Genomic DNA, 55325 nt, shown 5'->3' on the forward strand with positions numbered 1-55325 from the left:
TGCACAATGGCGGCAAGGAGTTCGCCTATCTGCCCTGCCTCAATGATTCCGAGGAGGGCATGCAGGTGATCGAGGCCGTGGTCCGCCGGGAGCTGATGGGCTGGCTCTAGGTTCTTCCTCATGCCCGGGCTTGACCCGGGCATCTCATGCCGAGAAGGCACCCTGACGTTTCCGAGATTCTCGGGTCTGCGCTTCGCTCCGCCCGAGAATGACGGCTGCGGCTACCCCACCACGAACCGCGTCACACCCTCGACCACCTGCTTTGCCTGCAAAACGCGCCGGTGGCCGAGTCCGTTCGTCTCCTGCAGGATCACGAATGGCCCCGCCGCCGCCAGCGCCTGCGCATGGTGGAAATCGAGCTCGCGATCCTGACGGTCATGGATCACCAGGGTCGGCAGGCCGATCGTCTCCAGTTGCCCGCGACCCTCGAAGGCTTCGACCGGGTTGCCGGCGACGCTGTGGATGTGCCGCTCCAGTGCCGCCTGGCCACGCCGGCCGAGCCCGATCGTCGCGCCGAAATTGCGGGTGATCGTCGTGACCGAGGACGGCGCCGCGACCAAAGCGAGCCGGTTCGTCCTGACCCGCGGCTGGCCCGGCACGCTACGGGCGAGCGCGGCGAGCGCGATCGCCCCGCCGAAGGAATGGGCGACGATCGCATGCACCGGCGCGAAGACGCGGGCCACGGCGGCGAGCGCGGCAACGCCGAGCGGAATGTTGAGCTCGGCCCCGGTCGAGGCACCATGTGCCGGCATGTCATAGGCGACGACGCGGAAGCCCTGCGCCAGCAGCGGCTGGACGAAAGCGCTCATGAAAGCCGCCTCGCTGTTCCAGCCATGGAGCAGGATGACGGTCGGCGCGGGCGCATCGCCATCTTGCAAGCGAGGCTCCGGTTCGAACAGATAGGTGCTGACCGTCCCGCACGGGTAGGATACCGCCTGTTTGATGGCCGGTGCGAGCCGGGAGCGGGCGGCGACGATCGCCTTGCCGGTCCGGGTCTGTGGACCCGGTTGGCGCGGCGGCGTGCAGAAGAGCTTGAAGGCGGCTCGCCCTGCGGTGCGTGGAGCGATGAAGCTGCCGATACGGACGAGAGGGCGAATGACGCGAAGGGCTGCGCTTGGCATGATCGGAAACCCTGTTCGTTCAGTCTTGAACTATTATGTTCAGCCATGAACAAAATGCAAGAGCCGATTTCTGAAACTGCGGACGGGCCGGAAGGCACCGGCGGATCGCGCTTGCCGTGGGAGCTGCCACGCTTCAAGAACTGGCTCGCCGTCGCGCGCATGCACCAGCTCTGGAAGAAGGTTTTCTCCGAGGCGCTGGCCCCGCTCGGCATCCAGCTCGCCCATTACGATGTGCTCGCCAACGTCTTCCGTACCCCCGGCCTGACCCAGCAAGCGCTGGCCGAGAAGCTGCTCGTCGGCCGCAGCGCCATGAGCATGCTCCTGCCCGAGCTCGAGCGACGCGGCCTGATCGAGCGCCGCAATGACGACACCGACCGGCGGGTGCGGCGCCTCTGGCTGACACCGGAAGGCGAGACGCTGACCCGCAAGGCGCTGGCGATCCATACCAACAAGATCGAGGCGATGATGGGCGTGCTCAATGACGAGGAGTGCAACACCGTCGGCGAGATGATGTGGCGCGTGGTCAAATATCTGGAGAAGTGAGGCGGGGGCGAGCCTGCATCAGAACTTCGCAAAGATCGGTATGATGAACGGCTGCTGCGCCGAAACTGGAGAAGGCACGAGATGGGCTCGCAAGGTTTGGATATCGCCACGGTCGCCCTGATTATGCTGGTCGTCGCGGTCGTCATCGCGATCGCGCTCGGCGTGCGCACCGTGCCACAGGGCTACAACTTCACCGTCGAGCGCTTCGGCCGCTATTCGCGCACGCTCGGTGCCGGCCTCGGGCTGATCATCCCGCTCTTCGATCGGATCGGCCACAAGGTGAATGTGATGGAGCAGGTGCTCGACATTCCCTCGCAGGAAGCGATCACCAAGGACAATGCGGGCGTGCGCATCGATGCGGCCGCCTTTTATCAGGTCCTCGATGCAGCCAAGGCGCGCTACGAGGTCTCGGCGCTCGATCAGGCGCTGGTGGTCCTGACCATGACCAATATCCGTACCGTGGTCGGCTCGATGGACCTCGACCAGCTGCTCTCCCATCGCGACGAGATCAATGAGCGGCTGCTGCGCGTCATGGACGCCGCGGCTTCGCCCTGGGGCGTCAAGGTCACCCGCATCGAGATCCGCGACATCCTGCCGCCGGCCGATATCGTCGGTGCGATGAACCGCCAGATGAAGGCTGAGCGCGAGAAGCGCGCCGCCGTGCTGGAAGCCGACGGCATGCGCCAGGCCGAAATCCTGAAGGCCGAAGGTCTGAAGCAATCGCAGATTCTCGCCGCCGAGGGCCGGCGGGAAGCCGCCTTCCGCGACGCCGAGGCACGCGAACGCTCGGCTCAGGCCGAAGCGGCGGCGACCGCCATGGTCAGCGAGGCGATCAGCCGCGGCGACATCCAGGCCGCCAACTTCCTGATCGCCGAACGCTATACCGATGCGCTGAAGGCGATAGCGAGCGCTCCCAACAGCAAGGTGGTGATCGTGCCGATCGAGGCCGCAGCGCTCGCCGGCACCGTCGGCGGCATCGCCCAGCTGACCAAGGCCGTGTTCGGTGACGAGGCGGTGGCGAATCGTCGGGTCGGCTCCGTTCCCGCGGCCGGCCGCTCCGTGGAGGGCTGATCATGCTCGACTGGTTCGCCTCCCTCGGCGGCTGGGCCTGGATCGTGCTCGGGCTCGTCCTGGTCGGCGGCGAGATGCTGGCGCCCGGCATCTTCCTGCTCTGGTTCGGCCTCGCCGCCCTGCTGACCGGCGCCGTCATCGGGCTGACCGGCATCGCCTGGCAGGGTGCATTGCTCATCTTTGCAGCGCTCGCTGTCGCCTGCGTTCTTGCCGGCCGCGCCGTTACGCGTCGCCGGAGCGATGAACCCGACGCCGCCTCGGGCCTGAACGATCGCGGCCGCCAGCTGATCGGCAAGGTCTTCAAGCTGGAAGCGACCATGACCGGCGGCGAGGGCCGCATCCGCGTCGGCGATTCCTCCTGGCGCGTCACCGGTCCCGAGCTGCTCGCCGGTGCGGAGATCCGCGTCGTGCGCGTCGACGGCGCTACGCTCGTGGTCGAGAAGGCCTGAACGCAGCCTCACGACGCGCATTTTCAGCGAACGCAGCGGGAGCACTTAACGAGCCGTTCACGCCAGCCTCCGTCGCTTGTGGACCGTACCAGCCGGTTCCGTCATGACGAGGCAGGTGCCGCTGGACATCGGATCGCGGCGCCGGAGGTATCCGTCATGAGCATTCCGCACGGTCCGATCGACCTCGCCCTCGCCGCCCTGCTGTCGCTGCTGCTGGCGATGCTGGCGCTCGGCAGCGCCATCGCCTGAGACGCCCGCGATTAAGTCCGGATTCATCCTGAATCGAGGGTTCACCATGCTGCTGAACCCCCGATTCACCGGCGACCCGCCCAAATCCGCCTCCGAAGCGTTCTGATGCGCAAGGAGAAGCCCATGGCAGGCCGGCACGGACCGATCGATTTCATCATCGCAGCGGCAATTTCGCTGCTGATGCTGCTGGCGGTACGCCCCGCCCAGGCGCGCGAGATCGTCGACTTCCCCGATTACCGCTACCAGCCCGGCACCATCCTGATCCGTACCGCCGAGCGCAAGCTCTACTACATCGCGGCACCCGGCCAGGCGCTGCGCTACACCATCGCCGTCGGCAAGGCCGGCAAGCAGTGGCGCGGCGTCAAATATGTCGAGGAATTGGTGGTCGAGCCGGCCTGGAGCCCGCCGGCCCAGGTCAAGCGCGACAATCCGCGACTGCCGGACGTGATCCCCAGTGGAGCGCCGAACAACCCGATGGGCGCGCGCGTCATCGGCCTCGGCCCCGGCGGCCAATACGCCATCCACGGCACCAACAACCCGCGCTCGGTCGGCACCGCCGCCTCCTATGGCTGCTTTCGCATGCACAACAGCGACGTGATCGATCTCTATGCCCGCGTCCGGATGGGGACACCTGTCGTCGTGATGCCCTGAGCACCGACGCATCCCGGCACCGCCGCCGATTCGGCAATTTCTTCCGAGGAATCGCGGGGCTTTTCGTATCGGAACCTCTCGCTTGTCGAGAAAAAGCCGGATATCGTTTTCGAAGGCGTAACGCTGAGTCCAGCGCGCCTTTCGAACCGATATGTCTTCAGAGGGGTACCCGATGGATCATCTCGCCGACGTCAAGAAGTTCGCCAAGAAGCCTCTGAATGAGGCCGCGTTCGCCGGCATGAGCAAGGCCTATGCACTGGTCATGAGCAAGCCCGATACACGCTATGTCGCCTGCTCCGACCCCGCCGAACTCGAGCGCGTCCGCGAGAACTTCCTGAAGAAGAAGCTCGGCCTGAAGAGCGCCGACCTCGACGCCAGCGTCAAGGCCACTTGCGATCACATGAAGGCCGACAAGACCAAGTCGCGCCTGACCTTCTACTATCTGCTCGCCGAGCATTACGGCAAGCTCGACGCCTTCGTAAAGAAATAAGCCTGGCCACGGAGCCCGACCTGATGGCGCCCCCTCGGGCGCCATTCGCATGTCAGAGCCGCGAAAACTGCGCAGAACGACGCAAGACCGGAACATCCAGGATCCACCTTTTGGGGGGTTTCGATGTTCACGCTGTCCCGCTCCGTCCTGTCCGGCCACGCCCAGACGCTCTTCACCGTCGCCGAGGCCGCCTTCGCTTCGATGATCGTCTTCGGTGCCGGCCTCGCCTTCGGCACCACGATCGGCTTCTTTTGAGGCGGTCATGCCGACCATCGCCACCTCAAGCACCCGTCCGCATTTCAAGATCGGACGCGACCGCGAGGGCCACTGGATCGCGGTCGAGACGCATGGCCGCGGCGGCGGCTATTTCCGCAGCCGGGACGATGCCCTGCATTATGCCCGCGCCGAGGCAGGCCTTGGCGCCGTGACGTTCAGCGACCGACCGCTCGCGCTGCGCCTGTCGTAGCCGCGCTCAACGATAGAGATCGACCCGCGTCAGCGGCAGGCCCGACGGGCCCTTGCGCCGCTTCGAGACCAGCGTCTGGTTGATCAGCGCCCCGCCCCTCTCGAAGGCGAGCGAGCAGCCGGCGAGATAGAGCAGCCACATCCGGGTCCGCTCCGGCCCGACTTCCGCTTCGGCTACCGCCTTGTTCGCGTTCAGCCGCTCGAACCACAGCCGCGTCGTGCGCTGATAGTGCTCGCGCCAGCCCTCGACATCGTGGACCTCGAAGCCGTAGCGCTCGAGATTGGCGATCGACATGCCCAAATGGTCGAGCTCTCCGCCCGGGAAGATGTAGCGCACCAGCGCGCGATACTCGGCCGGCATCTTGTTGAAGGCCTTGTCGGTCTTCTTGGCGCGCCGCGAGATCGAATGATGCAGGTAAAGGCCGCGCGGCTTGAGCAGCCGGTTCACCGCCTGGAAATAGGTCGGATGGTTGCGGATTCCGACGTGCTCGAACATGCCGATCGAGGAGACCTTGTCGAACTGCCCCTCCATCTGGGTGAAGTCCTTGAGATGGAGCGTGACCTTGCCGGTCAGGCCGAGCGCCTCGACCTTTTCGCGCGCCAGCTTGAGCTGCTCCTCCGCCAGCGTCACGCCATGCGCCTCGACACCGTAATGCTGGGCGGCGTAACAGACGAGCGCGCCCCAGCCGCAGCCGATGTCGAGCAGCTTGTCGCCCGGTTTCAAGCGCAGCTTGCGGCAGATCATCTCGAGCTTGTCGGTCTGCGCGCGTTCGAGATCGTCATGGTCCTCGGTGAAATAGGCGCAGGTGTAGACCATGCGCTCGTCAAGGAAGAGCCGATAGAATGCGTTCGAGACGTCGTAGTGATGGGCGATATTGGCCTTGTTCGTCGCCGGCTTGCCGTCGCGGGCGATCTCGTCGCCCTTGATGTGCTCGACCGCCTGCGGCGCCCTGCCCGGCGCGAAGATGAAGCGCCTGACGACATCGAACACCCCCGCCTTGGAGATGCCGCGCGCCAGCCGGCCGACCTTGCCGTCCGGCCGGGCCGCGGCAAGGTCGAAGATCGTGCCGTTCTCGATCGCAATCCGGTCGGAGACATGCAGATGCAGCAGCGTATCGAGCTTCGGCTTGCGCAGCAGCGCCGCGACGACGCCGGCATCGCGGATGGCGATCATCAGCCCGTCCGCCGGCCAATCAGCCGGGACGCGTGAGCCGTCCCAAAGCGAGAAACCGAGCTTCAGCCCAAGCTTCTGGTATGCTTCGGTCAGGAGCCGCCGCAGCGCCTCGATGCGCTTGTTGTCACTCATGCTGGATCAAAGCCGTTGCAATCGCATCGTTTTTGGCCGGCCGCGGCTCGCTTGGCAACCGTCACGGCCGCACGGCTCAGAAATCGCTGGCGATGCCCTTCACTTCCCAATCGTCATAGCGCACCGGCTCAAGGCCGCCGCGCCCATCGATCTCTCTTTGCTGCTTGAGTTCGGCGGCCTTGGCGTCGATCGCCGCACGCCGCGCCTGCGCTTCCGCGAGCGCACGCTGCGCTGCCGGCGACAATTCCTTTGCGGGCGCTTCATCCGCCTTCGTCTGCGCGCTCATGATCGGCCATTCTCTTGCAGGATCGGCACCATCCCCACCACATAGGGACGAAACCGCATTCCGGCGAGCCTTTCCGCGCCGGAGCACGGAGGCAAGAAGGGATTCTCGATGAACTATGTCCGTACCGGCATGCTGATGGCGGCGCTCACCGCGCTGTTCGGCGTGGTCGGCTATCTGCTCGCCGGCGCTGGCGGCATGCTGATCGCGCTCGGCATCGCGGTCGCGACCAACCTGTTCAGCTACTGGAACTCCGACCGGCTGGCATTGTCCGCCTACAATGCCCAGCAGGTCGATGAGCGCAGCGCGCCCGAGCTCTACGGCATGGTGCGCGATCTTGCCCAACGCGCCAATATGCCGATGCCGCGCGTCTACCTCATCCAGGAAGACCAGCCGAACGCCTTCGCCACCGGCCGCAACCCGCAAAACGCCGCGGTCGCCGCGACGACCGGCATCATCCGCGCGCTGTCCTATGACGAGCTCGCCGGCGTGATGGCGCACGAGCTCGCCCACATCAAGAACCACGACACGCTGACCATGACGATCAGCGCCACCATGGCCGGCGCGATCTCGACCCTGGCCTCCTTCGGCATGTTCTTCGGCTCGCGCGACAATCGCCCCAACGCCATCGTCCAGATCGCCCTGATGATCCTCGCCCCGCTGGCGGCGAGCATCGTCCAGATGGCGATCTCGCGCTCGCGCGAATACGAGGCGGACCGCATCGGCGGCGAGATCTGCGGCAACCCGGTGGCGCTCGCCGACGCGCTCGCCAAGATCGCCGGCGGCGTTTCCCACATCCCAAACGAGACGGCCGAGGCGAAGCCTGCTACGGCGCACATGTTCATCATCAACCCGCTTTCAGGCCGTGGCATGGATTCACTGTTCTCGACACACCCCGACACCGGCAACCGCATCGCCGCGCTGATGGAGCAGGCGCGCGCCATGGGCGTCGGCGCAGGCCGGGGCGGCTTCGTCGGCGGCGCGAGCCAGAATCCTTTCGCCGGCGGGCGCGAGCCCGGGCCCTGGGGCTGAGATGGCAGCTCCTCACGAAAACCGCGGGTCGGCTGATGATGCTCCTGGTCTCGCCGCGCGCCGCCTGGCGGCTACGCTGATCGACGAGGTGCTGCGCGCCGGCACCGCGCTGGACGAGACCTTCGAGCGGATGGCTGCGACGGCCGGGCTGGAGCCGGCCGATGCCGGGCTGGCGCGCGCGATCGCGACCGTCGCCTTCCGGCGCCTGGGCACGATCCGCCAGGTGGTCGGCGCCAGGCTAGAACGCGGCAGCCCGCGCAATTCCGGCCCCTTCGAGCCGATCATGGTCGCTGCCGCCGCCCAATTGCTTTTCCTCGACGTGCCCGACCACGCCGCGGTCGATCTCGCAATCCGCCATTTGCACGAGGACTCTCGTTCGTCGCGCTACGTTTCGCTCGGCAATGCCGTGCTGCGACGGCTGGCGCGCGAACGCGAGGCGATCCTCGCCAATCTCGATCCGCTGGCCAACACGCCTGACTGGCTGCGCCAGAGCTGGACAACGCAATATGGCCCCGATGTCGCCATGGCGATCGCCGCCGCCCATGCCGAAGAGCCACCGCTCGACCTGACCGTGAAATCCGACCCGGCTGGATGGGCCGGCAAGCTCGACGGCATCGTCCTGCCGACCGGCTCGGTGCGCCTGCGCGGGCGCGAGGCCGTCACGGGATTGCCGGGCTTCAGCGAGGGGGAATGGTGGGTTCAGGACGCCGCCGCCGCGCTGCCCGCCCATCTCCTGAATGCCCGGCCCGGCGAGCGCGTCGCCGATCTCTGCGCCGCGCCGGGCGGCAAGACCGTGCAGCTCGCGCAAGCGGGTGCGCAGGTCGTTGCGGTCGACCGCTCCGGCCCACGCCTGCGCCGGCTCAAGGCCAATCTCGACAGGCTCGGGCTGCAGGCCGAGGTCGTCACCGCTGACGCCTCGACCTACGAGGCGGAGCCGTTCGACGCCGTCCTGCTCGATGCTCCCTGCAGCGCCACCGGTACGATCCGGCGCCACCCGGATGTCGCCTGGTCCAAACGACCCGAGGATATCGCCAAGCTCACCGCCCTGCAGGCGCGCCTGCTCGACCAGGCGGGGCGGCTCACCCGGCCGGGCGGGCGCCTGGTCTATTGCACCTGCTCGCTGGAGCACGAGGAAGGCGAAGCGCAGATCGAGGACTTCCTGGCGCGCACGCCGGGCTTCGCACGCGATCCGATCAAGCCCGAGGAGATCGGCGGCCAGGCCGAGGCGCTGACGCCGCAAGGCGAATTGCGTACGCTGCCGCATCAGCTCGCCGGCGAGACGCCGCGTCTCTCAGGATGGGCGGGATTTTATGCATGTCGCCTGATAAGATCATGACTTGATCGGGATTCGCCTCCTCATGGGGGCGGTGGGACGGCGAGGCAGCAGAATTCATTGAACGGCTGGTCGGAGCGAGGAGGCCTGGCACGGGCGGCCATCGGCAGGGCGGCGCGACGCACGCGCGGCCAGGTCGCCGGTGCCAAGCGCGCGCTCTGGCCCTTCGGCCGCTTGCGCTCCAGCCGCCTGCTCTTTGCCCCGCACGATCTGCGCACCGCCGACCCGACCACGGCAAGCGACATCTATGCCGGCTACTTCGCCCTCGCCGGCCGTACCGTGAACTGCCATGGCGAATCGCCTTTCCTGGTCGCAGCGCCGAGCGAGGCCTGGTCCGAGGGGTTGCACGGCTTCGTCTGGCTGCGCCACTTACGCGCTGCCGATACGGCGATCGCCCGCGCCAATGCCCGCGCCCTCGTCGACGAGTTCATCGCCCGTCGGCATGACCGCGACGAGATCGCCCGGCGCCCGGCCGTGATCGCCCGCCGGCTGATGTCCTTCCTGTCGCATTCTCCCCTGCTGCTCGAAGGCGCCGACCATGCCTTCTATGAACGCTTCATCCGCCATGTCGCCCAGACGGCCGAGCGGTTGCAGCTCGCTCTCTCCGGTGCCGTCGAGGGCGCGGCGCGGCTGCAATGCCTGATCGCGATCTGCTTCGCCGCCATCTGCCTCGACGGCCAGGAGCGACGGCTGCGCCGCTATGAAGTGGCGCTTTCCGACGAACTGGAGCAGCAGATCCTGCCCGATGGCGGCCATCTCAGCCGCAATCCCCGCATCATCATCGACCTGCTGCTCGATCTCCTGCCCTTGCGCGAGACCTTCACCGCGCGCGGGCTGGAACCGCCGCGCGCCATCATCATGGCGATCGACCGGATGATGCCGCATCTCAAGCTGTTCCGGCATGGCGACGGCGCGCTGGCTCTGTTCAACGGCATGAACGCGACACCGCCCGACCTGATGGCGACGCTCGCGGCCTATGACGATGTCCGTGCCCGGCCGATCGAGCACGCCGCCTATTCCGGCTATGACCGGCTCAGCGCCGGTACCAGCATCGTCGTCGTCGAGGCCGGGCCGCCGCCGCGGGGCGCCAACTCGATCGAGGCCCATGCCGGCTGCCTCTCCTTCGAACTGTCGACCGGCTCGCAACGCATCGTGGTGAATTGCGGCGCCAGCCGCTTCGGCACGCCGGAGCTCAGGCTCGCCGCCCGCGCCACTGCCGCTCATTCGACGGTGACGCTGGACGATCGCTCAAGCGCCGTGTTCGGGCTCGTTCTCGGCGAACGGCGGATCACCGCCGGGCCGGCCGATGTCCGTGTAGCCCGCCAGGACAGCGAGGATGGCCATGAATGGGTCGGCAGCCATGACGGCTACCGGCGCGCCTTCGGCATCGTCCACACCCGCCGCCTGCTGCTCTCCCGCAATGGCAATGAACTCGTCGGCGAGGATCAGCTCAGCTCGCCCGCCGCGCTGGCGAGCCTGCCGGCGGCGGCGCGCTTCCACCTGCATCCCAATGTCAAGCCGAGTCTGATCCGCGATGGCGAGGGTGTGCTGCTGGCGCTGCCCTCCGGCGAGATCTGGGCTTTCGAGGCCTCGGGCCTGCGAGTCGGGCTGGAGGAGAGCATCTTCTTCGCCGCCGCAGACGGGCGCCACAAGACGGTGCAGCTCGTCATCGAATTCGACGCCGTGGCGACGCCGCAGATCAGCTGGCGCTTCGCCCGCCTCGGCACGCCGGCGCAGCGCACCGCCCGGAGCGAAGCGGCCCAACGCGAAGCGGCTGAAGCAGAGCCCGACCTGCCGCTCTGAGCTCTCCGCAGAGCAAAGTTGCAGCGTGTTGTGCTTTGCAGCAAAGCCCGGTCGTGATAGGGCGCGCGCAAGTATTCCGCGCCTCGCGCTCATCAACCCGGACCTGATCTTCCCATGCCGAACGAACTCCGCCGCGTCGAACGCGCGCTGCTTTCCGTTTCCGACAAGACCGGGCTGATCGAGTTCGCCCGCGCCCTCACCCGCATGGGCATCGCCCTGGTCTCGACCGGCGGCACCGCCAAGGCGATCGCCGAGGCCGGCCTTGCCGTCACCGACGTCTCGGATCTCACCGGCTTTCCCGAGATGATGGACGGCCGCGTCAAGACGCTGCATCCCAAGGTGCATGGCGGCCTGCTCGCCATCCGTTCGCATCCCGAGCACCAGGCCTCGATGCTCGGCCACGGCATCGCGCCGATCGACCTCCTCGTCGTCAACCTCTACCCGTTCGAGGCGACGGTCGCCGCCGGCAAGCCCTATGACGACTGCATCGAGAACATCGACATCGGTGGCCCCGCGATGATCCGCGCCGCCGCCAAGAACCACAACGACGTCGCCGTCGTGGTCGAGGCCTCCGACTACGCCGCCGTGCTGGCCGATCTCGAGACGCATAAGGGCGCGACCACGCTGACACTGCGCCGCAAGCTGGCGCAGAAGGCCTATTCGCGCACCGCCGCCTATGACGCGGCGATCTCGAACTGGTTTGCTGGCGAGCTCGGCGATACCTCGCCGGCCTTCCGCGCGCTCGGCGGCAGCCTCGCCGAGACCATGCGCTATGGCGAGAACCCGCATCAATGGGCCGCCTTCTACCGCACGCCGGAGCAGCGCCCGGGCGTTTCCACCGCCCGCCAGGTCCAGGGCAAGCAGCTCTCCTACAACAACATCAACGACACCGATGCCGCCTTCGAATGCGTCGCCGAGTTCGACCCGGCCCGCACTGCTGCCTGCGTCATCGTCAAGCATGCCAATCCCTGCGGCGCCGCCGAGGGCGGCTCGCTGCTCGAAGCCTATGAGCGGGCGCTGGCCTGCGACCCGGTCTCGGCCTTCGGCGGCATCGTCGCGCTCAACCGCAAGCTTGACGCGGAAGCAGCGAAGAAGATCGTCGAGATCTTCACCGAGGTGATCATCGCTCCCGACGCCGACGAGGAGGCGATCGCGCTCGTCGCCGCCAAGAAGAACCTGCGCCTGCTCCTGACCGGCGGCCTGCCGGATGTCCGCAAAGCCGGCCTTTCCCTGCGCACCGTCGCTGGCGGCTTCCTGGCGCAGGCGCGCGACAACGCCGTCGTCGACGACATGGAGCTCAAGGTCGTGACCAAGCGCCAGCCGAGCGAGGCGGAACTCGCCGATCTGCGCTTCGCCTTTCGCGTCGCCAAGCACGTCAAGTCTAACGCCATCGTCTACGCCAGGAACCTCGCCACGGTCGGCGTGGGCGCCGGCCAGATGAGCCGCGTCGATTCCTCGCGCATCGCCGCCTGGAAGGCGGGCGAAGCGGCCAGGGCGGCCGGCGCGCCCGAGAGCCTGGCGAAGGGAGCGGTCGTCGCCTCCGACGCCTTCTTCCCCTTCGCCGACGGCCTGCTCGCCGCGGCCGAGGCCGGCGCCACCGCGGTGATCCAGCCCGGCGGCTCGATGCGCGACGACGAGGTGATCAAGGCCGCCGACGAGGCCGGCCTCGCCATGGTCTTCACCGGCCATCGCCATTTCCGGCACTAAGGCGAGACGGGAGACGCCGGATGCACACCGTCAAGGTCATTGCGGCCGGCTTCGCCCTGCTCGGCGTGCTGCTCCTGATCGCGCCCCGGCTGAACACGGGCGGGCGTCATCCGATCGTCTTCGCGATGAAGCTGTTCATTCCGCTCTGGTTCGTCGTCTCGGTGATCAACCTGATCGTCGGCATCACCCGGGCGGGCTACAGCTTCCTGCAGGAGGCCCCGATCCTGCTCGCCGTCTTCGGCGTACCGGCGCTGGTGGCATCGCTGATCTGGTGGCGCTTCGGCAGGAGAGTTGCGTGAGCCTTGAATCCGTCCGCGCCTTCTTCGCGCAGCACGCCCCCGACATCGCCATCCTCGAGACCGACGGCAGCAGCGCCACGGTGACGCTGGCGGCGGAGGCCTTTGGGGTCGAGCCCGCCCGCATCGCCAAGACCCTGTCCTTCCGCCTCGGCGAGCGCGTCGTCCTGCTCGTCACCCGTGGCGACGCCCGCCTCGACAACAAGAAGACCAAGGCCGCCTTTGGCGCCAAGCCTCGCATGCTCGACCTCGACGAGGTCGTCGCCATCACCGGCCATCCGGTCGGCGGCGTCTGCCCGTTTGGCTTGCCGACCCCGCTGCCGGTCTATTGCGACGTCTCGCTGAAGGTCTTCGACGAGGTCGTGCCGGCGGCCGGCTCGACCCAGACCGCGGTGCGCATCAGCCCGGACCGCATGGCTGCGCTCACGGGCGCAGCATGGGTCGATGTCTGCCAGGAGCCCGCTGCCCAGGCCGCGCAGTAAGCCTCAGCCGCCGACGCGCTCGATCAGAGCCATCGCCGCAGCCGGGTTGCGGACCTTGTCGCCACTGATGACATAGAGGAAGACGTCGCGCGGCGCCTTCTCCGCCGCCGGCGCGACCAGCTCCAGATCATCCGGCGCGCCGCCCTTGGCCCAGTGCTTGGCACGGCCAGCCCAGGCATCGAGCTGTTTCGCGGGATAGCCCTGCGCCTCCGCCTCCTTAGTGCCCATGATCCGCGCATAGACGAAGGGCGCCGTCACGTCGGCAATCTGGGGGAAGTCGGAATCGCCCGAGGTGATGGCCGCGACACCGTACTCGCGCAGAAGTGCGACGAAATCCGGCGAGCGGAAGCTTGGATGGCGCACCTCCACGGCATGGCGCAGCGTGACGCCGTCGACCTCCTTCGGCAGCAACTTCAGGAACGCCTCGAAATCGGCGGGATCGAAGGCCTTGGTCGCCATGAACTGCCAGTTGATCGGGCCGAGCTTCTCCTTGAGCTCGCTGAGGCCGGAGGTCACGAACTTCTCGACCGAGGGACCAGCTTCGGCCAGCACGCGGCGATTGGTGCAGAAGCGCGAGCCCTTCAGCGCGAAGACGAAGCCATCCGGCGTTTCCGCCCGCCATTTGGCGAAGCTTTCCGGCTTCTGCGAGCCGTAATAGGTGCCGTTGACCTCGATCGAGGTCAACTTGCTCGCGGCATATTCGAGCTCGCGCTTCTGCGAGAGCTTGTCCGGATAGAACACGCCGCGCCAGGGCTCGAACACCCAGCCGCCAATGCCGATATGGATCTGTCCGGCTGCTTTGGTGGCCATGGCTTGCTTCCTCAACCGTGTCGTCCCAACGGACCGGCAGAGTAGTACGCTGCTGCAGCTGTCGATAGGCGGCAGCATGGTGCTAACTCTCACCGTCAGATCGTTGTTGAGGACGGAGCGTCGGCGTTTGCGTTGCGCCGACCGACTAAAGTCGATCGCCCGCAGCCCCTCCACGTTGGCCGACCGCCGTCACCTCTCCCTGAAGACGTGGTGAGCATGATCCATGACGGGCTTGACGAGATAGGAGAGTGCCATGCGGTCATCGCGAGAACCGTTGCCACCGAGAGAAGCCGCCGGCTCTGGTTGGCGTGCCGCGACCCGGCGGCGAGCCGTCGCAGGTCCGAGGCCGAGTAATGCGTCCGAAGCTTCACCGCGGCAGGAATGGCGCGAAGCCTCCTCGCGCCCATGGAATCAGTGAAACGGACCGCCGAAAAGACCTGTGTGTCAGCCTCGGCCGCCGTTGGTATTACTCATGATTCATTTTGAGATTTCACGTATTATTTGAAGATATACCAGATCAGGCGTGGTGCAGGATCTGTCCGAGGAACTGGCGCGTCCGCTCGCTCTGCGGCGCCGAGAAGAACTGCCCGGGCGGCGCCACTTCGACGATCTCGCCCGCGTCCATGAAGATCACCCGGTCGGCGACCTTGCGGGCAAAGCCCATCTCATGGGTGACGCAGATCATCGTCATTCCGCTCTCGGCGAGTTCGACCATGGTGTCGAGCACCTCGCTGACCATCTCGGGATCGAGCGCCGAGGTCGGCTCGTCGAACAGCATGATTTTCGGGTTCATGCAGAGCGAGCGGGCGATGGCGACGCGCTGCTGCTGCCCGCCCGAGAGCTGGACCGGGTATTTGTGGGCCTGCTCGGGAATGTGGACGCGCTCGAGGATCTTGCGGGCATTCGCCTCGGCTTCGGCTTTCCCGATGCCACGCACCTTCATCGGCGCGAGCGTGCAGTTCTCCAGCGCCGTCAGATGCGGAAACAGGTTAAAGCTCTGGAACACCATGCCGATCTCGCGGCGGATATCCTCGATGCCCTTGAGCTTGGCGTGGACGGTGGTGCCGTCGATGACGATATCGCCCTTCTGATGCTCTTCGAGTTGGTTCAGGCAGCGGATCAGCGTCGACTTGCCCGAGCCCGACGGCCCGCAGATGACGATGCGCTCGCCACGCGAAACCGTGAGATCGATGTCACGCAGGACCTGGAAGTCGCCATAGAACTTGTCGACCTTGCGCATCTCGATGATCACGTCGCCGATCTCGTGGTCGGCGGAAGAGGCTGTCGCGGACATCGGGCAAAAACCGTTCAGGGTGACAGTGAAAGGGTGCGCCCGGCCATGACCGGGCGCACGTCTTACGGGATCAGAACTGCGGCATCGCCGGCAGCTTCGACAATGGGATGCCGAACCACTTCTGGTTGATCTTCGACAATTCGCCATTGCCTTCGATCTCAGCGATGAACTTGTTGGCGAACTCGGCCAGCGCCGTATCGGCCTTGCGGAAGGCCATGCCGTTGGCCTGCTCGCGCAGCGTGATCTTCGGCTCCATGTTGAGCTGCGGATAGTCCTTGTTGAGCTGGGCGAGGATGGTGTTGCTCGCGCCCATCGCCTGGACCTGGCCGGAGATCAGAGCCTGCAACGCGGTCGCGTCGTCGTCATAGCGCTTGAGCGGCGTGCCCTGCGGAGCGACGGCGCTGATCGCGGTGTCCTGCGTCGAGGCGCGCGCGACGCTGATCGTCACCGGCTTCAGGTCTTCCGCCGTCTTGATGTTCAGGCTCTTGGGGGCGAGCACGTAGATCGTCAGCGTGCTGTAGGGGTTGGAGAACAGCACCTGCTTCTGGCGCTCGGCGGTGATGCCGAAGGTGGCGATCAGCACGTCGATCTTGTTGGTCAGCAGATAGGGGATGCGGTTCGGGCCCGTAACCGGCACGAGCTCGAGCTTGACCCCGAGCGACTTGGCCATCAGCGCCGCGACGTCGGCATCATAGCCGGCCGGCTGCTGCTGCGCGTCGGTGCCACCGAAGGGCGGATAGTCGGTCAGCACGCCGACCATCAGCTTGCCGCGGGCCTTGATCTCGTCCGGCGTGGCGGCCTGGGCAGGGGTTGCTCCGAGCGACGCGGCGGCGAGGCCGGCGAAGACCAGCGCGCCGAGGCTGCGGCGGCAGATCGATTTGAACAGTGACATCGGGCGTTCTCCTCTGAGGGTAGGCTGGTGTTGCATCGACGTGCCCTGAGCAGATTCTTGTCGCAAAAGTGGTTCCCACTTTTGCGGAACTTGCTCAGCGCGCGGCGACGAGGAGCTTTTGCTCCATTCGCTTGCTGTAGGCCGAGAGCGGCCGACAGATGACGTAGTAGACCAGTGCGACCAGCGCGAAGATCGTGAAGGGCCGGAAGGTGGCGTTGTTGATGATCTGCGCCGCGCGCGTCAGCTCGACGAAGCCGATGATCGAGGCGAGCGAAGTGCCCTTTATAAGCTGGACGAGGAAGCCGATCGTCGGCGGGATCGCGATCCGGACCGCCTGCGGTGCGATGACCAGCACCATCTTCGGCCAGTAGCGCAGGCCGAGCGAGGTCGCCGCCTCCCATTGCCCGCGCGGCACCACCTCGATCGCGCCGCGCCAGATCTCGCCGAGAAAGGCGCTGGCATGGAGCGACAGGCCGAGCGCCGCTGCCATCCAGGGGTCGACCGACCAGCCGAACAGCCCCGGCACGAAGAAGGCGAGGAAGAGCTGCATCAGCAGCGGCGTGCCCTGGAAGACCTTGATGTAGCCGGCCGAGGCGATCCTCAGCCATTTGTACTCGCCGCTCCGGGCCAATGCCACCAGTGCGCCGCCGAGCGCCCCGCCAAGAAAGGCGACGAGCGAGAGCAGCAGCGTCCAGCGCACTGCCATGATGATGTAGATGAGGTCGCCGGATCCGATTGTGCGCATCGTCGTCACCTCACCGGGTTGGCTTGCGCAGGAAGGCGCGCTCGATCGCGGCGAACACCGACCAGAAGAACACGGAGAGGCCGAGATACATGCAGGTGACGACGAAATAGACCTCGAAGCTGCGGAAGGTGCGGGACTGGATGTCGCCTGCCACCGCCGTGAGTTCGCTCGCCGCGATCGCCGAGCAGACGCTGGTGTTCAGCATCAGCAGGATGAACTGGCTGGTCAGCGAGGGATAGATCGCCTGGATCGCCGGTTTCAGGATGATGTAGCGGAAAATCTGCAGCGGGCGCATGCCCAGCGATTTGCCCGCCTCGATCTGCCCCTTCTGGATGCTCTCGATGCCGGCGCGGATGATCTCGATGCCATAGGCGCCGACATTCACCACCAGCGCCAGCAGCGCGGCCGTGTTCGAGGACATCTTCAGGCCCATCGAGGGCAAGCCGAAATAGATCATGAAGATCTGGATCAGGAACGGCGTGTTGCGGATCAGCTCGATGTACTCGTCGATGATCCAGCGTAGCCATTTCGGTCCCGAGGTCTTGCCGAGCGCGCCGGCGACCGAGACCACCATGCCGATCACCATCGCCAGTGCCGAGAGCACGAGCGAGTTCATCAGCCCCTGCAGCAGCTCCGGCCAGGCCGCGAAGACATCCGCAAAATCGAACTCATAACTCATGCGGCACACCCGCTCCGAGATTCCGCAGCCCCAACCGTCCTCATCGGCCTTGCCTCCATGCAGACCTGGCCCGCTTCAAGCGAGCTTCTCGGTCCTGTCGTTCCCACTACTAAAGCCGAGGGATCAGCAGACCGCCATCAGCATTGATCACCGTGCCCGTCGCATAGGCGAACTGCCCGCTGCTCAAGGCAGCGACACAGGCTGCGACATCCTCGCCCTCGCCCCAGCGTCCTGCCGGAATCAACCCCTCTGCGATGCGCGCATCGTATTTGGCGGCGACCTTGGCGGTCATATCGGTGCGGATCACGCCCGGCCGAACCTCGAAGACAGGAATGCCCTCCGGCGCGAGCCTGACCGCCAGCGCTTTCGCCCACATCGAGAGGCCGAGCTTCGAGACGCAGTACTGCGCCCGGTCGATCGAAACGAGCTCCGTACTCGCCGAAGTGATGAAGACCATTCCCGGCCGTTCCGGCCTGTCCGCGAGCATCGCCTTGGCGACCTCCTGGCTCAGGAAAGCGGCGCCGCGCAGGTTGATGTCCATCACGAGGTCGAAGCTGTCCTCCGTGATCTCCAGCATGTCGCCGCGCACGGGCGCGCCGATGCCGGCATTGGAGACGAAGAGGTCGAGCCGGCCGAAGGCCTGTTTCACATCGGCGACGAGACCGGCATGGCTCGCGACCGCCGCGACGTCGTGCTTGAAGAAGCGGGCCGTCGCGCCGACCTCTGCGAAGAGCCTCAAAGCTTCGGCGACGGCTTCATCCTCGGTTATGTCGGTGAAGGCGATGTCGTAACCGGTCTTGGCGAGGGCGACACCGATCGCGCGGCCGATGCCGCGCCTTGCGCCGGTGATCAGAGCGACAGGACGCGTCATCTCACTCTCCCCGGTAATGCGGTGTGCGCTTGTCCTGGAAGGCGGCGACGCCTTCCTTGACATCCGCGGTATAGGAGACGAGCGAGCTCGCCAGCGTCTCCATGATCGCTGCGCTGTCCTCGCCCTCGGCCGCGTTGATCAGCTGCTTGACGATGAGGTTCGCCACCGGCCCACGCTGGGTGACGCGCTCGGCCATGGTCTGCGCGGCGGCGAGCGCGCCGCCCTTCTCGACGACCTGATCGACGATCCCGAGGGCAAGCGCCGTCTCGGCGGTGACGATCTCGCCGGTCAGGGCCAGCCGCCGCGCCACCTGCCCACCCAGCCGCTTCACCAGCCTCTGCGTGCCCGACCAGCCGGGGATCATGCCGAGTCCAGTCTCCGGCAGGCCGATCTTGGCCTGCGCCTCGCAGATGCGGATGTCGGCGGTGACGGCGAGTTCCAGGCCGCCGCCGAGGGCATGACCGTTCATCGCGGCGATGACCGGCGGCTTCATCCGGGCGAGCTTGTCGAAGACGCGATGGCCGGAACGAACCCAGCCCTGCCCCATCTCCAGGGCAGAGAGCCCGCCCCAGGCGACGATGTCGCCGCCGGCGCAGAAGGCCTTGCCCTCGGCGGTGAGGATGACGGCACGCACCGAGCGATCGGCGTCGATCGCGTCGGCAAAGCGGCCGAGCAGCCCGACCATGACGTCGTCGAGTGCGTTGAGCTTTTCTGGCCGGGCGAGCGTGATCGTCGCGATGCCGGCGGTGATATCGAGGCGGACGGGATCTCTCATGCCGCCCTCGCCGGAACTTCGAGGCCGATCAGCGCCTCATCGAACAGAGCCGCATCCATCAGCTTGGGCGGCTTGGGTACCAGCAGCGGGAACTCGCTCTGGCTAAGGATGTCGCGCTCGAGGTCGACGCCCGGCGCGATCTCGGTGACGACGATGCCTTCCGAGGTCAGCCTCATCACGCAGCGTTCGGTAATGTAGGTCACGTCCTGCCCCTGGGCGACGGCGCGCGGGCCGGAGAAGGAGATGTGTTCGACAGCCTCGACCAGCTTCTTCACCTTGCCCTCCTTCTCGATGACGAGCTTGCCGTCAGCGATCGCGAGCTTGGCGGCGGCGCTGAAATAGCCGGAGAAGACGATGCGCCTGGCGCGGGCGGTGATGTCGATGAAGCCGCCGGCTCCGGCCGTGACATGCGGCCTCACTCCGAGCTTGGAGACGTTGACGCAACCCTTCTGGTCGATCTGCAGGAAGGAGAGCAGCGACATGTCGAAGCCCGCCCCCTGGAAGTAGGTGAACTGGTAGGGCGAAGGCACGATCGCCTCGGCATTGGAGGCGCAGCCGAACTGGAACTCGAGCAGCGGCACGCCACCGACGGCGCCCTGCTCGATCACCCAGGTCACGGCGCCGTGCTGGCCCTCCTCGATCAGGATGCGCGGCACGTTGGCCGAGATGCCGAAGCCGATATTGACGGCATCGCCGTAGCGAAGCTCCTGGGCGACGCGCCGCGCGATCACCTTGGCGACATCGAAAGCCGGCGTCTCGAAGCTCGACATGGGCCGTGAGACCTCGCCGGAGATCGCCGGATCGTAGCTGGTCTGCGTCGTCTGCATCTGGTTGGGGGCGACCACGATCGCATCGACGAGGATGCCGGGAACAAAGACCTCCTGCGTCTTGATGCTGCCGGCGGCAACGACGCGCTTCACCTGCGCGATGACGACGCCGCCATTGTTGCGCACCGCGAGCGCCTGATCGAGCGGGCCGAGATAGCCACCTTCATGCTCGTAGGAGAGGTTGCCGCGCTCATCGGCAGTGGTGGCGCGGATGATGGCGACCTTCGGCACGATGCTGCGGAAATAGAGCCAATCCTCGCCATCGAACGCGACGCGACTGACGATCGGCTCGGCCGCGGCGCGGGCGTTCATGGCGCAGCCCTGGTGCTGCGGGTCGACGAAGGTGTCCATGCCGATCTTGGTCAGCACGCCTGGCCGCTTCGCCGCGGCCTCGCGATGCAGGTCGAAGAGGATGCCGCTCGGGATGTTGTAGGCCGGGATCTGATCGCCCGTGACCATCTTCCAGATCTCCGGCGGCTCGGCTGAGGACGGACCGGAGGGGTAGGAACCGCCCATGATCCGCGCCAGCAGGCCGGGCTTGGCGAGATGATCGATGCCCCTGATGCCCCACATGTCGCCGGCGGCGATCGGGTGCAGCGTCGTCAGGTTGCGCGGATGACCGGAGGCATCGAAGCGCCGGCCGATCGCCGCCAGCACCGCATCGGGGCAGCCCAAGCCCGAGGAGGAGGAGACGGTGACGATCGCGTCGTCCGGAATCAGGGCGGCGGCTTCGTCGGCAGAAAGGATGCGGGGAAAGGCCATGATTTTGTCTCTGGGAGAGGTTTCAGCCGGCGGCGGCGAGCGCGCGGTGATAGGCGCCGCAGGATTCGCGGATGACGAGGTTGGCGGGGCCGATGAAGCTTTCCGGTTCCACCGTGGGATCCTTGATCTGCTTCAGCAGCAGCGCAGCCGCGCGCTCGCCGAGCCCGACGGGGTCTACCGCGACGGTGGTGAGCGCCGGCGAGACATGGCGCGCCTCGCTGGTGTCGTCGAAGCCGACGATGGCGATGTCGCGCCCGACGACGAGGCCATGTCGCGCTGCCGCCAGCATGGCGCCGATGGCGACGACATCGTTGTAGCAGACCACGGCCGTCGGCCGATCGCCCAGCGAGAGCACGGCGCTCATCGCGCCAAAGCCACCATCGCGCGTCGGCATGCTTTCGAGGTTGAGGGCAGGATCGACGCTGCGGCCGGCAGCCTCCATGGCCGCGAGGAAGCCGCCATGCCGCTCCTGCCGAACCACCATCGAATGCATGCCGCCGAGATAGGCGATGCGCTCATGACCGAGATTGATGAGATGGCGGGTGATTCGGCTGGCGCCCGCGACGTTCTCCGGCACGACATGGCTGACCTCGGCGCCCGGCAGGCGACGGATCGCCACCAGCAGCGCCGTGTCGGCCGCCCGGACCCAGTCGAGATGCTCAGGGCGGGTATCCAATGCCGGGCAGAGGATGAGGCCGCCCGCGCCATGCTCGCGCATCATCCGCATCACCTGGTCCTGCCGCACTACGCTCTCGGCGGTGTTGGCCATGAAGGCGACATAGCCCGCCATCTGCAGGACCTTCTCCACGCCGATGGCGAATTCGGCGAAGAACGGATTGGAGAGATCGTTGAGGATGAGGCCGACGATGCGGGACTGCGCATTGCGTAGGTTGGCGGCGCCGCGATTATAGACATAGCCGAGCCGGTCCATCGTCTGCAGGACCTGCCGGCGCGTATCGGACTTGACGCTGCCGCGGCCGGTCAGGACGAGCGAGACCGTCGATTTCGAGACGCCCGCGGCGTCCGCGATCTCGATGATCGTCACCTTCTCCTTGCTGCCTTTCGGCTGCGGCATCGTTTCATCCCTGAAGCGCAAGGCGCCGTTCGTTTTCTGGAACGTTCCAATATCAGGAGATTGAAGGTCATGCAATATCCCTCTTTCAAACGATTTTACTGCCTTGTATAAGGCTGCAAGCGCGTTCTTGAATTGGAACGTTCCAATAAACCAGACCGGAGGAAGCGATGGCCGAGATCAACCTGCCCCGCACGGATGGCAGCAGCGAGCGCTACAGGTTGGCGCCGCCATCGCCCTATCCCCGCATCGCTCCGGCCAATAGCGTCCGCACGGTCTATGCCGCCGCTCACGTCGTCGCCGACCCGCTGAAGCTGATCGAGCCCTGGCGGGTACCCGCTGTGGACTGGGAGGCGACGCTCGCCTTCCGTCGCCATCTCTGGGGGCTCGGCTTCAAGATCGCCGAAGCCATGGACACCTCCCAGCGCGGCATGGGGCTGGACTGGTCCAATGCGGCCGAGCTGATCGCGCGCTCGCTCGCCGAGGCCAAGGCAACGCCCGGCGCCGACCTCGCCTGCGGCGCCGGCACCGACCAGCTCGATCCGCAGGCGGTGCGCAGCCTCGACGAGGTCATCCACGCCTATGAGGAGCAGATCGGTCATGTCGAGAGGCATGGCGGCAAGGTCATCCTGATGGCGAGCCGCGCCCTTTGCCGCGTCGCCAAGGGGCCGGACGACTATCTTGCCGTCTATGGCCGCCTGATCAGCCAGTGCCGCGGCAAGGTGATCCTGCACTGGCTCGGCGAGATGTTCGACCCGGCGCTCGACGGCTATTGGGGCAGCCGCGACTTCAAGCCGGCGATGGAGACGGTGCTCACCTTGATCCGCGAGCACGCCGCAAGGATCGACGGCATCAAGATCTCGCTGCTCGATGCCGGCAAGGAGATCGAGATGCGCCGCCTCCTGCCCGACGGCGTCGTGATGTATACCGGCGATGACTTCAACTATGCCGAGCTGATCGCCGGCGACGAGCAGGGCTTCTCGCACGGCCTGCTCGGCATCTTCGACCCGATCGCGCCGGCTGCCGCCGCGGCTTTCGCGAGATTGGAGGCGGGCGACCGCGCCGGCTTCCACGCCATCCTCGATCCGACCGTCGCGCTGTCGCGGCGGCTCTTCGAGGCGCCGACGCAGCACTACAAATGCGGTGTCGTCTTCCTCGCCTGGCTGGGTGGCTTCCAGAGCCATTTCCGCATGGTCGGCGGCGCCGAATCCGCGCGGGGCATTCTGCATTACGCCGATCTCTTCCGTCTCGCCGACAAGGCCGGGCTGTTCGCCGATCCGGAGCTCGCGGCCCGCCGGATGACGCAGCTCTGTGCCCTCAACGGCATCGCCTGAGAGAGGAGAAAAGCATGCACGCCCCCCTGCTCGATGCTGAGATCTACGGCCAGATTCGCGAGACCGCCCGGCGCTTTGCCGACGATGTCATCAAGCCCGCCGCCGCCGATCTCGACCGCGACGAGACCTTCCCGGCCGAGATCTACGCCCAAATGGGCAAGATCGGCCTGTTCGGGATCACCGTGCCGGAGGAGCATGGCGGAGCCGGCCTCGACAGCTTCGCCTATGCCGCCGTGATGGAGGAGCTGTCGCGCGGCTATGCCTCGGTCGCCGACCAGTGCGGCCTCGTCGAGCTGATCGGCACGTTGCTGACCCGATACGGTACGCCGGAACAGCTGCGGCGCCTGCCGGACATCCTCTCGGGGAAAACCCGCGTCGCCTATTGCCTGACCGAGGCCGAAGCCGGCTCCGACCTTTCCAATGTCCGCACCACGGCGCGCGAGACCGCCGACGGCTACGTCATCGACGGCGGCAAGCTCTGGATCCACAACGCCCCGGTCGCCGATCTCGGCTTCGTGCTGGCCTCGACCGATCCGGCCGCCGGCCATCGCGGCATGAGCATCTTCCTGGTCGACCTGCATACGCCTGGCGTCTCGCGCGGGCCGAAGGAGCACAAGATGGGCCAGCGCGCGAGCCAGGTCGGCGCGCTCAGTTTCGACGATGTCGCCGTGCCGCGCGAGGCCCTGCTCGGCCCGAAGGGGCGCGGTTTCCACATCATGATGAGCGTGCTGGAGAAGGGCCGGGTCGGCATCGCCTCGCTGGCGGTCGGCATCGCCCAGGCGGGGCTGGAGGCGGCTCTGGCCTATGCCCGCGACCGGCGCCAGTTCGGCAAGCCGATCCTCGACAATCAGGGCCTGCAATGGATGCTGGCCGACATGGCCAAGGACATCGCCGCCGCCCGCGCATTGGTCGAGCGCGCGGCGTTGCTGATCGACCACGCCAAGCCCGCGACCTCCGCCTCCTCGATGGCGAAGTGCTTTGCCAGCGACATGGCGGTGGCGCAGACGGCCAACGCCGTACAGATCTTCGGTGGTTCCGGCTATATCCGCGGCTTCGAGGTCGAGCGGCTCTATCGCGACGCCAAGATCACCCAGATCTACGAAGGCACCAACCAGATCCAGCGCACCATCATCGCGCGGGAGCTGATCAAGAACGGTGCTTGAGCTAGGCTAGAGGGCCGTCTCCGACCACGCCCGGGTCCTGACGATTCGCTTGCGGTTCGGCGGCCAGGTCGAAGCTGGCCCTTCGTGGACCCGGATGATCTCCAGTGCCGGTCGGCCGCGCGGGAGAGGCCCAGTGTCTCTAGTGCAGCCAATGGCAACATGACGCTTTGGCGTCAGACGGCTAGAGCCGTCAGCAACTTCTCTCGGTCGGCCTCGTCTTCGGCGTCTCCGCTGAGCACGATCCGCCCGCGCTCGATCACGACGAAGCGGTCGGTCACCGACAGCGCCTCGTGCACGTTCTGCTCGACGAGAAGCACGATACAGCCTCGCTCGCGCAATTCGCGCACAATGGCGAAGACCTCGGCGACGATCATCGGCGCCAGCCCCTCGCTCGGTTCGTCGACCAGCACGAGCCGCGGCTCGCCGACCAGCACGCGCGCCATGGCGAGCATTTGCTGTTCGCCACCGGAGAGCGTGGTGCCGAGTTGGCGACGGCGCTCGCCAAGGCGGGGAAAGCGGTCGTAGATCTGCTCGACCGCGGCGCGCTCGGCCCGGGCGCCGCGGGCTCGCACCTGCAATAGGCCGAGCTGCAGGTTCTCCTCGACGGTGAGGCCAGGAAAGATGCGTCTGTCCTCGGGCACGAGTCCGACGCCGGAGAGGCAGATTCGATCGGGCGTCAGGCCCGTCAGCGGCCGGCCGCCAAGCGTGATCGCACCTTCGCTCGGCCTGACCCAGCCGGCAATGGTCTTCAGCAGCGTCGTCTTGCCGACGCCGTTGCGGCCGAAGATGCCGATCACCTCGCCGGGAGCGGCCGAAAGATCGATGCCCTGGATGACGTGGCTCAGACCGTAATGGCTGTGCAGTCCGTTGATCGCGAGCATATCAGTGATGTCCGAAATAGGCGGCCTGCACGGCCGGATCAGCCCGCACCACAGCGGGCGGTCCCTCGGCGAGCTTGCGGCCTTGGTGCATGACCACGACATGATCCGAGAGGTCCATGACGAGGCCGATATCATGCTCGATCAAGAGCACGCTGACATCCTTGCTGAGCTCGCGCACCAGCTTGGCCGTGTCGGCCGTGTCGGCGTGGCTCATGCCCTGCGTCGGTTCGTCGAGCAGCAGGATCTTCGGCTCCGACGCCAAGCAGACCGCGATTTCGAGCCGGCGCTGGTCACCATGCGAGAGGTTACCGGCCAGCTCGTCGCGCTTGTGGCCGAGCTGGAAGCGGTCGAGCATCTCGCGGGTCTTGGCGAGCGCCCGGATCGAGCGGCCGAGCGGCAGGAAGGCACGGGCCTTCGGCTCCAGCACCTGCGCCGCCATGCGCAGATTCTCCGCCACCGTCAGCTCGAAGAACAGATTGGTGATCTGGAAGGAGCGCGACAGCCCTGCCGCCTTGGTGCGGGCCGGCGAGGCGCCGGTCATGTCGACGCCGTCGATCAGGAGCTGTCCGGATTTGGGCTTGAGCGCTCCGCTGATCAGGTTGAACAGCGTCGACTTGCCGGCGCCGTTCGGCCCGATCACGGTGGTGATCCGGTTGCGCTGCGCGTTGAAGCTGACCCGATCGACCGCCTTGAGGCCGCCGAAGGCGATGCCGAGATCGCGGATTTCGAGGACGGGACCGGTCATGGCTTGGCGCTCCCCGGTTCGAGCTGGGCCGAGGTGAAGGACGGCGCAGCCGGCTCGCGCGCACCGGCGAGCAGCCGCTCTTCGATGCGCGGCCGGATGAAGCCGACGAGCCCCTTGGGCAGGAACATCACGCAGATCATGAAGATCAGGCCGATCACGATCAGATGGTGCTCGGTCCAGCTGCCGATGATCGACTTCAGCACGACGAGCAGCACCGAGCCGTAGATCGCGCCGATCAACGTGCCGACGCCGCCGAGGATGACCGAGATCACCGCATTGCCGGAGGTGGCGAAGAACATCAGCTCGGGTGAGACGAAGCCGCGCAGCATCGGGTAGAGCGCGCCCGAGAGTCCGGCGATCAGCCCGGCCAGCACATAGGAGAACATCCGCGCCCGCCAGACCGAATAGCCGAGGAAGGGCACGCGCTTCTCATTGGCCTTGAGCGCGGTCAGCACCCGCCCGAACGGCGTGTCGAGCAGATAGGCGGTGAGCCCGTACAGCCCCATGATGATCGCGAGCACGATCAGGAAGAAGCCGACCGGATTACCGGCCGAGACCGAAACCGGGCCGAAGCCGATCTCGATGACGGGAATGCCGATCATGCCGTCGGAAGCGCCGAGCTCGCGGGTATTGTAGACGACCTTGGCGACGACCTGCGCCAGGCCGAAGGTGATCAGCGCGAAATAGACGCCGCGCACCCGGTTGGCGATCAGCCCGCCGAGGATGGAGGCGACGAGCGTCACCCCGCCCGCCGCCGCCATGGCGAGCCAGAAGGACGGCACCTTCAGCAAGGTCAGCGCCGAGACATAGGCGCCGATGCCGAAATAGAGCGCCTGTCCCAGCGAGAGCGCGCCGGAATAGCCGAGCAGCAGGTCGACCGAGAGCGCGAGCCCTGCGAAGATCAGCGCCTCCGTGCCGAGGCGGAGATAGAAGGTGTCGCCGCTGGCGGCGCCGATCGCGGCGAGCGCGAGCGCGGCCGCAACGAAGATCAGGGCGAGCAAATGGCTCGCGCGCATTGATAGCGTCAGCCGGTCACGCATGGCCGAGCCTCCCGAACAGGCCCTGCGGGCGGAAAACGAGGAAAGCGACCATGGTCCCGAACACGATCGGATCGGTCCAGACCGGCGAGATCACCAGGCTGGCGAGCGCCTGGACCTGCGTCAGCAGCAGGCCGGCGACGACCGCGCCCCAGATCGAGCCCATGCCGCCGACGATGACGACGGTGAAGGCGAGCAGGATGAAGTCTCGCCCCATGGTCGGGAAGACCGAATAGATCGGCGCGAGCAGGACGCCGGCAAGGCCGGCCAGCGCCACGCCGAAGGCGAAGGTGCCGGCATAGACCAACGCCACCGGCACGCCGAGCGAGGCCGCCATGTTGCGGTCGAAGGCGGCGGCGCGCACCATCGCGCCGAGCCTGGTGCGGTAGACGACATAGGCGACGCCGGTAACGATCGCCGCGCCGACCACGATCAGGAAGAGCCGGTAGTTCGGCACGATGATGCCGGCGAGCTCGATCGCCCCCGGGATGGGCGTCGGCGGACGCTGGGTGTTGGGGCCAAAGGCGACCTTGAGCAGATCCTCAACCACAAGAGCGAGACCGAAGGTGACGAGCAGCGTGGTGACGTGCCGATCCCGGCTGTCGAAGACTGGCCGGATCAGCAGGCGTTCGGCCGCCATGCCGAGCGGCACCATCAGGACCGGCACCAGCACGAGCAGGAACCAGAAGCTGATCCCGGCCGCGCCGAGGGCGAGGGCCGCATAGGCGCCGATGGCGTAGAACTCACCATGGCTCATGTTGATGACGTCGAGCATGCCGAAGATGATCGTCAGCCCGAGGGCGACCAGCACCACGGCGACCCCGAGCGCGAGCCCGTTGACGACCTGCGGCGCCAGCACGAATTGGAGGTAGTCGAGGGCATTCATGTCATGTGCTTTCGCGAGGGCGGTGTGACCCCTCCCTGTGTCAAGGGAGGGGTCGGCGCCTGTCCTCAGAACCGGGTGCAGGCGTCGGGGCCGATCGCCTTGTCGGCATCGACCTTGTCGATAATGTCGAACTTGCCCTTGGCGACGCGCACCACATACATCGGCTGCATCGCCTGGTGGTCGCCGGCGCGGATGGTCTTGGCGCCCTGCGGGGTTTGCCAGCTCAAGCCGCGCAGCGCCTCGCGCACCTTGTCGGTCTCGGTCGAGCCCGCCTTCTCGACGGCCGCCTTGTAGGCGAAGAGCAGGCCGTAGCTGTCGGCACCGTAGAGGTCCGGATCGGCCTTGTTGGCCGCGCGGAAGGCTGCGACGAACGCCTTGTTCTCGGGCGTGTCGATCTGCGGGGAATAGCCCACGCCGGTGGCGAAGCCCTCAGCCGCCTGGCCGATCGCACTGATGTTCTGGGAGGTCACGGTGCCCGAGGCGCCGACGACCTGCAGGTTGGTGAGCAAGCCGAAATCCTGCAGCTGGGTCAGCAACCTGACCGTGTCGTTGCCGGCGACGGAGGTATAGAGCACCTGCGGCCGTGAAGCGCGGATCTGGCCGAAATACTGGGTGTAGTCCTTGGAATCGAGCGGCGCGAACACCTCTCCGCCGGTCGGCGCGCCCGACTTCTCGGCGCTGCTCTTGAAGGCGGCGACGGTCGAGCGGCCCATCTCGTAGTCCGGGCCGAGATAATAGACCTTGGCCTTCGGTTTCTCCTTGGCGAGCCAGGCGGCGAGCGCGACTGATTGTTGCTCGGCGCGCGCGTTCACACGGAACATGTTCGGCGAGCATTTGTCGGTAGTGATCGAGTCGGCGAAGGAGACGGTCGTCGCCGCGAGCTTGGCGTTGCGCTCGGCCAGCTGGGCGACGGCGAGCGTCGAGCCGGAATTGACCGTGCCGGTGAGGAAGTCGACCTTCTCGACCTGGAACAGCTTCTCGGCCTTCTGCACGGCGACGGCAGGGTTGGCCTCCTCGTCCTCGAAGACCAGGTTGACCTGCCGGCCGGCGATGCCGCCTGCGCCATTGATCTCCTTGGCGGCGAGTTCAAGACCCCAGCGGACCTGCTGGCCGATCGGGGTATAGGTGCCCGACAGCGGCGTGACGACGCCGATCTTGATCGGGCCGCTCTGGGCGAGCGCACCGCCGGTGAGCGCTGTTGCGGCGAGCAGCCCAGCGACGGCTGCGAGATATCCGGTCGTCTTCATGGTCGTTCCCTCGGTTCTGGTTATTGTTCTGCGACGTCAGTTCGGCGGACTCGCGCGAGCCGTGCTCGCGCGGGTATTTTGCCGGCTCAGCGGCCGGTGAACTTGGGTGCGCGCTTGGCGTGGAAGGCCTCGACGCCCTCGCGGAAATCGTCGGACTGGCGCAGGCGGCTGTAGCAATGCCCCTCCAGCTCGATCGCGATCGCCAGCGTCGAATCCTCGGTGTCGTTGAGCAGCTTTTTGGCGGTGCGCTGGGCGATCGGCGAGAAGGAGCGCAGTTCGTCGACCAGGCGATCGGTCGCGGCCTCGAGCTCGGCATCCGGCACGCATTCGGTGGCGATGCCCCAGTCGAGCGCCTGCTTGCCCGAGATGCGCTTGGAGCGCATCACGATGTCCTTGGTCCGGGTGATGCCGACGATCTTCTGCAGGCGGGCCGAGCCGCCCGAGCCGGGGATCTGCCCGAGCTTCTGCTCCGGCAGCGCGTATTGGCAGGTCTCCGAGACGATGCGGAAATCGCAAGCGAGCGAGATCTCGAAGCCGACGCCAAAGGCGTAGCCGCGATTGGCGACGATCACCGGCTTGGAGCAGCGCGCCGGCGCGGCGATGTTCCAGGCGAGCTTGGAGACATGCTCCGGCGAAGCCTCCAGGAAGCCCTTGATGTAGCCGCCGGAGGAGAAGTGCTCGCCCACCGCGCGCAGCACGATGATGCGCACGCGATCATCTTCGTCGAGCGCCTCGAACACCTTGCGCAGCTGGTCGCGCTGGGCCATCGCCACCGTGTTCATCGGCGGCCGGTCGAGGATGATGTCGGCGCGCTCGCGGGCGGGATCGATCTCGACACGGAAGCCGTCGAGGCCCGTGAGACTGGCGTGGATCGGGGTGACTGCGTTCATGCTGATGTCTCTCGATTGTTGGGTGGGGGTTATTCGGCGGCGAGATCGGGCCGTTCGGGCTCGTATTCGCCCGCGACGAGCTGGCGGCGCAGCAGCTTGCCGACCGGCGATTTCGGGATCGCCTTGACGAACTCGTAGCGGCGCGGACGCTTGAAATTGGCGAGGCCGGAGATCTTGCAGTGCCGGTCGAGTTCCTCGGCGGTCACGGCCGAGGTGCGCTGCACGAAGGCGACGACGATCTTGCCCCAGCGCTCGTCCGGCAGGCCGACCACAGCCACTTCCGACACGGCGGGATGCAGCGACAGGCAGCTCTCGATATCGACCGGCGAGACGTTCTCGCCGCCAGTGATGATCATGTCGTCGACGCGGCCGGTGACGAAAAGGTCGCCGTCCTCGTCGAAATAGCCGGTGTCGCCGGTGAAGTACCAACCATCGCGCAGCGACTTGGCGTCGGCCTCGGGCCTGCGCCAATAGCCCTCGAAGGCCTCGTCGCTGGCGGCGAGCGCGACGATCTCGCCTTCCTCGCCGGTTTGGGCCAGCTCTGCTGCCGAGGCCGCGCCGAGCCGCACCACGCGGATAAGCTGATTGAGCCCGGCCTTGCCGGCGCAGCCCGGCTTCGCCGCGGCCTTCTGGTCGATCGTGAAGGTATAAATCTCCGACGAGCCGTAATGGTTGACGAAGAGATCGGGCCTGAACGCCTCGGTCAGTTTGCCGAGCAGCCCGTCTGTCATCGGCGCGCCGGCAAACCCCAGCTTGCGCACCGAGGAGACGTCGCTCCCGGCAAAGCGCGGGTGGTGGACGACATCGTGATAGAGCGTCGGCACGAGATAGAGGTTGCTGACGCGCTCGGCCTCGATCAGCTCCAACGCCCGCGCCGCATCGAAGCGCGGCAGGCAGACGAAGGTGCCGCCGATCAGCGACATCGCCAGCAAGGAGCGCACCCCCATCGTATGATAGAGCGGCATGACGCCGAGCGTGCATTCGCCGCTGCCGTAAAGGTTCTGCGCGACATGGGCGAGCGCCGCCATGCGCTCGGCCCGGTGCCGCCGCGGCACGCCCTTCGGCTTGGCCGTGGTGCCGGAGGTGTAGAGCATCAGCGACCAGTCTTCGGCGCGGGCGCGCGGCGTCGCGGTCGGCGCCTCGGCGGCGATCAACTCGGCGAAGCTCAGCTCGGCGGGGCCGGCATCGCTGCCGACCGCGAGCCGCGGCAGGCCTCCGGCGAGCGCACTCTCGGCCATGGTGGCAGCAGAGACAGCTTCGAAGGCGATCGCCTTTCCACCAGCATTTTCCAGCACGAAGTCGATCTCGTCCGGCTTCGCCCGCCAGTTGATCGGCGTCATGATCAGCCCGGCGAACTGGCAGGCCCAGTGCAGCGTTGCCGCTTCCCAGCGGTTCTGCAGCACGCTGACGAGATGGTCGCCCGGCCTGAGCCCGATGCCGTCGAAGGCGGCGACGAGCGAGGAGATCCGCGCCAGCCATTGTGCATAGCTCAGGCGAACCTCGCCATCGACGATGGCGAGCGCATCGGGAGTGCGCGCCACGCTGGCGGTGAAACTGGTCCCGAGGTCAAACATCGATGGATTCCGCAGCAAGAACCTGGGGTTGCCGGCGCAATAGGGCAGCGGCCTCGAGTGCGGCGGCGATGATCGGGGTGTAGCCGGTGCAGCGGCAGAGATGCCCGCCGACGACCTCGCGCAGTTCTTGCTCGCTCGGCTTCGGCTGCTCGCGCAGGAAGGCTTCGAGCGAGATCAGGATGCCGGCGGTGCAGAAGCCGCATTGCAGCGCATGATGGCGCCGGAAGGCGGCCTGCAGCACCGAGAGACGATCCGGCGCCGGAGCCAGCCCCTCGACCGTAGTGACCTCCCGGCCCTCGAGCTGGACGGCGAGTGTCAAGCAGGCGCGCGCCGGCGCCCCGTCGATCAGGATGGTGCAGGCGCCGCAGACACCGTGCTCGCAGCCGACATGCGTTCCGGTCGCGCCGAGGCCGTGGCGCAGCGCGTCGGTCGCGAGCAGGCGGGGCTCGGCCTCGACCGAGACGGGCTTGCCGTTCAGCTTGAAGCCAATGCGATGCCGGATGGCGGCGCTCAGGCGAGGCATCGGCCAGCCTCCTCGATCGTGCTGCGGCCGAGTGTGCGGACGAGGTCGCGGCGCAGCCTCGCGCTCGCATGCAGGTCCTCGCGCGCGTCGAGCTCCCAGGCGAAGGCGTTGAGCGCATCGTCCAGCGCCGAACCATCCAGGCGCGGCCAGCTCCGGCGCTCCGGCTTGTCGGCGACGCCGGCGACGGCGAGATGGATCTGCCCGGCCTCGACCATCACCGCGCAACCGACGATGGCGAAGTCGCCGTGTCGGCGCGCTACCTCAGCGAAGGCATAGCCGGCACCGGGTCGGGCGGCCGGAAAGGCGACGGCTTCGATCAGCTCGTCATCGGCCTTTTCGGTCACCATCATGCCCGAGAAGAACTCGGCTGCCTTGAGTACGCGACGCTTGCGGCGAGACCGTAGGCGGATCTCGCCGTCGAGCGCGACCAGGCAAAGCGGGATCTCGGCGCTGGGATCGGCATGGGCGGCCGAGCCGCAGACCGTGCCACGCGCCCGGGTCTGGTAATGGCCGAGCCAGGGCAAGGCGGCAGCCAGCAGCGGCTGCTCGCTCGCAAGGCCCGGCCGCCTCAGCAGCGCCGCCTGCCGGACGCCGGCCGGCACGACGATCATCTCGCCCTCGCGCCGGACCTGGTCGAGCCCGGCCATGCTCATGATGTCGACGAGCACTAAGGGCTTGGCGAGCCGCATGTTCAGCATCGGCAGCAGCGACTGGCCGCCGGCGATGATGCGTGCCTCGGAGCCGTACTCGGCGAGCGCCGCCAGGGCCTCGTCGAGGTTGCCGGCGCGCAGATAGTCGAAGGGGGCGGGCTTCATGCGCGCCTCCCGAACACGCGGGCGAAGAAACCGGGTTTGCTCGGGGCCGCCCTGCGCGCCAGTGCCGCGAAGAACTGGCCGATGATCGCCTTGGCCGCGCCATCGAGCAGGCGCCCTCCGATCGCCGCGACCTTGCCGCCGACCGCGGCCTCATAGGCGTAGCCGATCACCGTGCCGCCCGCGCTATCCGGCGTCAGCGTCACGCGGCCGGAGCCGCCGCCAGTGCCGAGCGCGCCGGAGACCGAGCCGGTCAGCGTCGCGGCGCGTGGCTCGTCGAGGTCGGAGAGCTCGATCTCGGCCTTGTAGCGCCCCTTGACCGGCCCGACGCCGAGCGTGACATCCGCCTTGAAATGCGTATCCGACAGCTTCTGCACGCCATGGCATCCGGGAATGATCGAGGCCAGCGTGTCGACGTCGAGCAGCATCGCCCAGATCGCCTCGGGCGCGGCGGCGACCCTGGCCTCGCCTTCGCCGCGCAGGCTGCGATCGCCCGGCCTGGCGACCGATACTGTTGCGCGGGTCGTCGACGGCTGGGCTTGCTCCGGCCCGGCTGCGAGCGCGGCGAGCTTAGCTGGGGTCAGCGGCAGGTTGATTTCGGAGGCGCCGAGCGCATCGGCTATGGCATTCGCCAGGCAGACCGGTGTCGACATGCAATTGCCCTCGCCGACACCCTTGGCGCCGAGCGGGGTGAACGGTGAGGGCGTCTCGATATGCAGGATCTCGATGTCCGGCGTCTCGGTCGCTGTCGGCAGCAGGTAGTCGGCGAAGGTCCCGGTCAGGAAGGCGCCGTCCTCGGCATAGGCGAGCTCCTCGTAGAAGGTCGCGCCCAGCGCCTGGGCGAAGCCGCCGCGGATCTGGCCTTCGACCATGCCGGGATGCAGCACACGGCCGCAATCATGCATGGTGACGTAGCGGTCGATCCGCGCTCTGCCGCTCGCCGGGTCGACCTCGACGCCGGCCATGTCGAAGATGAAGCCGTGGCAGAGCGAGGAATTGATCTCATCACTCTCGCTTGGCGCGCCGAGCTGGGGCGGGGTCCAGAAGGCGGTCTCGCGGATGGTCTGGTCGACGCCATCAGGCAACAGCGCCGGCGACCAATGGCAGAGCGCCGCGATCCGCCCGAACGGGATGGTCTTGCCCGGGTTGCCCTTGGCAAAGACCGCGCCGGCGGCAAAGCCGATCTGCTTGGGCTCGGCCTTGAGCTGGTCCGCGGCGATCAAGGCGAGCTTGTCCCGCAGCCGGGTCGCCGCGAGATGGGCGGCCCCCGCCACCGCCGCGGCGAAGCGGCTGGAATAGTTGCCCGAGGCGATCGACCAGGCATCCTTGCCGGTGTCGAGATCCGCGACGACCCTTATCTCACGATGCGGCAGGCCAAAGATGTCGGCGACGACCTGCGCCAGCACGGTGCGGTGGCCCTGGCCCTGCGGCGTCGACGCGACATGGACGCTGACTGAGCCGATTGGATCGATCGAGACCGTCGCCGTCGCCTGCGCGCCGTTCTTCGGCCCGGCCTTGCGCCGCTCCTCGGCGGTCAGCACGGTAGTGATGTAGCCCATATTGGAGACGCTGGGCTCGACTGCGGCAGCAAAGCCGATGCCGTAGCGCTTGCCGGCGGCGCGCGCCTCGTCCCTGCGCTTTTCGAGCGCGGCGAGGCGGCCGGCGACCGCCTGCTCGACCGCAGCCTGGTAGTTGCCGGAATCGTAGAGCGCGCCGGTGGCGGTGCGATAGGGGAAGGCGCCGGCCGGGACCAGGTTCCGGCGGATCACGTCGAGCGGATCGAGCTGCAATTCGACGGCGATGCGCTGCATCAGCCGCTCCAGCGCGAAATAGACCTGCGGGCCGCCGAAGCCACGTACCAGCCCGGTCGGGGCCTTGTTGGTCAGCACCACCCGGTTGCGCATCGCGACATGCCGGATGTCGTAGGCGCCGGTCATGTTGCCGTGCATCCGATAGAGCGTCGCCGGCTCCGGCGCGCGCGGATAGGCGCCGCAATCCTCGATCTGGTCCCAATCGAGCGCGCTGATGCGTCCCTCGGCAGAGACGGCAGCCTTGAGCGTGGTGACGCGGTTGGTCGCCGCGACCGCCGCACCGAGATGCTCGAGCCGGTCTTCGATCCATTTCACCGGCCGCCCGGCGATCCGGGCGGCGACGCCGATGAGGACGGCATAGGGCGCGACGCCCTGCTTGACGCCGAAGCTGCCGCCGGATTCCGGCGGCATGCGCAGCCGCAGGCGATTGCCGGGAACCTTCAGTGCGCGCGCCAGCACGGTGTGGATGCTGAACGGACCCTGGAAATTGGCGAGGATGTCGTAGACGTCCTCATGAGGGTCATAGTCGGCGATGACGCCGAAGGTCTCCATCGGCGAGCCGGTATTGCGCGGATAAGCGATGCTGACCGAGACGGTGCGGGCGGCGGCGAAGGCGGCTTCGGGCTCGCCATAACGGAAGCGCCGGTCGCTGACGAGGTTGGCGCCGGCCTTCTCGTGCAGGACGGGCGCCCCCTCCCCCATGCTGGTGACGGGATCGACGACGGCCTTCAGCGGCCGGTAGGCGACCTCGATCGCGTCCAGCGCATCCTCGGCGAGATAGCGGCTCTGCGCGACCGCGATCGCAATGGGCTCGCCGACATAGCGCACGCGCTCGACGGCCATCGGCCAGTTCTCGGCGGCAACTTTCAGCCCGGCGACCATCGGCGTGGTCAGTTTTGCGAGATCACGCCCCGTGACGATCGCCACGACGCCCGGCAGCACGGCGGCGGCCCCGGTCTCGATCGAGAGGATGTCTGCATGAGCGTGCGGCGAGCGCAGGATCGCGGCGTGCAGCGTGCCCGGCCTGGTGCCGAGGTCATCGATGAAACGTCCGCGACCAGTCAGCAGGGCAGCGTCCTCGACGCGCTCCACGGACTGACCCGTCCAAGAGATGACTTCAGCCTTCACCAGCGTTCGGCTCCCAAGAGGCGCTCTTACGGAGGCGCCTCACGGGAAGAGTTCGGCCATCGGCCGGCCAGGTTCGATCCCGACCAGTCTCGCGACTTACCGAAAAGTCTCAAATTTGAAGGAATGACCTCAGCGGCCGAGGCGCGCCACGCTGCGGAACTCGCTTGGCGCCACCGAGCAATGGTCGCGGAAGAAGCGGGTGAAATGCGCCGGCGCGCTGAAGCCAAGCCGGTCGCCGATCGCGCTGAAGTTCTCATCGCCGTCGACGACGGCGCCGACCGCGAGCTCGACCTTCAGTACATTGAGGAAGACGTGTGGCGTCACGCCGGTGGAAGCCTCGAACATCCGGAAGAAATGCGCCCGCGACAGGCCGGCTTCGCTGGCGAGCTTCTCGATCGAAAGCGGCGCCGCCGGGTTCGAACGCATCAGCGAAATCGCCCGGCGTACCCGGAAATCGACCGCATTCGAGCGCGCGATCTCGCGCAGCGAGGCACCGATCGAGCGCCAGGGCGTGAACCGCTCGATCACGGCGATCATCAGTTCCGAGAGCAGTTCCTCCTGGCGGCGGCCCGCGCCGGGCTCATGCACCATCTCCGCGGCGAGATCGAGCGCGGTCTGGCGGATATGGGCGCTAACCTCGCCGGCGGACTGCTCGAAGAAGCCTGGCGAACCGCTCGCCGCCCAGTTCGGTCGGAAGCTGCGCAGCCAGTCCGGCTCGATATAAAGCGCCAGGATCAACGCGTTTTTGCGGGAAGGATCATGGACATAGGCATGCGTCTCCCAGGCATTGACCAGCACGGCGAGATCATCGGTCAATGGCGCGACATGATCCCCTACCAGAAATCGCGTGTCGTCGCCGTCGACCTTGAGCAGTACATGGCAATGCGGGTGCGCGTGCCGGACGAGGCTGCGATCCATGTCGAGCAGCGCCACCCGGCCGAAAGCTCCGTGCGCAATGCGCAGGGCGTCCGACATACTGTTTCCTCACCGCATATCTTTAGTTAGAGAGCTAGCTGGCTGTTGAGATACTGGACGACCATCCCCCGTCTTTCAAGGCGGTCCAAGCCGGCCGTTTTGTCGCGCGCCCTCCGCACAAGCCGACGCTGATCGTCCTGTGGTGCTGTGTTGCAGGAACGCAAAACCCCGCCTCGGACCAAGAAGGGGTTTTGGATAACTGACGGTTTTGGTTGCGGGGGCCTGAGAATCTCCGAGAAACCTGAGCGCAGAATTCCGCTCCTGGCCATTCCTGACATCTGGAATGTCCGCTTGTGGGTAGGTAAACCCGTGGAGGGTCCTGCGAGGCTTAAGCAGCGAAATGTACCAATTCGCTCCGCATCGGTACGATGCCTGCCAGCCGCAGTCCAATTGCTGTCGCTTGGCTCAGAAGCTGACTCTCAACCGGGCTACCCCGCCAATGCGGCGGGTGTTTGCCGCGAGCTCGGAGTCGACTCGCATGCCGAGGCTGACGCTGGGGCTCAGCTTGATGTCGGCCCCTGCCGCGAGCAGGGCCGCGTTGCGGTCGGGCCTCGCGCCCGTCACGCCGAAGCTGGCGCCGGCAAGCCCGTTGATCGAGGCGGTGAGTTCTGCGTCGCGCCGGTAGTAGCGAGCCCAGGCGGCGCGGACGAAGCCCGTAACGGGAGAGGCCCCGCGATCAGATTGGCATCGAGCTGCATGCCGAGCTCGCTCCGGCTGGTTATGTCGGAGCGCCGCGCTAGCGTCAGCATGCCTGCACTCGCGCCCATTCCATCGCGCTCGACTGCGGCCGGGCTGCTCGCCCGCACGGCCTGGAAGGCGGCGAGCGGCGAGAGCGTGATGCCGCTCCAGGTTACGACCGGCAGGCTCGCCTCTATCCGGCCGCTCCAGGCCTGCGTCACATAGGAGGCGGCAACGCCGGTACGGCCGAGCGCCGGGATCGCGCGAGTGGTGTCGGTGTCGAGCCTGGCATAGCCGAGCGCGGCCGCGACATTGACCATGCCGAGCGTCGTGCGCCCGTAAAGCCCGGCCTGAAAGACATCAGCCTTCGCCTTGCCGAGCCCACCCGAAAGCGAGGCCCGCGACTGGCCGTTCGCAACAGCGATACCCGCGACCAAATTGGAGCCGAGCCTGACGTCGGTTCCAACCGCGACATGTCCGTCGGAGAGACTGCGATTTGCCGAGCCCGCGATCCGGTCACCATCGGTGCGCCCGGTCGAACCGAACGTCGCACCCCAGAGCGAGAAACGCGCCGGGTCGAGGCTCGCCCGTCCCGGTCCGTCCTGCCTCGACGGCAGGTCGGCTGTGAAGCCGGCTGCGCCTGCGGGGCCGCCGGCGAGCCTGCCGGCGCCCGATCCGTCGAGCATGGTGTGGAGAAACTGCCCCGCGGCACTGTTGGCCATGGCGGGGACGGCGGTGTGGACCTCGCCCGACAGTTGGTTCACAGCGGCGGGAATGGCCGCCGGCAGGTTGTAGATCGCAAACAGTGCGGACGGGTCGGCTCCGCCTGCCACCGCCCGGTGAATGCCCAGCGCCACCGCATAGGCATTGGCCGGTCGGCCAGAGCCAAGACCCGAGGAGACAGGAGCCGGCGCCATGACGGGCGGCGTCGGGACGGGATCGGCAACGATCGGCGCCAGCGGCTTCGGCGTCAGGGTCAGTTGCACGTCGGTCGCGGTATAGGCGACGCTCGTGGTGACGCCGTCGCCGAGAGACCCGGTCGTGTCGACGGGGCCGAAGGATCCCGTGCGCCCGCCCTGGGCCGAAAGCAGCGTGTAGGGGTTGCCGAACACATAGGCGCCGCCGAGCGGTACGATCCGCAGCGTGCCGGCCAACGCTGCCGTTCCGGTCACGTTGATCCGGTCGGAGACCGCTCCCTGCACCTCGGCGACATAGACCGAGCCCGCGCCCAGCGTCAGATTGCCGTTGACGTGAGCGTGCCCGGCGAATTGCCGGGCGAGATCGTGCCGTTCACAGTCGTCGAGGGCAACTGGCCCGAGCCGCCGATCGTGGCGCCGGACGCCACGGTGACGCTGGACGACGAGAGGATGGAGCCGTTGACGATAAGTGTGCCGCCATCGACGGCGGTCGCACCGGTATAGCTGTTGGCGCCCGTCAGCGTCAGGGTTCCGGTGCCGGTCTTGGTGATCGACCCGCCGGCGCCGGAGATGATGCCGGCGAAGCTCGTGCTGGCATTGGTGTCGCCGATCGAAAGCGCCTTCGCGCCGAGGATGACCTCGCTCGTCGCGCTCGCGCTCGCCAGCGAGCCGATCGTGGTGCCTGTATCGAGGCCGGAGATGTCGAGCTTGCCGTTTCCGGTGAAGCTCAGCGCCGCGGTGCCGCCTCTGGCAAACCCCGCAAGCGTGATCGATCCCCCCTCCGACGTCGCGATCGTTGAACTGTAGAGGTTTGCGCCTTGACTCGCAGATATCAGGCCGGCATTGGCGACTACGGTGTTGATCAGACCCGCGCCTTGATCGAGCGAGATGATTGCTCCCGCCTCGTTGTTGATGACCGCGCCGCTGACATAGCTGCCGCTAGTCAGCTGCAATGTTCCCCCCGCCCGATTGCTGACGGTCGCGCTCCCGCCCTGGACTTCGAGTGCGCCGACGTTGAAGCGCAAACACCACGCCACTGCCGATGCCGAAGACATAGCCACCGCTGAGAACGCGGATAGCATAGGGGTTCACCGACGCCGTGACGTCGACCGTTGTGAGGCCAGAGGTGCCGAACTCGGCGATCTGTGACGACCCCGGCGCGGTTCCGCTGACCCAGTTTGCACCGTTGTTGAAGTCGCCGTCGAGCGGCGCGGCCTTCCAGTTCTCCACGGCCTGGGCCTGCGCATCGCCGCCGGTCAGCGCCAGCGCGGCCAGCGTAACGCCGGCGAAAAGGGCGGCGCGGGCCCTGCCGGCGCGATATGGGCCGCAGCCCGAAACCTGTCTCATAGCCATTCCGAGGCGGTCCCCACCATCTGCCCTGCGGACGATCGCCCGCGCCGGCCATGCACTGCCTGGGAGCGCATGGCTGCCATTCTTCAGGGCAGCGCGGTGCCCGACGCCATGCCGATTCGACGAACCGGGCAGGCGCTCGCAGACAGGCTTGCCGATGCCGCGCTAGACAGGCTTTCGACGGACCCCGCGCAGACGATGCGGTGTCGCGAAGGAACGGGGAAGCGCAGTGACAGCGACGGGCAGATGGCGCTATCCCGGCGACTGGCCGGCCGACCTCGTCGCGCTCGGCATCCTGACCATCTACGCCACCACGATCCGCACGCCGCTCTATGGCAGCTTCGGCCGCGCCATGATCGTCTCCGCCCTGCTGGAGCCGTTCGCCTGCCTGATCGCGATCGGGCTCAGGCTGGTCTTTCGCCGGCAGGGCTTCGACACGGGGTTGACGCCCGGTACGGTCGGCCTGGCCGGCGCGCTCTGCCAGGCGGCGATCGCCAAGCTCGTGCTCGCCGCCGGCGGCTGGGCGGTGGCGAGCTGGAGTCTCGGCCAGAGCTGGGCGCTGCCCTTCTCCTACTACACCTTCATCCTGCTGAGCTGGAGTCTCGCCCATCTCTGGGCGGCTGCCCAGCTTGAAACGGCGAAAGCGCGCCAGCGCGCCATGGCGGCCGAGACCGAGGCGCTGCGCAACGAACTGCAGCATCTGCGCCACCAGCTCGATCCGCATTTCCTGTTCAACGCCCTCAACGGCATCGCCGCCGAAATCCCGGTCCATCCCGACCGGGCCGGCGGGATGGTGCGCGAGCTGGCCGACTTCCTGCGCTATTCGCTCGACCACCGCGATCTCAAGCCGGTGACGCTCGCCGCCGAGGTCGAGGCGATCCGCGCCTATCTCGAACTGCAGAAGGCGCGTTTCGGCGAGGATTTCGATTTCCGCATCGCAGCCGCGCCGGATGCGCTGGCGCGATCGACGCCGGGCTTCCTGCTGCAACCACTCGTCGAGAATGCGATCAAGCACGGGCTGAAATCGGGCCGGCGCCCGCTGATCGTCGAGGTCGCCATCGCGCCAGTCGGCGATGACATCGTCATGAGGGTCGCCAATCCCGGCGGCCTGCGCCCGGACTTGGCGAAGCAGCGGCGCGCCGGGCGTCGGGCTGGCCGCGCTGCAACGCCGAATGGCGCTGCACTACCCCGGCCGCCATGCCTTCTCGCTCGTCCAGGAGGCGGAGCTGGTCGTGGCCGAGCTCGAGCTTTCGGGTGCGCCATGCCTGACGTGATCCTCGTGGACGACGAACCCCTGGCCCGCGAGGGGTTGCGCACGCTGTTGGCCGCCCATCCCGATGTCAGGATCGTCGGCGAGGCGGCGTCAGTGGCGCAGGCGCGCGCGCTGATCGCGACGGCGAGGCCCGACGTCGTCTTCCTCGACATCGAGATGGCGGATGCCACCGGCCTTGATCTCGTCCGCACACTGGAGCGCCCGCCGGCGATCATCTTCGTGACAGCCCATGCCGCCCATGCCGTCGAGGCTTTCGCCGTGCAGGCCACGGATTATCTCCTCAAACCCGTGAGACCGGAGCGGCTGGCGGCGGCGCTCGCCCGTCTTCCGGCCGTGCCCGATGCACGCGACCGTTTCGGCGCTGCCGGTAGCACCGTGTTGCGCGTCAGATCCAGACAGCGCGTCCTGTCGCTGCGGCCCGCGGCGCTCGTGGCGCTTCTGGCCGAGCGGGATTATACCCGCATCATTCCGGCACATGCGATGCCACTGCTGGTCAAGCAGTCGCTCGGCGAGCTCGACAAAGCGCTGCCGCATCCGCCCTTTCTCAAGCTCGGTCGGTCGCTCATCGTAAACGGCCAGCGATTGACCGAAGTCCAGCACATCGAGAGAGGCGAGACGCGATTGTTTTTCGACGGGCACGCCGGCCCGATCGTCCTCGGTCGCACGGCGACAAGCATTTTCAGGAAGTCGCAGCTTGCCGCGCTCAAAACATAGTAGCTGATGCCGGCGGCATTGGCGGTGCATCAAGGGTTTTTTGGCGATCAGGTTCCGACGCGGCCCGGAACCGGTTGCGCCCGCGGCTGTGGCATATGCCGTTAGCAAGTTTCATGGCTGAGACGCAGCCAGCCGGGTATCTCAGCCGGCCCAGCTTATGGGGTAGCGTGCCGGAGATTGAGGCTTAGCTAGGAGTGTCTGGTTTGAGGCGGAACTCCAAGGTCAGCAAGTGGCGCAGGGCGCGCGCCGCTTCCCTAAACATGAGATAGAATTACATAGGATGCGGCACCCCAAGAAGGGGATTTGCCATGGAAACGCAGAATCAAGCGCCACATCAGACGTGGAATGTCGGACGCATCATCGGACCGAAGCCACCTCTCAAGCCGAAGCACATCTGGGCGATACGCACACGGCTTCATCATGAAGGGCGAATTCGTGATCTCGCCATGTTCAATCTTGCGATCGATAGCAAGCTTCGGGATGCGACCTCGTTCGCCTCCGTATCGGCGATGTCGTCCTTGGAGGCACCGTTCGACTCAGAACTGCTATTGTTCAACAGAAGACTGGGTGGCCCGTACCATTCGAACGAACGGACGCAGCGCGCGAAGCGCTTACTGCCTGGCTCAGAAAGAGAGGTTCTCGTGAAGACAATTGGCTCTTTCCGAGCCGTAGTCGGCACGGTGACCACATCACGCCGCGTCAATATGGCCGCCTTCCGGACAACTGGGTGGCTCTGATAGGATTGGACCCAGCGCTTTACGGAACACACAGTCTCCGTCGAACAAAGGTCTGCGCGCTTGCCAACTTCTTCTTGGACACACGAAGCTTGAAAGCACCGTGCGCTACCTCGGCATCGAGGTTGACGATGCGCTTCTCCTTTCGGAGCAAACCGACCTATGACCTCAGGCACGGCGGGTAACCGCCGTGCTAATTCCGTCATTCGGCCAGGGGCGAGCTTGGGTGGGGAGCCGAAGTTCGCGATGGCGGTCGCAAACGCCATGATCGCGCCAACAGGCGACACCGTGTGTGGCCCGCAAGCAGGCTTTCGTGAGCCTCCTGCGCGGCCGGTCACTCACCCGAACAGGCGCACCGAAGAACTCCTGCTGGCGCAATCCGGCCGTTGACCTCGGCACATGTTGGTCAATTTTCATCGTTATTATTGCTATAGATTGGCTCCTCAAGTGTGAGCGCAGCGCAGGACCGATTGTGACCCAGCGATTTGAACGGCACCGCCAACCCTGGACCTCTGAGGAGCTCCAGAAGCTGAAGTTGCTCGCTGGAAAGGGCATGGCCTTGAAGGCGATTGCGAAAGCGATGACCCGGAGCGAAGAATCAATCAAGGACCGCGCAAAACTCGACGGCATCGGTATCGCCAAACTCCGCTAGACTTGGAGTTCAGGAGCCGGCATCTCGAAGCAGAACCGCTCGCGGCCACTCTCGGGAGAAGCGGCGATGTCAGGTTGCGGGGCTCTGCTACGTCAGTCTGGCGAGAGCTTCAATGGCCGATGACGCCCGAGGGCGCAACCGGACGCGGCTTGCGCTGAATTCCATATGTCGATAAGTCTCGATATATGGAAAACGAGCAAGTCATCCTCGCTCTGGCCGCACTAGCGCAGAGCACCCGCCTCGACGTATTTCGGCTGCTGGTGACGGCAGAGCCGGAGGGCCTGCCTGCCGGCGAGGTCGCCCGGCGTCTAGATGTCCCGCACAACACGATGTCGTCGCATCTCGGCATCCTGAGCCGAGCAGGGCTGATCCGTTCGGAGCGCTTCAGCCGCTCGATCGTCTACCGCGCCGACCTCGATGCCCTTCGCTCGGTCGTCTCGTTCCTCCTCAGGGATTGCTGCGGCGGCCGCGCGGAAATCTGCGCGCCGCTGCTGGCTGAACTCACTCCCTGCTGTCCTCCAAAGGTCACCACTGATGCCTGATCGCGTCCACAACGTGCTGTTTCTCTGCACTCACAACTCAGCCCGGTCGATCATGGCCGAGGCTCTGCTCAATCATCTTGGCGAGGGTCGCTTTCGCGCTTTTTCCGCCGGCAGCGAAGGCGGGCCGGGGCCGAAGCCATTGGCGCTCAAGGTGCTCGAGGCCGAGGGCATCCCGACCTCAGGGCTCAGTTCGAAGACCTGGGACGTGTTCGCGGCGCCCGGCGCGCCCGTCATGGACATGGTGATCACGGTTTGCGACCAGGCCGCCGGCGAGGCCTGCCCATTCTGGCCAGGCCAACCAATCACTGCGCATTGGGGGATCGAGGACCCCGCGCATGTCGAAGGCCCAGAGATTGAGCGCGAGCGCGCCTTCGTCACGGCGCTGCGCTACCTGCGCAACCGCATCAACGTGCTTCTTTCGCTGCCAGTTGGCAGCCTCGACCAGATGGCTCTGGCGCAACGTGTTCGTCAGATCGGGGCGCTCGAAGGCGCAAGCAATCGCGCACCAGGCGCCTGAGGTCATCATGTCGATTTTCGAACGCTACCTCACAGTGTGGGTCGCCTTGTGTATCGTCGTGGGCATCGCTCTCGGCCATGTCATGCCCGGCGTCTTTCAAGCGATCGGCGCGGCCGAGGTCGCCAAGGTCAATCTGCCGGTTGCCGTGTTGATCTGGCTCATGGTCATCCCGATGCTGCTGAAGATCGACTTCGCGGCGCTCGGCCAGATCGGCAGACATTGGCGCGGGATCGGCGTCACGCTGTTCATCAACTGGGCGGTCAAACCGTTCTCGATGGCAGCGCTCGGCTGGTTCTTCATCGCCTGGCTGTTCCGGCCCTGGCTGCCCGCCGACCAGATCAACAGCTACATCGCCGGGCTGATCATCCTGGCGGCAGCACCCTGCACGGCAATGGTCTTCGTCTGGTCGAACCTGACGAAGGGCGAACCGCATTTCACGTTGAGCCAGGTCGCCCTGAACGACGCGATCATGATCGTCGCCTTCGCCCCGATCGTGGGCCTGCTGCTCGGTCTGTCGGCGATCACGGTGCCGTGGGGAACGCTTGTCCTATCTGTGGTGCTCTACATCGTCCTGCCCGTGATCGCCGCGCAGCTCATCCGCAATCGTGTTCTCGCGAACGGCGGGCAGGCCGCGCTGGATCGTCTGCTCGGCCGGTTGGGCCCGGCTTCGCTCGTTGCATTGCTCGCGACCCTGGTCCTGCTCTTCGGCTTCCAGGGTGAGCAGATCCTGGCGCAGCCGATGGTGATCGCGCTCCTTGCGGTGCCGATCCTGATCCAGGTCTATTTCAATGCCGGCCTTGCTTACTTGCTGAACCGGATCGCCGGTGAACAGCATTGCGTCGCCGGTCCATCGGCGCTGATCGGTGCCTCGAACTTCTTCGAGCTTGCCGTCGCCGCCGCGATCAGCCTGTTCGGCTTCAATTCCGGAGCGGCGCTCGCAACTGTCGTCGGCGTACTGATCGAGGTTCCGGTCATGCTCACCGTCGTCTGGATCGTGAACGGGTCAAAGGGCTGGTACGAGCGCGGAAGCAGCGTTCGAAAGGTGCAGGCCGCCGAATAATTCGACAATCGTCGAAATATGGCTTGACGGCTTCTCGCGAGCGGAGCAACTTACTTCCATGAAAGTGGAAAAAGCAGCAAAGCAGCTTGAGGCGCTCGGCAATCCGACCCGCCTTGAACTCTACCGGGTGCTCGTCCGTGCTGGCCATGGCGGGCTGCCGGTCAACCAGGTGCAGGAGCGTCTTGGCATCCCGGCCTCGACCCTCTCGCACCATCTTCAGCGCCTCGTGCAGAACGGACTGGTCTCGCAGGAACGTCAGGCCACGACCCTGATTTGCCGAGCCCAGTATCCGGCGATGGCGGCCCTGCTGGGCTTCCTCGCGGATGAATGCTGCGCTGATGAAGTCTGCGCCGCATCCGAGCAAGCCGCTTGAGCTGCTTTTTTATTTGGCTGTTTATTCCATCCTTCTAGAAGAATAGGAGAATCTGTGATGAGGGAACTTCCCGTAGCCGTCATCGGTGCCGGTCCAGTCGGCCTCGCCGCTGCTGCCAACCTCGTCTCGCGCGGCCTTGCCGTGAAGGTCTATGAAGCAGGCGCTGCAGCCGGCGCGCACATCAGCGATTGGGGCCATGTTCGGCTGTTTTCGCCGTGGACCTACAACGTCGATCCGGCGGCCCGCGCGCTGCTGGAGAAGGCAGGATGGCAGGCGCCAGATGAAGCCGCCTATCCCACTGGCGACGAACTTGTTCGACAGTACCTCGCGCCCTTGGCGAAATCCCCCGCCTTGACGCGGGTCATTGAGTACGGCGCGCGCATCAAGGCGATCGGCCGCCGCGGTGTCGACAAGGTCGTCAGCCGCAATCGTGAGCTGCATCCTTTCCAGCTGACCATCGTCGATAGCGATGGGCGCGTCCGCCGCGAGCTTGCGCGGGCGGTCATCGACGCTTCGGGAACCTGGACGTCACCAAATCCGCTTGGGGCGGGCGGCGTGACCGTGGAAGGCGAGGAGACGTTCCGCGACCGGATCGCCTACAGCATTCCGGATGTGCTCGGCCGCGATCGGGATAGCTACGCAGGGCGCACGACTGTGGTTGTTGGCGCCGGCCACTCGGCCGCGAACGTGCTGCTCGATCTTGTTAAACTTGCCGTAACGGAGCCCGCCACCAAGGCGATCTGGCTGACGCGCAGCGGGAACCTTGCTCGCGTCTATGGCGGCGGTGCCAGCGATCAGCTCGCAGCGCGCGGGGACCTGGGCCAGAAGCTGCGTCAGCTCGTTGAAGACGGCAGGATTGAACTCGTCACGAGCTTCGCGGTCACCACTGTGCGCCAGGCGAACGGCCAACTCGCGCTCGACGGCGAAACATCAGAGGGCGCTCGCACGGTCGGGGCTGTCGACCGGATCGTGGTTTGCACGGGCCAGCGCCCCGATCTGGCCATGACCCGCGAACTGCGCATCGAGCTTGATCCGTGGCTGGAAAGCGCCAAGTCGCTCGGGCCGATGATCGATCCCAACCTGCACTCCTGTGGTTCGGTGCCTCCGCACGGCCACCGCGAGCTGTCCCATCCGGAACCGGGCTTCTACACCGTGGGGATCAAGAGCTATGGTCGCGCGCCGACATTCCTGATGCTGACCGGCTATGAACAGGTGCGTTCAGTAGTCGCGGCAATTGCCGGCGACATGACGGCGGCCGACAACGTCCAGCTGGTGCTGCCTGAAACCGGCGTATGCACGAGCGCGCCTGAGAGTGCCGGCGGTTGCTGCGGCGGGCCGGCTCCGCGAGACGCTGACGCCTGTTGCATCGATGACGCTTCCGCCAAGGCGCAAGGCAAGTCAGGTTGCGGCTGCAGCAGCTCCGCAAAAACGAGTGAAGCCGCCTAGGCGCGATGACGACGCTTGCCACCTCCGAAACGAGCCCGGCTCCGGCGGCCGGAATCGGGCTCATCATCGCCCTCGGCATAACTCAGGTCGCCGGCTACGGCGCGCTCTATTACGCGTTCGCCGTGCTCGCACCTGGCATCACCAAGAGCATGGGTTGGGCGCCCGAATGGACCTATGGCGGCTTTGCTCTCGGGCTGCTGGCTGGTGGCCTGGCTGCGCCCTTCGCCGGGCGCTTGATCGACAGGTACGGCACGCGCCGGATGATGAGCATCGGCAGCGTGCTGGCGAGCGTATCTCTCTTTGCCTTGTCCAGGGCCGAGGGCTTGGTCAGTTACTATGCGGCGATGATCGCCCTCGAGGTCGTGTCGACGCTGGTTCTCTATGACGCCGCATTCACGGCTCTCACCCAGGCGCATGGCGCGGGAGCCAGGCGAGCGATCAGCAAGCTGACGTTGATCGGCGGCTTCGCCTCGACATTGTTCTGGCCGCTCACAACCGCCCTGCTGGCGCAGGCCGATTGGCGTACGATCTACCAGGTTTACGCCGTGGGCTATCTCGCCTTGGCGCTGCCATTGCACGCGCTTCTGTTGCCCCGCGGCCGGGCGACGCGCGCCGCAAAGCCAACCCGGTCGACCGAGACTCAAGATCCCGAGGCTTACCTTGCCGGCGCCGCCCGACGTCGTGCCTTTGTGCTGTTGGCGATCGCATTTTCACTGCAAGGTTTCGTCGTCTCGGCCATGTCGGTTCACATGCTGACGTTGCTGCAGGGCTTCGGCTTCAGCGCAGCGTTGGCGGTCACCCTGGGAGCCATGGTCGGCCCCTCGCAGGTGACCGGCCGGCTGATCGAGATGCTTTTCGGCACCAACGTGCCTCCGGTGACGACCGCATGGGTCTCGGGCGCGCTCATGCCGCTCGGGTTCATGCTGCTGGTTTTCGGAGGCGGTACAGTGGCGCTCGCGGGGCTATTTGCGATCGCCTACGGCATCAGCATGGGCCTGAGTTCGATCGTGCGCGGCACGGTCCCGCTCCAGCTCTTTGGTCCCGCTGGCTACGGCGCCATGCTCGGCAAGCTGTCCGCACCAGGCTTGGTCATCCGTGCTGCTGCCCCCCTGGGATTTGCCGTTATGATGGAGCGGGCAGGACTTTCGGCAAGCACTGCGGTTCTGGTCGCGCTGTCCGGCGCGGCGGCGCTTGCGCTGCTGCTGCTCGCTCGAAGTACGCAGCGGTAGAGCAGCCACCCGAACTTCGAAACCTGACCTTGGGAGCTCGGAGACAGCTCCCATCAGCTTAGCGTTAATGTCCGGTTGCGGGCATCATGCCAAGTTCCGCTCATGGCGCAGGGCCGGTCATGGCGCAGGGCCGGAAGCCGAACTTGAGGCGGTGCAGTCTGCGATCGACTTGCTCGGCCTGCGCTGGAGCGAGGATCATGCCATCTTCCCGGGGCGTCTTGATGACGTGACCCGTACGATGTTCCTCGCTCCAGAATTCCTTTGATCGACGTTCGATCGTCCAGTGACCGCTGTGGAACTCCGAAGGCGGGACATCGAAAACGATTTCCCGCGAAGCCACAAAGCCCGATCAAGGGCAAAGGAGCCGAGCGCCCTCGAGGCTCGTTCTGAAACGGGCACCGATCGGCCGCCCGGAGCCCGGCATCGTTCAGTCCGACCAGTTTTCAGCCCATTGCTTCCTATTGGCGGAAGGCAGGGCAATGCGCGTGCATCCAATCTGGCGGCAGAACCCGCTCGTTCCGGCCGATCGCACGAAAATCGACGGCTTCCAGGGTGTTCGCGATTGCGATCAAGGCCGTCGTCAGCGGGGTGGGGGCGCCGACCTGCCGGCCGAACACTTCCAACGGCACGAGCGAGCACGGCACGTCCTCATGCAGGAAGCGCTTCTGCAACTTGGGCCCGAAGCGAGGAATCGCGCCGAACAGGCGCGTTCCCGCCGGATAGGCCCGCTGCGAGAACACCGCGCTCGGCAGCGGCGTGAGCCCGGCCGCGCGCATGACCTGGTCGCGCTCCTGCTCCAGCGCGGTGGCGATGACGTTGACCCGGCCCATCCGCGCCTCATCGAAATGCAGGATGCCGGTCGTAAGGTCCCCCATGTCGCGATCCAGCGTCATCGCGCCGCCGATATAGGCGGGAACATGGCCGATGCAGTTCGGGTTGTTCAGGCCGCTTTCGAGCACGTTCGGGGAATAGGTGAATTCCGGGAACTGCTCGAGAAAGGCCGCGTAATGTGGGTTTTCCTGCGCTTCAGGCAGGCCCGCCAACTCCAGCCAGCGCTTCTGCCCCTTGATCACGACAGTCGACGGGTTGAGCTTTCCCGCCAGATGCAGCGTGTTGTTGAGTTCGAAGACCGCGACGCCTTCGGGCGCTCCGGCTGAAGCCAGCGCATCGGCGAAGACCTTGGAGCCGCCGACGTAGCCGCAATGGAGCACGACCATCTGGCCGGAGGCCAGGCCGGGAGCGATTTCGCGCGCCACAGCCGCATGCCGGTCCGCCGTCGTGGAGACGATGATGATATCCGCAACGGAAACGGCCGCGGCCCCATTTCCGGCACTTGCCGGCAGCGCAACCGCCCCCTGCCCGCCGAGCCCCTCGAAGGATAGCCCCCCGGCCATGTCCGTCGATGAGCGCACCGCATCGTCACGGTCGTACCAGCCGCCAATGCGCCCTCCCCGCTCTGCGATAGCGACTGCGGCGCCAGCCCCTGCCCCACCAAGCCCGATCAATGCGTAGTTCAGAATCGCCATGCTCCGCTTTCCTCTTGCACGCCGTGCATGATCATGTTGTCATCCGGTCGTCCGTACGTTTAATGTTCATCAAAATAATGTCAATCAAACGAGGGGAATTCCAATGGCCCTAAACTTTCTTGACTTGCTCCGAAGGAAGATCAGTGTCGCCGCCGGCCTGCTGGCCGCGAGCCTCTCCGGCGCTGCTGCCGAGCCGCTGAAGATCGCAGCCGATATCGGCTATGCGCCCTGGGCGATGCGCCAGCCTTCCGGCGAGATCGACGGTTTCTCGATCGAGGTCGCCAGGGAGATCGCCCGCCGCATGGGGCGCAGCGGCGTCGAGGTCGTCGACGTCAACTTCTCAGCGATCTTCGCCGGGCTCTTCGCGAGCCGTTACGACATGATCGTGGCGCCGATGTCGATAACCAAGGAGCGCGCGGCGCAATTGCTCTTCACCGAGGGCTACATGACCGGCGGCATCGGCCTCGTCACCCGTTCCGAGGACGACAGCATCACCAAGCCGGAGGACCTGCGCGGGAAGGTGCTCGCGACCAATAGCGGCAGCTTTACGGACACTTGGGCGACGGCGAACGAGGCCAAATACGGCTACAAGATCCAGCGCTACGACAAGGACAGCGACGCGCTGCAGGCCGTGATCGCCAAGCGCGCCGATGCCGATGTGGTCAACCTCAATGTCGGCCAGTACGCGGCTTCGAAGAACCGCCGCATGAAGGTCGTGCACCGCATCTTCGGCGACTACGATCTCGGCTACGGCTTCCGCAAGGACGCCAAGGAGCTGCGCAACCAGGTCGAGAACGCGCTCGAATGCATGAAGCTCGACGGCTCTCTGCAGGGCCTGCACGAGAAATGGTTCGGCGAGCAGCCCGATCCGGTCGATTCGAGCATGAAGGTCTTCGCTGGCTACGGGCCGGTCGGGCTCGAAGGCTACGAGCGCACCTATCACAAGCCGGACTGCAAGTGATGGCCGCAAGCGTGCCTGCCAAGGCCCTGCTGAGGATGCGGGGGATCGAGAAGAGCTTCGGCGCCGTCCCGATCCTCAAGGGCATCGACCTCGACGTGGCCGCCGGCGAACTGGTCGCCATCATCGGCCCGTCGGGTTCCGGCAAGTCGACGCTGCTGCGCTGCATCAACCGACTGGAGGAGCCGCAAGCCGGCTCCATCCACCTGGACGAGGTCGAGATCACCGGGAAACGCGCGACTCTGAGCAAGATCCGGCGCGATATTGGCATGGTCTTCCAAGCCTTCAATCTCTATCCGCATTTCACGGCCGAGCGGAATGTCAGCCTCGCCCTGTCGAAGGTGCTGAAGCTCAAGACGGCGGAAGCCTCGGAGCGGGCGCTTGCGGCGCTCGAGCAGGTCGGCTTGCGCCATAAGGCCAAGGCTTTTCCCGCCGAGCTTTCGGGTGGCCAGCAGCAGCGCGTCGCCATCGCACGCTCCATGGCGATGGCGCCAAAGCTCTATCTCTTCGACGAGCCGACCTCGGCGCTCGACCCCGAGCTCGTCGGCGAGGTCCTCGCGGTCATGCAGGAGATGAAGGCAAAAGGGCAGACCATGATGGTTGTGACCCATGAGATGGCCTTCGCCCGCCAGGCCGCCGACCGGGTGATATTCATGGACGAGGGCGTAGTGGTCGAGCAGGGAACGCCCGACGCGATCTTCCGCGCCTCGACCAATCCGCGCCTTAGCAGCTTCCTGCGCAACTACCGCGGCAAGGAGGCTTGAGCATGGGCGAGATCGGCAAGTTCTTCTTCGACGGCACCATCGCAGCCGCCGTGCTGCCCTTCCTGTTCGAGGGCTTCCTCGTCACGCTGCAACTCTCCGCCCTGACGATCCTGTTCGGGTTGTCGCTGGGTCTCGCCCTGGCCTGCGCACGCGCCTACGGGATCACGCCGCTGAACGTGCTGATCGTCACCTTCGTCGACATCCTGCGGTCGTTGCCGGCGCTGGTGATCCTGATCTGCATCTACTTCGTCCTGCCGGAATACGAGATCAGGATCGACGCCTATTGGGCGACGGTGCTGACGCTGAGCCTCGTGCTCGCCGCCTTCTCCGAGGAGATCTTCTGGGCCGGCATCACCTCGGTCTCGAAGGGGCAGTGGGAGGGTGGCCTCTCGACCGGGCTGACCTTCACCCAGACGCTGTTCTACATCGTGCTCTACCAGGCCGTGCAGATGGTCATCCCGCCGCTGACCAACAAGACGATCAGCATCACCAAGAACACGGCCCTCGCCTCCGTCGTCTCGGTGTCGGAATTGCTGAACCAGGCGTCGAGCCAGCAGGCGCTCTACGCCAACCCGACGCCGCTCACGGTCGCCGCCCTGTTCTACCTGGCCGTGTTCGCGCCGCTGGTCGTGCTCAGCCGCCGGATCGAGAGCCGTTACGCGGTGAAGAGGTAGGCGCCATGTTCCATCCCGACGCCGTCGCGCTCACCATCCCCTATCTCCTGTCCGGGCTGAAGGTCACGCTGCTGCTTGCCATCCTGATCGTGCCGCTGGCCTTCGGCATGGGAACGCTCGTCGCCATCGTCGCGAATTCGACATCGCGCCCGGTGCGTCTCATCGCCTATCTCTATATCGACTTCTTCCGCGCCTTCCCGCCGCTCGTCCTGATCATCTTCGTGTTCTACGCCCTGCCCTTCCTCGGCCTGCGCCTGCCGGAGATTCCGGCCTTCGTCCTCGCGATGACGCTGAACGGCTCGGCGTATTTCGCCGAGATCGTCCGGGCCGGCCTCGCGGCGGTGCCGAAGGGCCAGTACGAAGCAGCACAGGCCACCGGCCTCAACGGCGCTCAGGTTCTGACGTATGTCGTGCTGCCGCAGGCGCTGAAGAAGGTCCGCCCGCCGCTGCTCAGCAATGTCCTCGAACTCGCCAAGGCGACCTCGCTTGCGTCGGTCGTCGCGATCGCCGAACTGCTCCGCAGCGCTCGAATCGCCCAAGGTGCCATCTATGATCCGACGCCCCTGCTCATGGCCGCATTGGTCTATCTCGTGATGTTCTGGCCCTTCGTGCGCCTGCTATCGCTGATCGAGAAGCGCCAGTCCTTCAGCCCGGTATGAGCACCGGGTTCCGCAACACTGGAAATCCCATGCCCGTGCCGCTTCACCTGCAGATCCAGGCCGATATCATGGGGGCGATCGAGCGCGGCGACTTCCCGGTCGGCGAGCAACTCCCCTCGGAAGCGGAACTGCAGGTCCGCTACGGCGTCAGCCGCGCGACCATCCGCAAGGCGATGGAGGAGCTGTCGGCCGGCGGCGTCGTGATGAAGCTTCAGGGTCTAGGAACTTATGTCAGCGACCGTGTCCAGGTCGGCCAGAGCGTGCGGCTGCGCGGCTATCTCGACGATATCCTGATCTCCGACGAGCGCCTGAGCTTTCGGACGCTGGCGATCGACGATGTCCGGCCGGCGCCCGACCTTGCCGCCCTGTTCGCGCCGGCGGACCGGGGCGCCGCGACCCGCTATCGATCGCTCATCCTGCAGGCCGGCAAGCCCCTGATGATCGGCACGTCCCATATCCCCGTCTCGGTGTCGCCCCGCGTCGACGACGCGGAACTGCCGCCCGGCGAGCAGCAGACCGTGGTGCGCCTGCGCCGCGCCGGGCTCGCGATCCAGCGCGGGCAGCAGACGCTGGGTGCGATCGTTGCCGACGCCGAGCAGGCCTCCCATCTCGGTGTGCCCACGGGAACGGCCCTGGTCGCCTCGCGCCGCCTTTATTACGACCGCTCCGACAGGCCGCTGATCGTCATCGACGGCATCTTCCATCCGACCAATTACAGCCTCGTCGTCGACCTCGTGCCCAGGCCGGGCGGTCGCTTCGTCAGCTCAAGCCGGTAAATTCCCATGTTCGATCTCGTCATACGCAATGCCCGCTGCGCCAGCTCCAGCGACGTCTTCAACGCCGATATCGGCATCCACGACGGCCGGATCGCCGAACTCGGCGCGATCGGCGACAAGGCGCCGGAGATCATCGATGCGGCCGGCCGGCTGGTCACGCCGGGCGGCGTCGACAGCCATCTCCACATCGACCAGCGCAAGGCCCATGACCGGATCAATGCGGACGACTTCTATTCGGGAACGGTCTCGGCCGCCTGTGGCGGCACGACGACGGTGCTTCCCTTCGCTCCCCAGCATCGCGGAGAAGGAATCGCCTGGGCCGTCGCCGACTACCACGAGCGCGCGCGCAAAGCCGTCCTGGACTATAATTTCCACATCGTCGTCACCGACCCGTCCCATCCCAATTTCGACCGCGACCTCGCGCAGGCTGTGGCCGGCGGCCTGCGCTCGCTGAAGATCTTCACGACCTATGCCGCTGTCGGAATCGCTGATCGCGACATCGTCGCGGTCTTCGCCGCCGCCCGCCGGCACGGCTTCATTGTGATGGTCCATTGCGAGAACACCGACATCATCGACCATGTGACGCAGCAATTGCTGGCGCAGGGCCATGTCGCGCCGAAATTCCATCTCGCCTCGCGGCCGACCATCGCCGAGGCCGAGGCCGTCTTCCGGATTTGCGCCTACGCCGAGCTGTTCAACGTGCCAACCATGGTCGTGCATGTCTCGACCGGACGATCACTCGACGTCATCGCGCTCTCGCGTGCCAGAGGAACCACGCTCTTCGTCGAGACCTGCACACAATACCTGACGCTCGACCGGAGTCTGCTCGAGAAACCTGGACACGAAGGAGCAAAGGGCATCTTCAGCCCACCGATCCGCGACGCCGCCAATCGCGCCGAACTCTGGCGCGCCGTTGCCGACGGCCGCATCGACGTGCTCTCCTCGGACCACTCACCCTATATGTTCGACGAGATCGAGAAGTTCCCGAACGGTTTCGGCGCGAGCTTCGACAAGATCGCCAGCGGCGTGCCGGGCGTCGAGATCCGTATGCCGCTTCTGTTCACGCAATGCGTCAAGGAAGGCCGCATCAGCCTGCCCGAGTTCGTCAGGCTGACCGCGACCAACGCTGCGCGGATCTATGGGCTGGCGCCACGCAAGGGAGATCTCGTGGTCGGGGCCGATGCCGATCTCTGCATCTGGGACGAGAATTACGACCGCGTCATCGACAACCGGATGATGCACCACAATGTCGACTTCACCCCCTATGAAGGCATGAAAGTCACGGCCTGGCCCGCAATCACGTTGAGCCGCGGCGAGGTGATCAGCCGCTATCATGAGTTCTGCGGGACCCGCGGGCGGGGCCGCTTCCTGCCAGCCACGGCGACAGCGCCTCATCATGCCCAGACCGATGCCGAAAAGGAGTTGGCGGCCTTTGGTCTCACATGGTGACGCAACTGATCGAGGCTTCC

Annotated in this window: 56 protein-coding genes and 2 pseudogenes (1 of these 58 cut by a window edge); 31 read left to right on the plus strand and 27 right to left on the minus strand. The window is 66.3% G+C overall.

The genetic code is table 11. From position 1 onward, the window contains the following. Window positions 1-110, plus strand: partial view of a ferrochelatase gene (gene hemH / locus ASE66_RS05705; protein WP_057188545.1) — the final stretch only. Its footprint begins 928 nt before the window's first position; 110 of the gene's 1038 nt are visible here — the last part of the coding sequence; its start codon lies beyond the left edge, outside the window; its stop codon occupies window positions 108-110. A 111-nt stretch (window positions 111-221) separates the two neighbouring features. Here hemH and ASE66_RS05710 read toward each other — a convergent pair whose 3' ends face one another. Further along, window positions 222-1121, minus strand: coding sequence for an alpha/beta fold hydrolase (locus ASE66_RS05710; RefSeq protein ID WP_057188546.1), 900 nt, complete (start codon window positions 1119-1121; stop codon window positions 222-224). 111 nt (window positions 1122-1232) lie between these two features. Here ASE66_RS05710 and ASE66_RS05715 point away from each other — a divergent pair, with 111 nt between their 5' ends. The 7 genes from ASE66_RS05715 to ASE66_RS05740 all read left to right on the plus strand — a co-directional run bounded on the left by ASE66_RS05715 (window position 1233) and on the right by ASE66_RS05740 (window position 5040). After that, on the plus strand, window positions 1233-1664 hold the full coding sequence (locus ASE66_RS05715; RefSeq protein ID WP_244494797.1) for a MarR family winged helix-turn-helix transcriptional regulator: 432 nt from the start codon (window positions 1233-1235) through the stop codon (window positions 1662-1664). An 81-nt stretch (window positions 1665-1745) separates the two neighbouring features. Further along, window positions 1746-2735, plus strand: a complete 990-nt coding sequence (locus ASE66_RS05720) for an SPFH domain-containing protein (RefSeq protein WP_057188547.1) — start codon at window positions 1746-1748, stop codon at window positions 2733-2735. A 2-nt stretch (window positions 2736-2737) separates the two neighbouring features. Then, window positions 2738-3184 (plus strand): NfeD family protein, encoded by a 447-nt coding sequence (locus ASE66_RS05725; RefSeq protein WP_057188548.1) that lies wholly within the window; start codon window positions 2738-2740, stop codon window positions 3182-3184. A 372-nt stretch (window positions 3185-3556) separates the two neighbouring features. Continuing rightward, window positions 3557-4084 (plus strand): L,D-transpeptidase, encoded by a 528-nt coding sequence (locus ASE66_RS05730; protein ID WP_057188721.1) that lies wholly within the window; start codon window positions 3557-3559, stop codon window positions 4082-4084. 172 nt (window positions 4085-4256) lie between these two features. After that, on the plus strand, window positions 4257-4574 hold the full coding sequence (locus ASE66_RS05735; RefSeq protein ID WP_200964545.1) for a DUF2853 family protein: 318 nt from the start codon (window positions 4257-4259) through the stop codon (window positions 4572-4574). 123 nt (window positions 4575-4697) lie between these two features. Next, window positions 4698-4829, plus strand: coding sequence for a hypothetical protein (locus ASE66_RS33660; protein WP_274532934.1), 132 nt, complete (start codon window positions 4698-4700; stop codon window positions 4827-4829). 7 nt (window positions 4830-4836) lie between these two features. Further along, a complete protein-coding gene (locus ASE66_RS05740; protein WP_057188550.1) occupies window positions 4837-5040 on the plus strand; it encodes a hypothetical protein in 204 nt (67 codons plus the stop codon). Window positions 5041-5046: 6 nt separating this feature from the next. Here ASE66_RS05740 and ASE66_RS05745 read toward each other — a convergent pair whose 3' ends face one another. Beyond that, complete coding sequence (locus tag ASE66_RS05745; RefSeq protein ID WP_057188551.1) at window positions 5047-6345, minus strand: class I SAM-dependent methyltransferase; 1299 nt, start codon at window positions 6343-6345, stop codon at window positions 5047-5049. A 76-nt stretch (window positions 6346-6421) separates the two neighbouring features. Further along, the gene (locus ASE66_RS05750; protein WP_057188552.1) at window positions 6422-6631 is read right to left on the minus strand and encodes a DUF1674 domain-containing protein; all 210 of its coding nucleotides are present in this window, start codon (window positions 6629-6631) and stop codon (window positions 6422-6424) included. A gap of 108 nt (window positions 6632-6739) precedes the next feature. On the opposite strand from ASE66_RS05750, the gene htpX reads away from it, so the two are divergent. The 6 genes from htpX to ASE66_RS05780 all read left to right on the plus strand — a co-directional run bounded on the left by htpX (window position 6740) and on the right by ASE66_RS05780 (window position 13281). Beyond that, window positions 6740-7660 (plus strand): zinc metalloprotease HtpX, encoded by a 921-nt coding sequence (gene htpX / locus ASE66_RS05755; RefSeq protein WP_057188553.1) that lies wholly within the window; start codon window positions 6740-6742, stop codon window positions 7658-7660. Between the two features lies 1 nt (window position 7661). After that, window positions 7662-8996, plus strand: coding sequence for an RsmB/NOP family class I SAM-dependent RNA methyltransferase (locus ASE66_RS05760; RefSeq protein ID WP_057188554.1), 1335 nt, complete (start codon window positions 7662-7664; stop codon window positions 8994-8996). Window positions 8997-9053: 57 nt separating this feature from the next. Beyond that, a complete protein-coding gene (locus ASE66_RS05765; protein ID WP_057188555.1) occupies window positions 9054-10796 on the plus strand; it encodes a heparinase II/III family protein in 1743 nt (580 codons plus the stop codon). A 114-nt stretch (window positions 10797-10910) separates the two neighbouring features. Beyond that, the gene (gene purH, locus ASE66_RS05770) at window positions 10911-12503 is read left to right on the plus strand and encodes a bifunctional phosphoribosylaminoimidazolecarboxamide formyltransferase/IMP cyclohydrolase (RefSeq protein WP_057188556.1); all 1593 of its coding nucleotides are present in this window, start codon (window positions 10911-10913) and stop codon (window positions 12501-12503) included. Between the two features lie 20 nt (window positions 12504-12523). Further along, entirely contained in the window at window positions 12524-12802 is a 279-nt protein-coding gene (locus ASE66_RS05775; RefSeq protein ID WP_057188557.1) for a hypothetical protein, read from the plus strand. Next, a complete protein-coding gene (locus ASE66_RS05780; protein ID WP_057188558.1) occupies window positions 12799-13281 on the plus strand; it encodes a YbaK/EbsC family protein in 483 nt (160 codons plus the stop codon). Before ASE66_RS05775 ends, ASE66_RS05780 begins: the two co-directional genes overlap by 4 nt. 3 nt (window positions 13282-13284) lie before the next feature. Here the strand turns inward: ASE66_RS05780 and ASE66_RS05785 are convergent, their stop codons facing one another. From ASE66_RS05785 to ASE66_RS05830, 9 genes are all read right to left on the minus strand, one after another. Continuing rightward, on the minus strand, window positions 13285-14091 hold the full coding sequence (locus ASE66_RS05785) for a DUF72 domain-containing protein (RefSeq protein ID WP_057188559.1): 807 nt from the start codon (window positions 14089-14091) through the stop codon (window positions 13285-13287). 517 nt (window positions 14092-14608) lie between these two features. Then, a complete protein-coding gene (locus tag ASE66_RS05795) occupies window positions 14609-15385 on the minus strand; it encodes an amino acid ABC transporter ATP-binding protein (RefSeq protein ID WP_057188561.1) in 777 nt (258 codons plus the stop codon). Between the two features lie 70 nt (window positions 15386-15455). Then, complete coding sequence (locus ASE66_RS05800; protein WP_057188562.1) at window positions 15456-16277, minus strand: transporter substrate-binding domain-containing protein; 822 nt, start codon at window positions 16275-16277, stop codon at window positions 15456-15458. Window positions 16278-16371: 94 nt separating this feature from the next. After that, entirely contained in the window at window positions 16372-17022 is a 651-nt protein-coding gene (locus tag ASE66_RS05805; protein ID WP_057188722.1) for an amino acid ABC transporter permease, read from the minus strand. Between the two features lie 10 nt (window positions 17023-17032). Further along, window positions 17033-17701, minus strand: coding sequence for an amino acid ABC transporter permease (locus ASE66_RS05810; protein WP_057188563.1), 669 nt, complete (start codon window positions 17699-17701; stop codon window positions 17033-17035). Window positions 17702-17810: 109 nt separating this feature from the next. Then, window positions 17811-18572, minus strand: coding sequence for a 3-ketoacyl-ACP reductase (locus ASE66_RS05815; protein WP_057188564.1), 762 nt, complete (start codon window positions 18570-18572; stop codon window positions 17811-17813). Between the two features lies 1 nt (window position 18573). Continuing rightward, window positions 18574-19347: an enoyl-CoA hydratase/isomerase family protein gene (locus ASE66_RS05820; RefSeq protein WP_057188565.1), complete on the minus strand. Its 774-nt coding sequence runs from the start codon at window positions 19345-19347 to the stop codon at window positions 18574-18576. Continuing rightward, complete coding sequence (locus ASE66_RS05825; protein WP_057188566.1) at window positions 19344-20936, minus strand: acyl CoA:acetate/3-ketoacid CoA transferase; 1593 nt, start codon at window positions 20934-20936, stop codon at window positions 19344-19346. Before ASE66_RS05825 ends, ASE66_RS05820 begins: the two co-directional genes overlap by 4 nt. Window positions 20937-20958: 22 nt before the next feature. Continuing rightward, on the minus strand, window positions 20959-22011 hold the full coding sequence (locus ASE66_RS05830; RefSeq protein ID WP_057188567.1) for a LacI family DNA-binding transcriptional regulator: 1053 nt from the start codon (window positions 22009-22011) through the stop codon (window positions 20959-20961). 167 nt (window positions 22012-22178) lie between these two features. Between ASE66_RS05830 and ASE66_RS05835 the strand changes: the two genes are divergently transcribed. Together ASE66_RS05835 and ASE66_RS05840 are read left to right on the plus strand one after the other, a co-directional pair. Beyond that, window positions 22179-23342, plus strand: a complete 1164-nt coding sequence (locus ASE66_RS05835; protein WP_057188568.1) for a dihydrodipicolinate synthase family protein — start codon at window positions 22179-22181, stop codon at window positions 23340-23342. Between the two features lie 14 nt (window positions 23343-23356). Next, window positions 23357-24505 (plus strand): acyl-CoA dehydrogenase family protein, encoded by a 1149-nt coding sequence (locus tag ASE66_RS05840; protein WP_057188569.1) that lies wholly within the window; start codon window positions 23357-23359, stop codon window positions 24503-24505. Window positions 24506-24678: 173 nt separating this feature from the next. Here ASE66_RS05840 and ASE66_RS05845 read toward each other — a convergent pair whose 3' ends face one another. The 14 genes and pseudogenes from ASE66_RS05845 to ASE66_RS32445 all read right to left on the minus strand — a co-directional run bounded on the left by ASE66_RS05845 (window position 24679) and on the right by ASE66_RS32445 (window position 39956). After that, window positions 24679-25386, minus strand: coding sequence for an ABC transporter ATP-binding protein (locus ASE66_RS05845; RefSeq protein ID WP_057188570.1), 708 nt, complete (start codon window positions 25384-25386; stop codon window positions 24679-24681). Between the two features lies 1 nt (window position 25387). Then, complete coding sequence (locus ASE66_RS05850; RefSeq protein ID WP_057188571.1) at window positions 25388-26131, minus strand: ABC transporter ATP-binding protein; 744 nt, start codon at window positions 26129-26131, stop codon at window positions 25388-25390. After that, complete coding sequence (locus tag ASE66_RS05855; RefSeq protein WP_082613217.1) at window positions 26128-27171, minus strand: branched-chain amino acid ABC transporter permease; 1044 nt, start codon at window positions 27169-27171, stop codon at window positions 26128-26130. Before ASE66_RS05855 ends, ASE66_RS05850 begins: the two co-directional genes overlap by 4 nt. After that, a complete protein-coding gene (locus ASE66_RS05860) occupies window positions 27164-28054 on the minus strand; it encodes a branched-chain amino acid ABC transporter permease (RefSeq protein ID WP_057188572.1) in 891 nt (296 codons plus the stop codon). Before ASE66_RS05860 ends, ASE66_RS05855 begins: the two co-directional genes overlap by 8 nt. 65 nt (window positions 28055-28119) lie before the next feature. Further along, window positions 28120-29301, minus strand: a complete 1182-nt coding sequence (locus ASE66_RS05865) for an ABC transporter substrate-binding protein (protein WP_057188573.1) — start codon at window positions 29299-29301, stop codon at window positions 28120-28122. Window positions 29302-29387: 86 nt separating this feature from the next. After that, window positions 29388-30191, minus strand: coding sequence for an enoyl-CoA hydratase/isomerase family protein (locus tag ASE66_RS05870; protein WP_057188574.1), 804 nt, complete (start codon window positions 30189-30191; stop codon window positions 29388-29390). A gap of 29 nt (window positions 30192-30220) precedes the next feature. Then, window positions 30221-31765 (minus strand): AMP-binding protein, encoded by a 1545-nt coding sequence (locus ASE66_RS05875; RefSeq protein WP_057188575.1) that lies wholly within the window; start codon window positions 31763-31765, stop codon window positions 30221-30223. After that, window positions 31758-32288, minus strand: coding sequence for a (2Fe-2S)-binding protein (locus ASE66_RS05880; protein ID WP_057188576.1), 531 nt, complete (start codon window positions 32286-32288; stop codon window positions 31758-31760). Before ASE66_RS05880 ends, ASE66_RS05875 begins: the two co-directional genes overlap by 8 nt. Beyond that, window positions 32276-33103, minus strand: a complete 828-nt coding sequence (locus tag ASE66_RS05885; RefSeq protein WP_057188577.1) for an FAD binding domain-containing protein — start codon at window positions 33101-33103, stop codon at window positions 32276-32278. Before ASE66_RS05885 ends, ASE66_RS05880 begins: the two co-directional genes overlap by 13 nt. Continuing rightward, window positions 33100-36039, minus strand: coding sequence for a xanthine dehydrogenase family protein molybdopterin-binding subunit (locus ASE66_RS05890; protein WP_057188578.1), 2940 nt, complete (start codon window positions 36037-36039; stop codon window positions 33100-33102). Before ASE66_RS05890 ends, ASE66_RS05885 begins: the two co-directional genes overlap by 4 nt. 129 nt (window positions 36040-36168) lie before the next feature. After that, window positions 36169-37014 carry a helix-turn-helix domain-containing protein gene (locus ASE66_RS05895; protein ID WP_057188579.1) on the minus strand — a complete coding sequence of 282 codons (846 nt, stop codon included), beginning with the start codon at window positions 37012-37014 and terminating at the stop codon, window positions 36169-36171. Between the two features lie 405 nt (window positions 37015-37419). After that, window positions 37420-38894: pseudogene (locus ASE66_RS05900) on the minus strand (autotransporter outer membrane beta-barrel domain-containing protein). A 32-nt stretch (window positions 38895-38926) separates the two neighbouring features. Further along, complete coding sequence (locus ASE66_RS05905) at window positions 38927-39562, minus strand: autotransporter-associated beta strand repeat-containing protein (protein WP_057188581.1); 636 nt, start codon at window positions 39560-39562, stop codon at window positions 38927-38929. After that, complete coding sequence (locus tag ASE66_RS32445) at window positions 39549-39956, minus strand: hypothetical protein (RefSeq protein ID WP_057188582.1); 408 nt, start codon at window positions 39954-39956, stop codon at window positions 39549-39551. The genes ASE66_RS05905 and ASE66_RS32445 overlap by 14 nt, the downstream gene beginning before the upstream one ends. Before the next feature lie 232 nt (window positions 39957-40188). Here ASE66_RS32445 and ASE66_RS05915 point away from each other — a divergent pair, with 232 nt between their 5' ends. The 9 genes and pseudogenes from ASE66_RS05915 to ASE66_RS05950 all read left to right on the plus strand — a co-directional run bounded on the left by ASE66_RS05915 (window position 40189) and on the right by ASE66_RS05950 (window position 48499). Next, entirely contained in the window at window positions 40189-41946 is a 1758-nt protein-coding gene (locus tag ASE66_RS05915) for a response regulator (RefSeq protein ID WP_057188583.1), read from the plus strand. A gap of 308 nt (window positions 41947-42254) precedes the next feature. Beyond that, window positions 42255-42846 (plus strand): annotated as a pseudogene (locus tag ASE66_RS31225) (tyrosine-type recombinase/integrase). A 126-nt stretch (window positions 42847-42972) separates the two neighbouring features. Next, complete coding sequence (locus ASE66_RS33105) at window positions 42973-43332, plus strand: hypothetical protein (protein WP_244494799.1); 360 nt, start codon at window positions 42973-42975, stop codon at window positions 43330-43332. A gap of 185 nt (window positions 43333-43517) precedes the next feature. Next, on the plus strand, window positions 43518-43874 hold the full coding sequence (locus ASE66_RS05925) for an ArsR/SmtB family transcription factor (protein ID WP_057188584.1): 357 nt from the start codon (window positions 43518-43520) through the stop codon (window positions 43872-43874). After that, complete coding sequence (locus ASE66_RS05930) at window positions 43867-44391, plus strand: arsenate reductase ArsC (protein ID WP_057188585.1); 525 nt, start codon at window positions 43867-43869, stop codon at window positions 44389-44391. Before ASE66_RS05925 ends, ASE66_RS05930 begins: the two co-directional genes overlap by 8 nt. Window positions 44392-44398: 7 nt before the next feature. Next, window positions 44399-45451: an ACR3 family arsenite efflux transporter gene (gene arsB / locus ASE66_RS05935; protein WP_057188586.1), complete on the plus strand. Its 1053-nt coding sequence runs from the start codon at window positions 44399-44401 to the stop codon at window positions 45449-45451. Between the two features lie 58 nt (window positions 45452-45509). Next, the gene (locus tag ASE66_RS05940; RefSeq protein WP_057188587.1) at window positions 45510-45824 is read left to right on the plus strand and encodes an ArsR/SmtB family transcription factor; all 315 of its coding nucleotides are present in this window, start codon (window positions 45510-45512) and stop codon (window positions 45822-45824) included. Window positions 45825-45881: 57 nt separating this feature from the next. Next, on the plus strand, window positions 45882-47270 hold the full coding sequence (locus ASE66_RS05945) for an NAD(P)-binding domain-containing protein (protein WP_057188588.1): 1389 nt from the start codon (window positions 45882-45884) through the stop codon (window positions 47268-47270). A 5-nt stretch (window positions 47271-47275) separates the two neighbouring features. After that, window positions 47276-48499 (plus strand): MFS transporter, encoded by a 1224-nt coding sequence (locus ASE66_RS05950; protein WP_057188589.1) that lies wholly within the window; start codon window positions 47276-47278, stop codon window positions 48497-48499. 458 nt (window positions 48500-48957) lie between these two features. Here the strand turns inward: ASE66_RS05950 and ASE66_RS05960 are convergent, their stop codons facing one another. Beyond that, on the minus strand, window positions 48958-50025 hold the full coding sequence (locus ASE66_RS05960) for an NAD/NADP octopine/nopaline dehydrogenase family protein (protein WP_082613220.1): 1068 nt from the start codon (window positions 50023-50025) through the stop codon (window positions 48958-48960). A 124-nt stretch (window positions 50026-50149) separates the two neighbouring features. On the opposite strand from ASE66_RS05960, the gene ASE66_RS05965 reads away from it, so the two are divergent. Genes ASE66_RS05965 through hydA form a run of 6 tightly spaced genes read left to right on the plus strand, consistent with a single transcriptional unit; the run spans window position 50150 to window position 55305 of the window. Continuing rightward, a complete protein-coding gene (locus tag ASE66_RS05965) occupies window positions 50150-50986 on the plus strand; it encodes a substrate-binding periplasmic protein (RefSeq protein WP_057188592.1) in 837 nt (278 codons plus the stop codon). Continuing rightward, a complete protein-coding gene (locus ASE66_RS05970) occupies window positions 50986-51747 on the plus strand; it encodes an amino acid ABC transporter ATP-binding protein (protein ID WP_057188593.1) in 762 nt (253 codons plus the stop codon). Before ASE66_RS05965 ends, ASE66_RS05970 begins: the two co-directional genes overlap by 1 nt. 2 nt (window positions 51748-51749) lie before the next feature. Then, window positions 51750-52421 (plus strand): amino acid ABC transporter permease, encoded by a 672-nt coding sequence (locus ASE66_RS05975; protein ID WP_057188594.1) that lies wholly within the window; start codon window positions 51750-51752, stop codon window positions 52419-52421. Between the two features lie 5 nt (window positions 52422-52426). Further along, window positions 52427-53080, plus strand: coding sequence for an amino acid ABC transporter permease (locus ASE66_RS05980; RefSeq protein WP_057188595.1), 654 nt, complete (start codon window positions 52427-52429; stop codon window positions 53078-53080). A 29-nt stretch (window positions 53081-53109) separates the two neighbouring features. After that, complete coding sequence (locus ASE66_RS05985; protein ID WP_057188596.1) at window positions 53110-53856, plus strand: GntR family transcriptional regulator; 747 nt, start codon at window positions 53110-53112, stop codon at window positions 53854-53856. 6 nt (window positions 53857-53862) lie between these two features. Beyond that, the gene (gene hydA / locus ASE66_RS05990) at window positions 53863-55305 is read left to right on the plus strand and encodes a dihydropyrimidinase (RefSeq protein ID WP_057188597.1); all 1443 of its coding nucleotides are present in this window, start codon (window positions 53863-53865) and stop codon (window positions 55303-55305) included. The last annotated feature ends 20 nt before the right edge of the window (window positions 55306-55325 follow it).

This window comes from Allobosea sp. Root483D1, from assembly GCF_001429505.1.
Lineage (GTDB): Bacteria > Pseudomonadota > Alphaproteobacteria > Rhizobiales > Beijerinckiaceae > Allobosea.

Bases quoted from the DNA above. Each gene is read 5' to 3' on its own strand.
- ASE66_RS05845 (WP_057188570.1), bottom strand. From the start codon at position 25,386: ATGCTCGCGATCAACGGACTGCACAGCCATTACGGTCTGAGCCACGTC.
- ASE66_RS05855 (WP_082613217.1), bottom strand. From the start codon at position 27,171: ATGCGTGACCGGCTGACGCTATCAATGCGCGCGAGCCATTTGCTCGCC.
- ASE66_RS05830 (WP_057188567.1), bottom strand. From the start codon at position 22,011: ATGCCGCAGCCGAAAGGCAGCAAGGAGAAGGTGACGATCATCGAGATC.
- ASE66_RS05880 (WP_057188576.1), bottom strand. From the start codon at position 32,288: ATGCCTCGCCTGAGCGCCGCCATCCGGCATCGCATTGGCTTCAAGCTG.
- ASE66_RS05795 (WP_057188561.1), bottom strand. From the start codon at position 15,385: ATGTCCGCGACAGCCTCTTCCGCCGACCACGAGATCGGCGACGTGATC.
- ASE66_RS05735 (WP_200964545.1), top strand. From the start codon at position 4,257: ATGGATCATCTCGCCGACGTCAAGAAGTTCGCCAAGAAGCCTCTGAAT.
- ASE66_RS05725 (WP_057188548.1), top strand. From the start codon at position 2,738: ATGCTCGACTGGTTCGCCTCCCTCGGCGGCTGGGCCTGGATCGTGCTC.
- ASE66_RS05805 (WP_057188722.1), bottom strand. From the start codon at position 17,022: ATGCGCACAATCGGATCCGGCGACCTCATCTACATCATCATGGCAGTG.
- ASE66_RS05885 (WP_057188577.1), bottom strand. From the start codon at position 33,103: ATGAAGCCCGCCCCCTTCGACTATCTGCGCGCCGGCAACCTCGACGAG.
- ASE66_RS05865 (WP_057188573.1), bottom strand. From the start codon at position 29,301: ATGAAGACGACCGGATATCTCGCAGCCGTCGCTGGGCTGCTCGCCGCA.
- ASE66_RS05875 (WP_057188575.1), bottom strand. From the start codon at position 31,765: ATGTTTGACCTCGGGACCAGTTTCACCGCCAGCGTGGCGCGCACTCCC.
- ASE66_RS05800 (WP_057188562.1), bottom strand. From the start codon at position 16,277: ATGTCACTGTTCAAATCGATCTGCCGCCGCAGCCTCGGCGCGCTGGTC.
- ASE66_RS05840 (WP_057188569.1), top strand. From the start codon at position 23,357: ATGCACGCCCCCCTGCTCGATGCTGAGATCTACGGCCAGATTCGCGAG.
- ASE66_RS05750 (WP_057188552.1), bottom strand. From the start codon at position 6,631: ATGAGCGCGCAGACGAAGGCGGATGAAGCGCCCGCAAAGGAATTGTCG.
- purH (WP_057188556.1), top strand. From the start codon at position 10,911: ATGCCGAACGAACTCCGCCGCGTCGAACGCGCGCTGCTTTCCGTTTCC.
- ASE66_RS05730 (WP_057188721.1), top strand. From the start codon at position 3,557: ATGGCAGGCCGGCACGGACCGATCGATTTCATCATCGCAGCGGCAATT.
- ASE66_RS05950 (WP_057188589.1), top strand. From the start codon at position 47,276: ATGACGACGCTTGCCACCTCCGAAACGAGCCCGGCTCCGGCGGCCGGA.
- ASE66_RS05850 (WP_057188571.1), bottom strand. From the start codon at position 26,131: ATGACCGGTCCCGTCCTCGAAATCCGCGATCTCGGCATCGCCTTCGGC.
- ASE66_RS05720 (WP_057188547.1), top strand. From the start codon at position 1,746: ATGGGCTCGCAAGGTTTGGATATCGCCACGGTCGCCCTGATTATGCTG.
- ASE66_RS05870 (WP_057188574.1), bottom strand. From the start codon at position 30,191: ATGAACGCAGTCACCCCGATCCACGCCAGTCTCACGGGCCTCGACGGC.
- ASE66_RS05860 (WP_057188572.1), bottom strand. From the start codon at position 28,054: ATGAATGCCCTCGACTACCTCCAATTCGTGCTGGCGCCGCAGGTCGTC.
- ASE66_RS05960 (WP_082613220.1), bottom strand. From the start codon at position 50,025: ATGGCGATTCTGAACTACGCATTGATCGGGCTTGGTGGGGCAGGGGCT.
- ASE66_RS05945 (WP_057188588.1), top strand. From the start codon at position 45,882: ATGAGGGAACTTCCCGTAGCCGTCATCGGTGCCGGTCCAGTCGGCCTC.
- arsB (WP_057188586.1), top strand. From the start codon at position 44,399: ATGTCGATTTTCGAACGCTACCTCACAGTGTGGGTCGCCTTGTGTATC.
- ASE66_RS32445 (WP_057188582.1), bottom strand. From the start codon at position 39,956: ATGAGACAGGTTTCGGGCTGCGGCCCATATCGCGCCGGCAGGGCCCGC.
- ASE66_RS05740 (WP_057188550.1), top strand. From the start codon at position 4,837: ATGCCGACCATCGCCACCTCAAGCACCCGTCCGCATTTCAAGATCGGA.
- ASE66_RS05820 (WP_057188565.1), bottom strand. From the start codon at position 19,347: ATGAGAGATCCCGTCCGCCTCGATATCACCGCCGGCATCGCGACGATC.
- hydA (WP_057188597.1), top strand. From the start codon at position 53,863: ATGTTCGATCTCGTCATACGCAATGCCCGCTGCGCCAGCTCCAGCGAC.
- ASE66_RS33660 (WP_274532934.1), top strand. From the start codon at position 4,698: ATGTTCACGCTGTCCCGCTCCGTCCTGTCCGGCCACGCCCAGACGCTC.
- ASE66_RS05825 (WP_057188566.1), bottom strand. From the start codon at position 20,936: ATGGCCTTTCCCCGCATCCTTTCTGCCGACGAAGCCGCCGCCCTGATT.
- ASE66_RS05940 (WP_057188587.1), top strand. From the start codon at position 45,510: ATGAAAGTGGAAAAAGCAGCAAAGCAGCTTGAGGCGCTCGGCAATCCG.
- ASE66_RS05760 (WP_057188554.1), top strand. From the start codon at position 7,662: ATGGCAGCTCCTCACGAAAACCGCGGGTCGGCTGATGATGCTCCTGGT.
- ASE66_RS05745 (WP_057188551.1), bottom strand. From the start codon at position 6,345: ATGAGTGACAACAAGCGCATCGAGGCGCTGCGGCGGCTCCTGACCGAA.
- ASE66_RS05810 (WP_057188563.1), bottom strand. From the start codon at position 17,701: ATGAGTTATGAGTTCGATTTTGCGGATGTCTTCGCGGCCTGGCCGGAG.
- ASE66_RS05925 (WP_057188584.1), top strand. From the start codon at position 43,518: ATGGAAAACGAGCAAGTCATCCTCGCTCTGGCCGCACTAGCGCAGAGC.
- ASE66_RS05835 (WP_057188568.1), top strand. From the start codon at position 22,179: ATGGCCGAGATCAACCTGCCCCGCACGGATGGCAGCAGCGAGCGCTAC.
- ASE66_RS05895 (WP_057188579.1), bottom strand. From the start codon at position 37,014: ATGTCGGACGCCCTGCGCATTGCGCACGGAGCTTTCGGCCGGGTGGCG.
- ASE66_RS05930 (WP_057188585.1), top strand. From the start codon at position 43,867: ATGCCTGATCGCGTCCACAACGTGCTGTTTCTCTGCACTCACAACTCA.
- ASE66_RS05970 (WP_057188593.1), top strand. From the start codon at position 50,986: ATGGCCGCAAGCGTGCCTGCCAAGGCCCTGCTGAGGATGCGGGGGATC.
- ASE66_RS05975 (WP_057188594.1), top strand. From the start codon at position 51,750: ATGGGCGAGATCGGCAAGTTCTTCTTCGACGGCACCATCGCAGCCGCC.
- ASE66_RS05785 (WP_057188559.1), bottom strand. From the start codon at position 14,091: ATGGCCACCAAAGCAGCCGGACAGATCCATATCGGCATTGGCGGCTGG.
- ASE66_RS05710 (WP_057188546.1), bottom strand. From the start codon at position 1,121: ATGCCAAGCGCAGCCCTTCGCGTCATTCGCCCTCTCGTCCGTATCGGC.
- htpX (WP_057188553.1), top strand. From the start codon at position 6,740: ATGAACTATGTCCGTACCGGCATGCTGATGGCGGCGCTCACCGCGCTG.
- ASE66_RS05815 (WP_057188564.1), bottom strand. From the start codon at position 18,572: ATGACGCGTCCTGTCGCTCTGATCACCGGCGCAAGGCGCGGCATCGGC.
- ASE66_RS05980 (WP_057188595.1), top strand. From the start codon at position 52,427: ATGTTCCATCCCGACGCCGTCGCGCTCACCATCCCCTATCTCCTGTCC.
- ASE66_RS05985 (WP_057188596.1), top strand. From the start codon at position 53,110: ATGCCCGTGCCGCTTCACCTGCAGATCCAGGCCGATATCATGGGGGCG.
- ASE66_RS05775 (WP_057188557.1), top strand. From the start codon at position 12,524: ATGCACACCGTCAAGGTCATTGCGGCCGGCTTCGCCCTGCTCGGCGTG.